This is a genomic window from Rhodococcus sp. NPDC058521 (assembly GCF_042719695.1).
Taxonomy (GTDB): Bacteria; Actinomycetota; Actinomycetes; order Mycobacteriales; family Mycobacteriaceae; genus Rhodococcus_F.
This window is the reverse complement of sequence record NZ_JBHXNL010000008.1, coordinates 56,453-112,189: the sequence shown is the minus strand read 5'-3', so window position 1 is coordinate 112,189 and position 55,737 is coordinate 56,453. Positions and strand designations below refer to the sequence as shown.

The 55,737-nt window shown below is 64.4% G+C and carries 57 protein-coding genes and 2 pseudogenes (2 of these 59 only partly in view); 29 read left to right on the top strand and 30 right to left on the bottom strand.

The genetic code is table 11. The features are described from left to right. Positions 1-786, top strand: the 3' portion of a protein-coding gene (locus ACFWO3_RS14595; protein WP_378578684.1) for a TauD/TfdA dioxygenase family protein. 162 nt of this gene lie to the left of the window's left edge; only the last 786 of its 948 coding nucleotides appear in the window; the start codon falls outside the window, past its left edge; its stop codon occupies positions 784-786. A 57-nt stretch (positions 787-843) separates the two neighbouring features. Then, positions 844-1,608, top strand: a complete 765-nt coding sequence (locus ACFWO3_RS14590) for an SDR family NAD(P)-dependent oxidoreductase (protein ID WP_378578681.1) — start codon at positions 844-846, stop codon at positions 1,606-1,608. Here ACFWO3_RS14590 and ACFWO3_RS14585 read toward each other — a convergent pair. Together ACFWO3_RS14585 and ACFWO3_RS14580 are read right to left on the bottom strand one after the other, a co-directional pair. Then, a complete protein-coding gene (locus tag ACFWO3_RS14585) occupies positions 1,605-2,714 on the bottom strand; it encodes an Ig-like domain-containing protein (RefSeq protein ID WP_378578826.1) in 1,110 nt (369 codons plus the stop codon). The two genes, ACFWO3_RS14590 and ACFWO3_RS14585, sit on opposite strands and share 4 nt — an antisense overlap. Before the next feature lie 82 nt (positions 2,715-2,796). After that, entirely contained in the window at positions 2,797-3,909 is a 1,113-nt protein-coding gene (locus ACFWO3_RS14580) for a UDP-N-acetylmuramate dehydrogenase (protein WP_378578677.1), read from the bottom strand. Between the two features lie 25 nt (positions 3,910-3,934). On the opposite strand from ACFWO3_RS14580, the gene ACFWO3_RS14575 reads away from it, so the two are divergent. From ACFWO3_RS14575 to ACFWO3_RS14565, 3 genes are read left to right on the top strand one after another with little or no spacing between them, the layout of a single operon-like run. Continuing rightward, positions 3,935-4,432, top strand: a complete 498-nt coding sequence (locus ACFWO3_RS14575) for a DUF2505 domain-containing protein (protein WP_378578673.1) — start codon at positions 3,935-3,937, stop codon at positions 4,430-4,432. Between the two features lie 50 nt (positions 4,433-4,482). Further along, entirely contained in the window at positions 4,483-4,986 is a 504-nt protein-coding gene (locus ACFWO3_RS14570; protein ID WP_378578670.1) for a DUF2505 domain-containing protein, read from the top strand. A gap of 19 nt (positions 4,987-5,005) precedes the next feature. Next, entirely contained in the window at positions 5,006-5,794 is a 789-nt protein-coding gene (locus ACFWO3_RS14565; protein ID WP_378578666.1) for a class I SAM-dependent methyltransferase, read from the top strand. 2 nt (positions 5,795-5,796) lie between these two features. Here the strand turns inward: ACFWO3_RS14565 and ACFWO3_RS14560 are convergent, their stop codons facing one another. Further along, positions 5,797-6,411 (bottom strand): type IV toxin-antitoxin system AbiEi family antitoxin, encoded by a 615-nt coding sequence (locus ACFWO3_RS14560; protein WP_378578662.1) that lies wholly within the window; start codon positions 6,409-6,411, stop codon positions 5,797-5,799. Between the two features lie 111 nt (positions 6,412-6,522). Between ACFWO3_RS14560 and ACFWO3_RS14555 the strand changes: the two genes are divergently transcribed. Then, entirely contained in the window at positions 6,523-7,287 is a 765-nt protein-coding gene (locus ACFWO3_RS14555; RefSeq protein ID WP_378578658.1) for a DUF2993 domain-containing protein, read from the top strand. Between the two features lie 105 nt (positions 7,288-7,392). On the opposite strand, the gene ACFWO3_RS14550 is transcribed toward ACFWO3_RS14555, so the two are convergent. After that, positions 7,393-8,298: a helix-turn-helix transcriptional regulator gene (locus ACFWO3_RS14550; RefSeq protein ID WP_378578655.1), complete on the bottom strand. Its 906-nt coding sequence runs from the start codon at positions 8,296-8,298 to the stop codon at positions 7,393-7,395. 102 nt (positions 8,299-8,400) lie between these two features. Here ACFWO3_RS14550 and ACFWO3_RS14545 point away from each other — a divergent pair, with 102 nt between their 5' ends. The 7 genes and pseudogenes from ACFWO3_RS14545 (at position 8,401) to nhaA (ending at position 16,322) form a co-directional block, all read left to right on the top strand. Further along, on the top strand, positions 8,401-9,873 hold the full coding sequence (locus ACFWO3_RS14545) for an MFS transporter (protein WP_378578651.1): 1,473 nt from the start codon (positions 8,401-8,403) through the stop codon (positions 9,871-9,873). 10 nt (positions 9,874-9,883) lie between these two features. After that, on the top strand, positions 9,884-10,789 hold the full coding sequence (locus tag ACFWO3_RS14540; protein ID WP_378578648.1) for an aldo/keto reductase: 906 nt from the start codon (positions 9,884-9,886) through the stop codon (positions 10,787-10,789). A gap of 45 nt (positions 10,790-10,834) precedes the next feature. After that, positions 10,835-11,730, top strand: a pseudogene (locus ACFWO3_RS14535) (zinc-binding dehydrogenase). A 35-nt stretch (positions 11,731-11,765) separates the two neighbouring features. Beyond that, entirely contained in the window at positions 11,766-12,131 is a 366-nt protein-coding gene (locus tag ACFWO3_RS14530; protein WP_378578644.1) for a DUF2255 family protein, read from the top strand. Between the two features lie 63 nt (positions 12,132-12,194). Continuing rightward, entirely contained in the window at positions 12,195-12,608 is a 414-nt protein-coding gene (locus ACFWO3_RS14525; RefSeq protein ID WP_378578641.1) for a cupin domain-containing protein, read from the top strand. A 56-nt stretch (positions 12,609-12,664) separates the two neighbouring features. Further along, entirely contained in the window at positions 12,665-13,663 is a 999-nt protein-coding gene (locus ACFWO3_RS14520) for a zinc-binding alcohol dehydrogenase family protein (RefSeq protein WP_378578639.1), read from the top strand. Between the two features lie 67 nt (positions 13,664-13,730). Continuing rightward, positions 13,731-16,322, top strand: coding sequence for a Na+/H+ antiporter NhaA (gene nhaA, locus ACFWO3_RS14515; RefSeq protein ID WP_378578636.1), 2,592 nt, complete (start codon positions 13,731-13,733; stop codon positions 16,320-16,322). Position 16,323: 1 nt separating this feature from the next. On the opposite strand, the gene ACFWO3_RS14510 is transcribed toward nhaA, so the two are convergent. Together ACFWO3_RS14510 and deoC are read right to left on the bottom strand one after the other, a co-directional pair. Then, the gene (locus ACFWO3_RS14510) at positions 16,324-17,751 is read right to left on the bottom strand and encodes a dicarboxylate/amino acid:cation symporter (protein ID WP_378578631.1); all 1,428 of its coding nucleotides are present in this window, start codon (positions 17,749-17,751) and stop codon (positions 16,324-16,326) included. A gap of 262 nt (positions 17,752-18,013) precedes the next feature. Then, the gene (gene deoC / locus ACFWO3_RS14505; protein ID WP_378578627.1) at positions 18,014-18,679 is read right to left on the bottom strand and encodes a deoxyribose-phosphate aldolase; all 666 of its coding nucleotides are present in this window, start codon (positions 18,677-18,679) and stop codon (positions 18,014-18,016) included. Between the two features lie 48 nt (positions 18,680-18,727). On the opposite strand from deoC, the gene ACFWO3_RS14500 reads away from it, so the two are divergent. Then, on the top strand, positions 18,728-19,558 hold the full coding sequence (locus ACFWO3_RS14500) for a class I SAM-dependent methyltransferase (RefSeq protein WP_378578824.1): 831 nt from the start codon (positions 18,728-18,730) through the stop codon (positions 19,556-19,558). A gap of 12 nt (positions 19,559-19,570) precedes the next feature. Further along, positions 19,571-20,455: a formyltetrahydrofolate deformylase gene (gene purU / locus ACFWO3_RS14495; protein ID WP_378578623.1), complete on the top strand. Its 885-nt coding sequence runs from the start codon at positions 19,571-19,573 to the stop codon at positions 20,453-20,455. A 28-nt stretch (positions 20,456-20,483) separates the two neighbouring features. Here the strand turns inward: purU and ACFWO3_RS14490 are convergent, their stop codons facing one another. From ACFWO3_RS14490 to ACFWO3_RS14460, 7 genes are all read right to left on the bottom strand, one after another. Then, on the bottom strand, positions 20,484-21,515 hold the full coding sequence (locus ACFWO3_RS14490; protein ID WP_378578619.1) for an alpha/beta fold hydrolase: 1,032 nt from the start codon (positions 21,513-21,515) through the stop codon (positions 20,484-20,486). 26 nt (positions 21,516-21,541) lie between these two features. Beyond that, positions 21,542-22,297 carry a MerR family transcriptional regulator gene (locus ACFWO3_RS14485; protein WP_378578614.1) on the bottom strand — a complete coding sequence of 252 codons (756 nt, stop codon included), beginning with the start codon at positions 22,295-22,297 and terminating at the stop codon, positions 21,542-21,544. After that, on the bottom strand, positions 22,297-23,244 hold the full coding sequence (locus tag ACFWO3_RS14480; protein ID WP_378578611.1) for a diiron oxygenase: 948 nt from the start codon (positions 23,242-23,244) through the stop codon (positions 22,297-22,299). Before ACFWO3_RS14480 ends, ACFWO3_RS14485 begins: the two co-directional genes overlap by 1 nt. 151 nt (positions 23,245-23,395) lie before the next feature. Then, a complete protein-coding gene (locus tag ACFWO3_RS14475) occupies positions 23,396-23,689 on the bottom strand; it encodes a DUF2516 family protein (RefSeq protein WP_378578607.1) in 294 nt (97 codons plus the stop codon). Between the two features lie 77 nt (positions 23,690-23,766). Then, a complete protein-coding gene (locus tag ACFWO3_RS14470) occupies positions 23,767-24,582 on the bottom strand; it encodes a heparin-binding hemagglutinin (protein ID WP_378578604.1) in 816 nt (271 codons plus the stop codon). Then, the gene (locus ACFWO3_RS14465) at positions 24,575-25,060 is read right to left on the bottom strand and encodes a helix-turn-helix domain-containing protein (protein WP_378578600.1); all 486 of its coding nucleotides are present in this window, start codon (positions 25,058-25,060) and stop codon (positions 24,575-24,577) included. The genes ACFWO3_RS14470 and ACFWO3_RS14465 overlap by 8 nt, the downstream gene beginning before the upstream one ends. Before the next feature lie 92 nt (positions 25,061-25,152). Continuing rightward, the gene (locus tag ACFWO3_RS14460) at positions 25,153-26,424 is read right to left on the bottom strand and encodes a DUF445 domain-containing protein (RefSeq protein ID WP_378578596.1); all 1,272 of its coding nucleotides are present in this window, start codon (positions 26,422-26,424) and stop codon (positions 25,153-25,155) included. Positions 26,425-26,552: 128 nt separating this feature from the next. On the opposite strand from ACFWO3_RS14460, the gene ACFWO3_RS14455 reads away from it, so the two are divergent. The 3 genes from ACFWO3_RS14455 to ACFWO3_RS14445 are packed head-to-tail and all read left to right on the top strand — an operon-like array spanning position 26,553 to position 28,479. Next, complete coding sequence (locus ACFWO3_RS14455) at positions 26,553-27,269, top strand: TetR/AcrR family transcriptional regulator (protein WP_378578822.1); 717 nt, start codon at positions 26,553-26,555, stop codon at positions 27,267-27,269. A gap of 26 nt (positions 27,270-27,295) precedes the next feature. Further along, positions 27,296-27,589, top strand: coding sequence for a DUF4873 domain-containing protein (locus ACFWO3_RS14450; RefSeq protein ID WP_378578593.1), 294 nt, complete (start codon positions 27,296-27,298; stop codon positions 27,587-27,589). A gap of 29 nt (positions 27,590-27,618) precedes the next feature. Next, a complete protein-coding gene (locus tag ACFWO3_RS14445; protein WP_378578589.1) occupies positions 27,619-28,479 on the top strand; it encodes a polyphosphate kinase 2 family protein in 861 nt (286 codons plus the stop codon). A gap of 30 nt (positions 28,480-28,509) precedes the next feature. On the opposite strand, the gene ACFWO3_RS14440 is transcribed toward ACFWO3_RS14445, so the two are convergent. Further along, complete coding sequence (locus ACFWO3_RS14440; protein WP_378578585.1) at positions 28,510-28,731, bottom strand: hypothetical protein; 222 nt, start codon at positions 28,729-28,731, stop codon at positions 28,510-28,512. A gap of 39 nt (positions 28,732-28,770) precedes the next feature. After that, positions 28,771-29,106, bottom strand: a complete 336-nt coding sequence (locus tag ACFWO3_RS14435; RefSeq protein WP_378578582.1) for a DUF6292 family protein — start codon at positions 29,104-29,106, stop codon at positions 28,771-28,773. Positions 29,107-29,325: 219 nt separating this feature from the next. On the opposite strand from ACFWO3_RS14435, the gene ACFWO3_RS14430 reads away from it, so the two are divergent. Continuing rightward, complete coding sequence (locus tag ACFWO3_RS14430; RefSeq protein ID WP_378578820.1) at positions 29,326-30,531, top strand: glycosyltransferase; 1,206 nt, start codon at positions 29,326-29,328, stop codon at positions 30,529-30,531. A 13-nt stretch (positions 30,532-30,544) separates the two neighbouring features. Here the strand turns inward: ACFWO3_RS14430 and ACFWO3_RS14425 are convergent, their stop codons facing one another. Continuing rightward, positions 30,545-30,940 carry an STAS domain-containing protein gene (locus ACFWO3_RS14425; protein ID WP_378578577.1) on the bottom strand — a complete coding sequence of 132 codons (396 nt, stop codon included), beginning with the start codon at positions 30,938-30,940 and terminating at the stop codon, positions 30,545-30,547. Positions 30,941-31,288: 348 nt separating this feature from the next. On the opposite strand from ACFWO3_RS14425, the gene ACFWO3_RS14420 reads away from it, so the two are divergent. Both ACFWO3_RS14420 and ACFWO3_RS14415 read left to right on the top strand, forming a co-directional pair. Then, a complete protein-coding gene (locus ACFWO3_RS14420; protein ID WP_378578574.1) occupies positions 31,289-31,717 on the top strand; it encodes an ATP-binding protein in 429 nt (142 codons plus the stop codon). Beyond that, entirely contained in the window at positions 31,714-32,505 is a 792-nt protein-coding gene (locus ACFWO3_RS14415) for a SigB/SigF/SigG family RNA polymerase sigma factor (RefSeq protein ID WP_378578570.1), read from the top strand. The genes ACFWO3_RS14420 and ACFWO3_RS14415 overlap by 4 nt, the downstream gene beginning before the upstream one ends. Positions 32,506-32,512: 7 nt before the next feature. Here ACFWO3_RS14415 and ACFWO3_RS14410 read toward each other — a convergent pair whose 3' ends face one another. The 4 genes from ACFWO3_RS14410 to aceA all read right to left on the bottom strand — a co-directional run bounded on the left by ACFWO3_RS14410 (position 32,513) and on the right by aceA (position 38,302). Beyond that, on the bottom strand, positions 32,513-33,553 hold the full coding sequence (locus tag ACFWO3_RS14410) for an NAD(P)-dependent alcohol dehydrogenase (RefSeq protein WP_378578567.1): 1,041 nt from the start codon (positions 33,551-33,553) through the stop codon (positions 32,513-32,515). Positions 33,554-33,594: 41 nt separating this feature from the next. Further along, positions 33,595-35,895 (bottom strand): 5-methyltetrahydropteroyltriglutamate--homocysteine S-methyltransferase, encoded by a 2,301-nt coding sequence (gene metE, locus ACFWO3_RS14405; RefSeq protein WP_378578564.1) that lies wholly within the window; start codon positions 35,893-35,895, stop codon positions 33,595-33,597. Between the two features lie 121 nt (positions 35,896-36,016). Continuing rightward, positions 36,017-36,913 carry a 3-hydroxybutyryl-CoA dehydrogenase gene (locus ACFWO3_RS14400; RefSeq protein ID WP_378578561.1) on the bottom strand — a complete coding sequence of 299 codons (897 nt, stop codon included), beginning with the start codon at positions 36,911-36,913 and terminating at the stop codon, positions 36,017-36,019. 99 nt (positions 36,914-37,012) lie between these two features. After that, positions 37,013-38,302 carry an isocitrate lyase gene (gene aceA / locus ACFWO3_RS14395; protein WP_378578558.1) on the bottom strand — a complete coding sequence of 430 codons (1,290 nt, stop codon included), beginning with the start codon at positions 38,300-38,302 and terminating at the stop codon, positions 37,013-37,015. A gap of 826 nt (positions 38,303-39,128) precedes the next feature. On the opposite strand from aceA, the gene ramB reads away from it, so the two are divergent. The 3 genes from ramB to ACFWO3_RS14380 all read left to right on the top strand — a co-directional run bounded on the left by ramB (position 39,129) and on the right by ACFWO3_RS14380 (position 41,957). Then, positions 39,129-40,541, top strand: a complete 1,413-nt coding sequence (ramB, locus tag ACFWO3_RS14390; RefSeq protein ID WP_378578555.1) for an acetate metabolism transcriptional regulator RamB — start codon at positions 39,129-39,131, stop codon at positions 40,539-40,541. Positions 40,542-40,629: 88 nt separating this feature from the next. Next, positions 40,630-40,950, top strand: a complete 321-nt coding sequence (locus tag ACFWO3_RS14385) for a hypothetical protein (RefSeq protein WP_378578552.1) — start codon at positions 40,630-40,632, stop codon at positions 40,948-40,950. A gap of 176 nt (positions 40,951-41,126) precedes the next feature. Then, positions 41,127-41,957, top strand: coding sequence for a hypothetical protein (locus ACFWO3_RS14380; protein WP_378578550.1), 831 nt, complete (start codon positions 41,127-41,129; stop codon positions 41,955-41,957). Between the two features lie 29 nt (positions 41,958-41,986). Here the strand turns inward: ACFWO3_RS14380 and ACFWO3_RS14375 are convergent, their stop codons facing one another. Continuing rightward, entirely contained in the window at positions 41,987-43,645 is a 1,659-nt protein-coding gene (locus ACFWO3_RS14375) for an FAD-binding dehydrogenase (RefSeq protein WP_378578547.1), read from the bottom strand. Between the two features lie 134 nt (positions 43,646-43,779). On the opposite strand from ACFWO3_RS14375, the gene ACFWO3_RS14370 reads away from it, so the two are divergent. Next, the gene (locus ACFWO3_RS14370; protein WP_378578544.1) at positions 43,780-44,310 is read left to right on the top strand and encodes a carboxymuconolactone decarboxylase family protein; all 531 of its coding nucleotides are present in this window, start codon (positions 43,780-43,782) and stop codon (positions 44,308-44,310) included. A 21-nt stretch (positions 44,311-44,331) separates the two neighbouring features. Here the strand turns inward: ACFWO3_RS14370 and ACFWO3_RS14365 are convergent, their stop codons facing one another. Continuing rightward, positions 44,332-44,940: a TetR/AcrR family transcriptional regulator gene (locus ACFWO3_RS14365; RefSeq protein WP_378578541.1), complete on the bottom strand. Its 609-nt coding sequence runs from the start codon at positions 44,938-44,940 to the stop codon at positions 44,332-44,334. A gap of 68 nt (positions 44,941-45,008) precedes the next feature. Here ACFWO3_RS14365 and ACFWO3_RS14360 point away from each other — a divergent pair, with 68 nt between their 5' ends. Further along, complete coding sequence (locus tag ACFWO3_RS14360; protein ID WP_378578537.1) at positions 45,009-46,457, top strand: aldehyde dehydrogenase family protein; 1,449 nt, start codon at positions 45,009-45,011, stop codon at positions 46,455-46,457. A gap of 88 nt (positions 46,458-46,545) precedes the next feature. Here the strand turns inward: ACFWO3_RS14360 and ACFWO3_RS14355 are convergent. After that, positions 46,546-47,215: pseudogene (locus ACFWO3_RS14355) on the bottom strand (KR domain-containing protein). Positions 47,216-47,247: 32 nt separating this feature from the next. Then, positions 47,248-48,651: a dihydrolipoyl dehydrogenase gene (gene lpdA, locus ACFWO3_RS14350; RefSeq protein ID WP_378578534.1), complete on the bottom strand. Its 1,404-nt coding sequence runs from the start codon at positions 48,649-48,651 to the stop codon at positions 47,248-47,250. Between the two features lie 116 nt (positions 48,652-48,767). Here lpdA and ACFWO3_RS14345 point away from each other — a divergent pair, with 116 nt between their 5' ends. Both ACFWO3_RS14345 and ACFWO3_RS14340 read left to right on the top strand, forming a co-directional pair. Then, positions 48,768-49,040 (top strand): PLD nuclease N-terminal domain-containing protein, encoded by a 273-nt coding sequence (locus ACFWO3_RS14345; RefSeq protein WP_378578531.1) that lies wholly within the window; start codon positions 48,768-48,770, stop codon positions 49,038-49,040. Beyond that, positions 49,037-51,058 (top strand): prolyl oligopeptidase family protein, encoded by a 2,022-nt coding sequence (locus ACFWO3_RS14340; protein ID WP_378578527.1) that lies wholly within the window; start codon positions 49,037-49,039, stop codon positions 51,056-51,058. The genes ACFWO3_RS14345 and ACFWO3_RS14340 overlap by 4 nt, the downstream gene beginning before the upstream one ends. Here ACFWO3_RS14340 and ACFWO3_RS14335 read toward each other — a convergent pair. The 3 genes from ACFWO3_RS14335 to ppk2 all read right to left on the bottom strand — a co-directional run bounded on the left by ACFWO3_RS14335 (position 51,055) and on the right by ppk2 (position 54,323). Beyond that, positions 51,055-51,885, bottom strand: a complete 831-nt coding sequence (locus tag ACFWO3_RS14335) for an alpha/beta fold hydrolase (protein ID WP_378578524.1) — start codon at positions 51,883-51,885, stop codon at positions 51,055-51,057. The two genes, ACFWO3_RS14340 and ACFWO3_RS14335, sit on opposite strands and share 4 nt — an antisense overlap. A 32-nt stretch (positions 51,886-51,917) precedes the next feature. Continuing rightward, positions 51,918-52,943 (bottom strand): alpha/beta hydrolase, encoded by a 1,026-nt coding sequence (locus tag ACFWO3_RS14330; protein WP_378578521.1) that lies wholly within the window; start codon positions 52,941-52,943, stop codon positions 51,918-51,920. A gap of 450 nt (positions 52,944-53,393) precedes the next feature. Continuing rightward, positions 53,394-54,323 carry a polyphosphate kinase 2 gene (gene ppk2, locus ACFWO3_RS14325; RefSeq protein ID WP_378578519.1) on the bottom strand — a complete coding sequence of 310 codons (930 nt, stop codon included), beginning with the start codon at positions 54,321-54,323 and terminating at the stop codon, positions 53,394-53,396. 138 nt (positions 54,324-54,461) lie between these two features. Between ppk2 and ACFWO3_RS14320 the strand changes: the two genes are divergently transcribed. Next, the gene (locus ACFWO3_RS14320) at positions 54,462-54,662 is read left to right on the top strand and encodes a PspC domain-containing protein (RefSeq protein ID WP_378578516.1); all 201 of its coding nucleotides are present in this window, start codon (positions 54,462-54,464) and stop codon (positions 54,660-54,662) included. Positions 54,663-54,672: 10 nt separating this feature from the next. Here the strand turns inward: ACFWO3_RS14320 and ACFWO3_RS14315 are convergent, their stop codons facing one another. The 3 genes from ACFWO3_RS14315 to groL form a co-directional block, all read right to left on the bottom strand. Further along, a complete protein-coding gene (locus ACFWO3_RS14315; protein ID WP_378578513.1) occupies positions 54,673-54,999 on the bottom strand; it encodes a hypothetical protein in 327 nt (108 codons plus the stop codon). Beyond that, the gene (locus tag ACFWO3_RS14310) at positions 54,908-55,174 is read right to left on the bottom strand and encodes a class I SAM-dependent methyltransferase (RefSeq protein WP_378578510.1); all 267 of its coding nucleotides are present in this window, start codon (positions 55,172-55,174) and stop codon (positions 54,908-54,910) included. Before ACFWO3_RS14310 ends, ACFWO3_RS14315 begins: the two co-directional genes overlap by 92 nt. A gap of 222 nt (positions 55,175-55,396) precedes the next feature. After that, positions 55,397-55,737 carry the 3' end of a chaperonin GroEL gene (gene groL / locus ACFWO3_RS14305; RefSeq protein WP_378578506.1) on the bottom strand. Its footprint extends 1,285 nt past the window's final position, so 341 of the gene's 1,626 nt are visible here — the last part of the coding sequence; the start codon falls outside the window, past its right edge — the gene reads right to left on this strand; the stop codon is at positions 55,397-55,399.

Genomic DNA, 55,737 nt, shown 5'->3' with positions numbered 1-55,737 from the left:
GTCTTCTTCCGTGGCCAGGAGCACCTCACCGACGATTCGCAGTACGAGTTCGCTCAGCTCCTCGGGTCGCCGACGACCGCCCATCCCACAGTGAAGTCTCACGGCGAGCGGATCCTGCCCATCGATTCCGACCTGGGCAAGGCCAACAGCTGGCACACCGACGTGACGTTCGTCGACCGGATACCGAAGGCGTCCATCCTGCGCGCCATCGAACTCCCTGCCTACGGCGGCAGCACCACCTGGGCATCCGGCGTCGCCGCGTACGCGAAGCTGCCCGAACCGCTGAAGGCGCTGGCTGAGAACTTGTGGGCACTGCACACCAACCAGTACGACTACGCGGCAACCAGTGCGGAACGCCTCTCCAACGAGCAGACGGCCGCCTACCGCGAGGAATTCCGGTCCACCAATTTCGAGACCGAACACCCGGTGGTCCGAGTGCACCCGGAGACCGGCGAGCGAACCCTGCTGCTCGGCCACTTCGTGAAGAGCTTCGTCGGTCTGAGCACGAGCCAGTCGCAGGCACTGTTCAAGGTGTTGCAGGACCACGCCATCTCGCTGGAATTCACGACCAGGTGGAACTGGGAGGAGGGCGACGTCGCGATCTGGGACAACCGTGCCACCCAGCACTACGCGATCGCCGACTACGACGATCAGTACCGACGGCTCAACCGCATCACGTTGGCCGGGGACGTGCCCATCAACATCCATGGTGCGAGGTCTCGTTCGATCGTCGGTGACGCCACCGAATACTCCGTCATCGACGACATCTCCCCCGTGAGTGGTTAACGAGTCTCTGGACTCGCAGACCACTCACGGGCGCGGAGCGCCTCTAGGATCGGAATCATGACCAGCTCACAGGAATCCCGCACTGCGGTTGTCACCGGCGCCAGCTCCGGCATCGGCGAGGCCACCGCTCGCACCCTTGCCGCCCAGGGCTATCACGTGGTCCTGGGCGCACGCAGGATCGATCGTCTGCAGAAGATCGCGGACGAGATCGGCGGCACCGCACTCGAACTCGATGTGACCGACGAGGATTCAGTCGAGGCGTTCGCCTCGGTCCTGCCGCGGGTCGACGTGCTGGTGAACAACGCGGGCGGTGCGAAAGGGTTGGCAACGGTCCTCGATGCCGACCTCGACGACTGGCGCTGGATGTGGGAGACCAACGTGCTCGGCACTCTCCGGGTCACGAAGGCACTTCTCCCCAAGCTGATCGAGTCCGGTGACGGACTGGTCGTGACGATCACCTCGGTGGCTGCATTCTCCGCGTACGACAACGGCTCCGGCTACACGTCCGCCAAGCACGCACAGGCAGTGCTGCACCGCACCCTGCGCGGCGAGCTCCTAGGCAAGCCGGTGCGACTCACCGAGGTTGCGCCGGGCGCGGTCGAGACGGAGTTCTCGCTCGTCCGGTTCGACGGCGACCAGGAACGCGCCGACAAGGTCTACGAGGGCATCACGCCCCTCGTCGCCGAGGACGTCGCCGAGATCATCGGTTTCGTCGCGTCCAGGCCTGCCCACGTGAACCTGGACCAGATCATCGTCAAACCGCGGGATCAGGCCGAGGCCGGCCGCTTCCATCGCACGACGAACCAGGCGAGCACGAACTAGGCGAGCGCAGACATCGACTGCCAGGTGGGCCAGTCGACGGCCCAGTCGTAGATGTCACCGTCTGCTGCCGAGAGGTCGATGGACGTCCCGGTCACCTCGACCGGGTCGCCGTACATGGCGATCCCGAAGTACTGCTGCGCGTCTTCGAGCGACAGGTTGATGCAGCCGTTGGTGACGTTCGAGGCACCCTGCACGCCGAGGGTCTCCGGATTCGCGTGGATGAATTCACCGTTGTTGGAAATTCGGACGGCGAACCGTTCGCGGACGTTCTCGTAGAACGGCGGGTTCGACATGAGGAAGTCCTCGAACTTCTCGGTCACCATGTGGATTCCACTCCGCGTGACGTTGCGGGCCTCGTTGCCTTCGCCGTAGCTCACCGGGATGTCCATGACGGTCTCACCGTCGCGTTCGACCTGCATTCGGTGACTGGGCGCGTTCGCCTTCACGATCTGGCTACGTCCGATGTTGAAATTCAGCGTCAGGTCTTCCCCGCCGTACACGCCTCCACCGAGGTCGAGACCGTACAGCTTCGCGTCGAGGTTCACGTTGGTTCCGGGCGCCCAGTAGTTCTCGGGGCGCCAGTGGGCGCGCGATCCGTTGTCGTCTGGCAGCCAGGCCCACGAGCCGGGGGTCGGCGGATTCGTCGTGACGACCATGGCTTTCTCGGCGGCCGCCTTGTCCTCGACCGTCCCGTCGAACTGGACGATGATGGGGGCCGCGATGCCCACTTCCTGACCGTCACCGATGTTGAGGTTCGCGGACCGGGTTTCCTCCGGCGCGAGGGTGGTGAAGTCGCCCTCCACGGCGACCGGTTTGCCGTCGGTGCCGGTGGCGGTGCCGTGCCAGGTGTAGGTGACGCCGTAGCCGAGTGGCTCGCCGACCGTGAAGGTCGTGCGGTCCGGCGACAGTTCACCCTTGACCGGGGTGCCGGCACCGTTCACCAGCGAGATGTCCGTGAAGGTGCCTTGGGACGCGGTGGCGGTGATCGGGGCGATCGGGCTCACGTCCTGCGCGCCGGATTCCGGGTCGGTCGTCACCGAAACCACGGGTTCGTCCGGTGCCGACGAGGACAAGCCCGATTCACCCGAACATCCGACGATCATCATGACGACCGCGATCAAGGCAGTGACCAGCACGATCACCCGCGATCGACGATTCCGTTCAGCCAGCGCATACACAGCCAACACGTTACCTGTGCTGACGATCGCCTCGAATCGAACAGTTGACCGTTACCGGTTCCGGTTCGAGTCGAACACCGAACGTGGATTCGACACCGTCGCGCACGGTACGTGCCAGTGTCAGCAACTCCTCAGTTGTCGCGGCGCCGCGGTTGGTGAGCGCGAGGGTGTGCTTGGTGGACAGCCGGGCCGATGCCATCTCGTCCGGGTACCCCTTCGCAAATCCGGCGCGCTCGATGAGCCAGCCGGCGGACAGTTTACTGCCGCCCTCCGCCGGATAACGTGGCACGCTCACGTCACCGAGTTTCGACTCGATCGCCGCGAACACAGCGGGTAGCGCCTCGTCGGAGACGACGGGATTCGTGAAGAAGGAGCCGGCACTCCAGGTGTCGTGGTCGTCGGGGTCGAGCACCATTCCTTTTCCGCGCCGCAGCTCCAACACGGCCTTTCGGACCTGGGCGGACGGGACGCGTTCACCTTCCTCGGCCCCGACCGCCGCGGCCAGTTCCTTGTAGCGAAGCGGTGCGCTGAGACCGTCGGCGGACACTGCGAGTTCCGCAGCGAGGACCAAGGCGTCCGAAGAGTGCTTCAGCACGCTCGTGCGGTAGCCGAGACCCAGTTCCGTCGGCTCCACCCAGCGCACCTCACCGGTGCGCCGATCGAGGAGTTGCACACGCTTGATCATGGTGCCGACTTCGACCCCGTACGCCCCCACGTTCTGCACCGGGGTCGCCCCCGCCGAACCGGGAATACCGGACAGGCATTCGAGCCCGCCGAGTTGCGCGGCGACCGTTTCGGCCACCACCTCGTCCCACACGGTTCCCGCGTCGACTCGCACGACTTCGGACTCCAAGCTCACAGTGGTGTTGGCCACCCGCACCACGACACCGTCGAATCCGGCGTCTCCGACGATCAGGTTCGAGCCGCCGGCCAGCACGAGCGTGGGAACACGGGCCGAGTCCAGACGACGCACGACGTCGATCAGGACCTGGGTGTTCGGGCATTCGGCGACGAGCGTGGCCGGCCCACCGAGGCGCAGGGTCGTGAAACCCGCCAGAGGGAGGTTCTCGGACACGAAAGCGCCCGAATCGACGAGTTGACGGCTGATGCTCACATCCCACACAAACGCAAACGGTAACGTGCCGACCGTGAGCCGACGCATCGACCATTCTTCGACCTACCCGTTCCCCGCCGACAAGGTGCACTCCGCACTGACCTCGGAGCAGTATTGGCGTGACCGTGTCGCCGAGGTGGGCGGCGACGGTGCCACCATCGACGAGATCACTGTCGGAGACGGAACCATCGCGGTACGGATGAGGCAGGCCATCGCCGCCGAGCACCTGCCCAGCATCGTCACGAAGGTGCGGCCGGGCGATCTCGTCATCAAGCGGTCCGAGACCTGGGCCGGCCTCAACGACGACACCGCCACGGGAACCTTCTCGGCGTCCGTCGACGGAGCACCCGCCAAGATCAGCGGGACGAAGCGGCTGACGGGCGCCGGTGCGGATTCGGTGGTGGAGTTCGAGGGCGAGACCACCGTGAAGATTCCGATCGTGGGTGGCAAGATCGAATCCGCGATCGCCGACCAGATTCTGCACCTGATCGACAAGGAACGCGAGTTCACGCAGAGCTGGTTGGGCCGCTGACGACCTGCGTCTCTTCGTGGTGAGGCCCCGAACCGGTAACCTTGCCGGTCATGGCCCGCCGCATCGACTACTCAGCCCGCTACAAGTACACCGCCGAACAGGTGTACAGCGCGTTCACCAACCGTGATTACTGGGATGCGCGGATCGAAGAGATGCGCAAGTATTCCGAGAACCACATCGAATCATTCGACGTCTCCGACTCTGGTATCGAGATCGTGCTGCATCACATTCTTCCGCGCTCCGAGCTGCCCGAGATCGCGCAGACGGTGATGAAGAAGGACATGGTCATCACCCGCAAGGAGAGCTTCTCGGAGTTCGGTGAGCCGACCACCGCCAAGTACGAGGCCTCGATCCCGGCCGGCCCCGGCAGCCTGACCGGCACCATGCAGTTGTTCTCGACCGACACCGGCTGCACGTTCCGGACGTCTTCCGAGGCCAAGGTGTATCTGCCGTTCATCGGCGGCAAGCTCGAGCAACTCATGCTCGTGAACCTCATCGACCTGTTCCGCGCCGAGGCCGAGATCACCGAGAAGTGGCTCGCCGAGCAGCATTGAGCGCGCCGGACCCGATCCGATGATCGGGAAGTCGGCGAAACCTGTCGGCGTGATCACCCGTGGCACCACCGGCATCAACCGGCTTCGCAGGTGCGATCGGTGGATGGTGCACGAACCGCTGATCCAGCGCGTCTTGCAACGGGCCGCTGACCCCCTCGTCGTGGACCTCGGTTACGGCGCCAGGCCGAACACCACCTTCGAGATGGCCGATCGTCTGCGCGCGGTTCGCTCCGACCGTCGGGTAATCGGTCTCGAGATCGATCCCGGCCGGGTCGTCGAGGGCAGGGACGGGGTCGGTTTCGCTCGCGGCGGGTTCGAGATGGCAGGTTTGCGGCCCGTGCTGGTTCGCGCATTCAACGTACTGCGGCAGTACCCCGAGGAGGCGGTCGGCCCGGCGTGGGAGCGGCTGCAGTCCGCGCTCGCTCCCGGCGGCCTCGTGGTGGAGGGAACCTGCGACGAGTTGGGTCGACGGTGCACGTGGGTACTGCTGAACGCCGATCGCCCACTGTCCCTGACGTTCGCGTGGGATCCGTTCGCCTCCGAGCGGCCGTCCGACCTGGCCGAACGTTTGCCCAAGGCCTTGATTCACCGAAACGTGCCGGGTGAACGGATCCACGAGTTCCTGAACGCAGTGGATCGGGCGTGGGCAACGGCTGCGCCCCACGGCTCCTTCGGCCCCAGGGTGCGGTGGCGCGCCACACTGGAGATGCTCTGGTCGCAGGGACTTCCGGTACGGGTCCAGCGCAGGCCGCTTCGTGACTGCCTGCTGACGGTGCCGTGGGAAGTGGTGGCGCCGAACCCGACGTGACGTCAGGTGCAGGTCGCCAGCGCATGCTCGATGCGCTCGGTCACGGGCGCGGGCCGTCTGGCACATGCCTCGTGAAGTTCGTGAGCGTCGACTCTGCCGATGGCGACGCCGTCCGCGACCACCTCGTCGAGCAGCTCCTGCGAGATTCCTCCGGCCGCGAGATCGAGGGCCGTGCACTGCGGTGTCGTGATGCGGATCGGTCCGATCTGCTCGCAATCCTGGGCCCGGACGGATCGCCGGTGCAGCGCCAACTCCCGAGTCGGTGTGGGTGGGGCCATCACGGTCGAGAAGTGGATGAATCGCGGGTACAGGTGCCCGAGACCGTGCAGTTCGGCTGCGCTCTGATGCGAGACAGCGGCAGCCGTTCCGAACCAGGTGCACCACTTCGCGAACGCCTCGAGATCGGTGTGGGGAGCGCAGGCGTCCCGGAAGAGATCGCGTTCCACCCGCAACCACAAGCCACGGACGATCTGCGTTCCGAGCATCTCGGCGGTGTACCCGACCTGAATGGCCTGAGCGGCGGTGAAGTATCCGTCCTGCGATGCAGCGAGTTCCTGCAACGACTTCTCGGCACCCGAATCGCCGCGTTCGGTGTGCGGATCCGACCAACCCGTCATGACCCCAGATTACGGCGTGCATGTGTTATTCATCACATTTTCGGTGGGCGGGCGCCCGGCCGATCCGGCATTCACAGAATTTGTTCATAGTTGTCGGGGAGAATCCGAGGAATGTCAGCCCGAACGAACTCCTCATCCGGACGCAATCGCGTACTCCTGATCGTGATGCTCGTCGTAGCCGCCCTCGTCCTCGCACTGATCGCAGGCGAACTGTTCGTGCGCCATCAGGTGAAGTCGTGCATGGCGAACCAGTTCGAAAGCCAGCTCGGTTCGCAGGTCGACGTCGGGTTGAGCTGGAAGCCCGTACTGCTGCAATCGATCGACAAGGAGGTTCCGTACGTCACCATCGACAGCGACGATTCGGCATTCGGCCCGGCTCAGCAGATGGAAGTTCACGCCCGCGTCAACGACATTCGCATCGAGGAGACCCCTGAGAGCAACGGCACGATCGGCAGCTCCGAGGCCGACATCCACTGGACGACGCAGGGCATCCTCGCCACCTTGCAGGAGCAGACGTTCGGCAGCCTGATCAGCGACGTCAAGGCCGATTCCGGAGCCGGAACCCTCACGTTCGCGGTCGGCCCGGCGGGCCTCGCGGACATGACCGTGAAGCCGACCGTCGAGAACGGAACGGTGAAGGTCGAAACGGTGGGCGCGGCGATCCTCGGATTCGGGTTACCCACCGACCTCGTGGACGGGATCGTCCAGACACTGACCGACAGCCTGCAGAACTACCCCCTCGGAATGGTCCCCGAGTCGCTGACCGTCTCCGACGATGCGATCGACATCGCTCTTCGCGGTGGCGCATACACGATGCCTGCGGCCGACCCGAACCAGCCGCAGCCGCAGGAGAGCGGTTGCGGCGTGCTCGTCTGACGGAGACCGCGACTGCTCGGCGTGTCGATCCGACTCTTCTCTTCCAGCACTGCAGATTGCGTTCGGAGGCGAGTCGCATGATGTTCGCCGTCACGGGGATGTAGATCACCGACGACGCGGTTCGGTGGCGGCCTCGTGTTCTCGGGTTGCCGCCCAGGAAGCGAGGAGCTGGAGTCCGTCATGGGACGGTGAACCGGGCACAGCGGTGTAGACGTTGAGCTGCAGCCCGGGGTCGGCCGGCAGCAGGAGCGCCTCGTAGTCGAGCTCGAGGGCGCCGACGACCGGGTGGTGAAAGATCTTGGTGCCTGTCCGGTGGTAGCGCACATCGTGGGAAGCCCAGAGGCGACGAAAGTCCTCGCTGCGCGTGGACAGCTCTCCGACCAGGGCGGTGAGGTCTTTGTCATAGGGGTTCTTTCCTGCTTCCGCCCGCAGGATCGCGACCGCGTCGTGCGACATCCGGGCCGCTTTGTCGCCCCAGAACTCTTGTGCTGCAGAGGGGTCGAGAAATTGGAATCGTGCGGTATTGACGGGTTTGTTCGCGACGCGTTCGAGTGAGTCGAACATCGGTGCGTACAGCGCGCGTCCCAATTGGTTCGCAGCGAGCACGTCGAGTCGGCCGTTACGGACGAACGCGGGGGCGCCCTCGAGGCCGTCCAGTATGCGTTGCACTGCGGGCCGGAGTGTGGGCGCCGGGGTGCGCCGGGCGCGTGAGCGTGCTGCCCCCGACGCGTTGGCTGCTCGGGCGAGGTCGAACAGGTGGCCGTGTTCGGCTTCGTCGAGTTGCAAGGCTTCCGCGAGTGCCTCGAGTACTTCTTCGGAGACACCGGCGAGATTCCCCCGTTCGAGGCGGGTGTAGTAGTCGACGCTGACACCGGCGAGCATCGCCACCTCCTCGCGCCGCAGACCGGGCACTCGCCGGTTGCCGCCGTACGCGGGCAACCCGGCTTTGTCCGGGGTGATCCGCGCCCGGCGGGTGGCGAGGAATTCGCGTGTCTCTGCCTTCAAGTCCATGATTTCGACCGTACGACGGCATACCTGCCAACGGGAGGTACTGGTAATACCCGGTACATCAGGGACTCCTGCGTCCGGTGGTCACGGAGTGTGCTGGAGTTCATGACCAGGACATCCATCGTCGCGCCGCCGGTTTCCGTGCCAGTACGCCAGAGCACCGCACGGGAAAGTACTCGGAGGACTCGCCCAACTGCGATCCTCTCTATCATCCTGGCCGGCTACTTCATGGTGATTCTCGACAACTCGATCGTCATCACCGGCCTGCCACACATCGAGGACGAACTCGGTCTCTCGGCGGACTCGGTCACATGGGTGCAGAATGCCTATCTGCTCACGTTCGGCGGTTTGCTGCTCCTCGGGGCGCGCGCCGGTGACATCCTCGGCCGACGGCGCACCTTCGTTCTCGGCCTGGTTCTCTTCACCCTCGCGTCGGTGGTGGTGGGTGCCGCGCCGACGGGCGGCTGGCTCATTGCTGCCCGAGCCGTGCAGGGCGCCGGAGCAGCGGTGCTGGCGCCGTCGACCCTTGCACTGCTCACGGCAACGTTCAGCGAGGGCCCGTCGCGCGTCCGCGCCACCTCCGCCTACGGCGCGGTCGCGGGGGTCGGGGCGAGCGTCGGCCTCGTGGCCGGAGGACTGCTTGCCGACCTTGTCTCGTGGCGGGCCGGGTTCATGATCAACTTGCCGATCGGCGTTGTCATGCTCGTCGCCGGATTGAGGCTGCTCCCCGAGACCAACCGAACCCCCGGCCGATTCGACATTCCCGGCGCGCTGCTGGCGACGCTGGGACCCGCACTGCTCGTCTACGGCTTCGTCACCGCCGGAGAATCCGGATGGGCGTCGCCGGAAACCCTGGGAACGCTGAGCCTCGGCGTCGTGGCGCTCGGTGCACTGGTAGCCGTCGAGCGCTCGGCCATCGAACCAGTGCTGCCGCTGAGCCTGTTCGCCGACCGGGAACGAGTGGGCGCCTACCTGTCCCGAGGACTGTTCATCGGTGCGATGATGTGCTTCTTCCTCTTCACCAGCCAATATCTACAGGATGCCCGCGGCTTCTCCGCCTTGGCGGCCGGATGCGCTTTCTTCCCGATGACGGTGGTCAACTTCGCGGTCGCCCTGGCCGTGCCCCGATTCCAACGCAAGTTCAGCGGTCCGGCACTGCTGGTGGCAGGCCTCATGCTCGCCGCGGCGGGCTTGGCCTGGCTGGGTCTGGTCCACGACACCACCGCGTATGCCACCGGGATCGCCGCACCGATGGTCCTGATCGGGGCAGGGCAGGGCCTGGCGTTCGGGCCGATGACCTCTTCGGGCATCGTGCGAGTGGCACCCGCCCAGGCCGGTGCCGCGTCGGGAACCGTCAACTCAGTGCATCAACTCGGCGGCGCGCTGGGCATGAGCCTGGTACTGGCCGTGTCCTCGACTTACCCTGCCGCAATGACCGCAGGCGCGGTCCTGCTGACCGCAGCTCTGATCTCCGCCGCAGGGCTGGTGCTACCGGCGAGCCGCCGGCCGATCAGCACTGGCCGGGTCTCGGCAGCGGGGTACCAACAGTGCCTGCCTCATCCGGCCGATCGTTCGTAGCGTGAAAGCCATGACGACGAACACCGATCCCACCGCAATCCCCACCGTCACCCTCAACAACGGCGTCGAGATGCCCGCACTGGGCTACGGCGTCTTCCAAACCCCTCCCGAGAAGACCATCGACGCCGCCGCCGAGGCCCTTCGCGTCGGCTACCGTCACATCGACACCGCCGCCGCCTACGGCAACGAACGCGAGGTCGGTGAGGCCCTTCGCCGGTCCGGTCTCGACCGTGCGGACGTGTTCCTCGAGACCAAGATCTGGATCAACGACTACGGATACGAGGCCACCCGGCACGCGTTCGACAAGAGCGCCGGCAAGCTCGGCGTCGACACCATCGACCTGCTGATCCTGCACCAGGCACTGCCGAGCCGGTTCGACCTCACAGTCGACGCCTACCGCGCACTCGAGACACTCCTGGCCGACGGCAAGGTCCGCGCAATCGGTGTCAGCAACTTCATGCCCGAACATCTCGAGCAACTGTCGCAGGCCACGTCCATCGTGCCGGCGGTCAACCAGGTCGAGGTGCACCCCTTCTTCCGGCAACCTGCCGTCCTCGCCGCCGACAGCGACCGCGGCATCATCACCCAGGCGTGGTCGCCGATCGGCGGCATCACCTTCTACCGGGACTCCGAGCACACCAGCACACTCGACGACCCCACGATCGGCGCCATCGCCCGAGCCCACGACAAAACACCGGCACAGATCATGCTGCGCTGGCACCTGCAGCAGGGCCGCTCGGCGATCCCCAAATCCGTGACACCGCACCGCATCGCCGAGAACTTCCGTGTGACGGACTTCGAACTCACCACCGACGAACTCACCGCGATCGACGGCCTCGATACCGGCCTCCGCGGCGGCCCCGAGCCGGCCGACATCACCCTGGACAACTTCGGACTCGACATTCCCGAAGCCTGACTCTTCGAACCCGATCTTCGAACCCCTTGAAAGGCAACCCCTTCCATGAAAGCAACATTCATGTACGGCGCGGGCGACGTTCGCGTCGAAAGCGCACCTGATCCCGACATTCGGCAACCCACCGATGCAATCGTGCGCACCGTCCTCGCCTGCGTCTGCGGATCCGACCTGCACCCGTATCACTCCATGACAGCCGGGGCGGCCAACCCCATTGGCCACGAACTCATCGGCATCGTCGAGGAAACCGGAAGCGCTGTCACCAAGGTGGGCAAGGGCGACTTCGTCATCGCTCCATTCGTGTATGCCGACAACACCTGCGTGTTCTGCCGCGAAGGATTCCACACTTCCTGCATCCACGGCGGCTTCTACGGCTCCCCCGAAACCGGGGGATTGCAGGCCGAACTTGCCCGCATCCCGCAAGCCGACGGCAGCCTCGTCGTGGTGCCCGGCGTCGACCCGGCCACCGCCAGATGGGCGCCGAACGCATCATCCTCATGGGACGACACAAGCAGCGCACCGACCTCGGGCGCGACTTCGGCGCCACCGACGTCGTCGCCGAGCGGGGCGCCGACGGTATCTCCCAGGTCATGGAACTCACCGGGGGCGAGGGCTCGCACGTCGTCCTCGAAGCGGTAGGCCACATGCCTGCCTACGAGCAGGCCTACGGCATCGTCCGACCCGGCGGCGTCATATCCCGCGTCGGTGTCCCGCAGTACGAGGACGCGCCGATCGGATTCGGCTCGCTGTTCGGTAAGAACGTCACCTTGACGGGTGGGCCCGCCCCCGTCCGCGCCTATCTCGAGGACGCGATTCCGCAGGTACTCGACGGGCAGATCGACCCCGGCAAGGTGTTCGACGTCCAATTGCCGCTGGCCGAAACAGCCGAGGCCTATCGGCTGATGGATTCCCGCGACGCCCTCAAGGTTGCCCTGCGGCCATGACCCGGGCAATTACTACCAGCACAGAGGAGAGAGCGATGATCGATTGGACCGAGACGGACCTGGCCGCAATCGACCGCGACGGCGAACTACATGTCGCGGCCCACCGGCCCGACGGAACCGTGCGCACCTCGAAAATCGTGTGGCACGTCGTGGTCGACGACACGCTGTACATCCGGTCGGTGCGCGGCACCGACGGCGCTTGGTACCGGGGAGTGCAACGCACCGGCACCGGCGTCATCGACGCCGGCGGCGTCCACGCCGACGTGCTATTCGCTCACGACGACACCCGTGACGACGCAATCGACACCGCCTATCACGACAAATACGGCGACGGGTCCGCCGTCGAGGCAATCACCAGTACGCAGGCACGAGCCACCACGCTTCGCGTCGACCCTCGCTGACCGAGTTCGAGTATTCCAGGAGTTCGGGTTCGCCCTGGTCATCACCGAGGAAGGAGCAAGGACATGGAGTTCATCGATCCCGTCCCCACCGGCAAGGGACCGGACACCCAGTTCACCGGCGACGTCTGGTACGACGTCATCTACGCAGGCGAGGAGCCTTCGCGGGCGCGCACGAACATGGTGCGCTTTTCTCCCGGGGCGCGCACGTTCTGGCATCGCCATGTGCTGGGTCAGACCCTGCACATCGTGACCGGTATCGCGCTGGTCGGCACCCGCGATGGTGTCGTGTTCGAAGCCCATCCAGGAGAGTCGGTGACCTGCCCTGCAGGTGAGGAGCATTGGCACGGTGCTACCGAGGACCGGTTCATGGAACACGTCGCCATCTGGGAGGGCGACGGCACGACCACCTCGGAGACCACGTGGCTCGAAGAAGTCACCGATCAGCAGTACGCCGCACCCCGCACCCGCCGGAACTGACCGCCGGCCGAGACGGAGCCTGCGGGTTCCGCCTCGCGCCACGGCTCCTGGAACGAATGGAGAAGATCGTTGTGACCGACATGATGCGCGCGTTGATATCCGGACGCGGACCGGAATGGGTACTCACCGAGGTGCCTGTCCCGCAGCCGGGACCGGGCCAGGTCCTGATTCGTAACCGGGCGGCGGCGACCAACAATGCCGACCTGCCCATGCTCGCCGAGGCCGACCCCACCCGCGGTGGGCACGGCAAGGAATTCATCGCCGGCTTCGAGTACGCCGGTGAGATCATCGCTCTCGGCGCCGGCGTGGAGACCTGGAAGATCGGTGACTCGGTGATGGGCTCGATCCCATCCTCCTTCGCCGAGTACGTGGTCGCCGATCACCGGTTCGTGTTGCCGCGCCCGACCGGACTCGCCCCCGAGACAGCATGTGCGCTTCCGACCGGGCTGCTGACCGAGCACGGCGCTCTCAGCACCGCCGGATTCGTCTCCGGTCAGAGCGTCCTGATCACGGGTGCATCGAGCGCGATCGGACTGATCGGCGCCCAGATCGCCAAGTCTCTCGGCGCGTCCCAGATCATCGGCACCACCCGCACGGCAGGCAAACGTGATCTGCTCACCGAGGCGGGCGTCGACACCGTCATCGTGACCGACGAGCAGGATCTGACCGAGGCGACGTTGGCCGCGACCGGCGGCAAGGGTGTGGACGTGGTGCTCGATCACGTCGCCGGGCAGACCTTCGCGCAGTGCCTGTCGGCCACTGCGGTGGATGGGCATGTGGTCAACATAGGTCGGCTCGCCGGCCCGGTCTCCACGATCGACATCGACGCGTTGTCCTACCGGCACCTCACGGTCCACGGCGTCTCCTTCGGATTCACCCGCGACGTGGAGATGGCCGGCATCATCGCGGGCCTTCTGCCCGAGGTGATCCCCGCTGTCGCCCACGATCGGATCCGGCCGGTGATCGACCGGACCGTGAACATCACCGACTTCGCGCAGGCTGCCGGCCGGCTCCGCTCCGGGGAAGCGGTCGGCAAGATCGTGATCCGCCCGTGACTGCACGTGGGCCTGCCGCATTGCCAACGGAACGAGACAGTGCCACACCGACGGAAAGCATGGCCCGATGACCAACGAGGCACACGCGCAAAGTAGTTTCCGGACGCGTCTCACGGCGCTGCGCGTGCGGATGGGCGACGACGTCGGCGCGGCTGCCCTGTTGTTGGGGGCGACGGTCCTGGCGCTGGTGTGGGTGAACTCGCCGTTCGGCGACACCTACGACACCTTCTGGGATACCGAGTTGAGTGTCGGATTCGGAAGCAGCGAGCTGACGTTGACCCTGCAGCACTGGGTCAACGACGCACTGATGGCGTTCTTCTTCTTCATGGTGGGGTTGGAAGTCAAACACGAGATGGTGCTCGGTGAACTCGCCGACCGACGTCGGGCTGCGGTTCCCGCGCTTGCCGCCTTGGCCGGACTTGCCGTTCCGGCCCTGGTGTTCGTCGCTTTCAACCTCTCCGACGGAGAGGCCGGCGCGTGGGGTGTGGTGATCTCCACCGACACCGCGTTCCTGGTCGGGATGCTGGCGCTGCTCGGCAAAGCAGTACCGCAACAGCTGCGAGTCTTCCTCCTGGCACTTGCGATCGGCGACGACGTGGGCGCCCTGCTCGTGATCGCCGTCGTCTACACCGACAACCTCAATCTCGGCGCCCTCGCGGTCGCAGTGCTCGGAGTGCTGGTGATGGTGGGTATGAAACGGTTGAATGTGTGGCGCGGCCCGGCCTATCTCGTCATCGCGGCTGTTTCCTGGGTGGCGCTGTATCTCTCCGGTGTCCATCCCACCCTGCTGGGCGTCGCGATCGCGCTGGTCACCCCGGCGTATCTGCCCCGACGCGGGGAAGTGGAGAACGCCACGCGAAGAACCCGCTTGTACGAGCAGTCTCCGAACGCGCAGTCTGCTCGCGCGGCCCGTCTGTCCATCGAGCAGTCGGTGCCGCCGGGACAACGGCAACGGGAGCTGTGGCAGCCCTGGGTCAACTTCGTGTTCGTGCCGTTGTTCGCGCTGGCCAATGCGGGCGTTCCCCTCGACCCCGACACGCTGGGCGCGTCGCTGACCTCACCGATCACACTGGGCGTCGTCGCCGGACTCGTGCTGGGCAAACTGGTCGGGATCTCCCTCGGGACCGGGCTCGCGGTGAGGTTGCGGTTGGGTATCCTCGCGCCGGGCATCACCCAACTGCACGTGATCGGCGGCGCGGCCATGTCGGGCATCGGGTTCACCATCTCCCTGTTCATCGTGGACCTGGCCTTCACCGACGACGAACTCGCGAACCGGGCCCGAGTCGGTGTGCTGGCCGCGTCGATCATCGCGGGAACTCTCGGCACTGTGCTGCTACGGATCGAGGCGCGCCGCCGACCGTCGGACACCCGGCCCCATCTGCTGGACTCTCCCGTCGACGAGCAGCGCGACCACATCCGCGGCCCGGTCGATGCTCCACTCACCTTGGTCGGTTTCGGCGACTTCCAGGCGCCCTATCGGGGCTGGGGGGCGATAGATGAGCTCCACGAACGGTTCGGCGACCGCTTCCGCTTCGTCTTCCGCCATGCCCCGCAGGACGACATTCACCCTCAGGCGCAGTTGGCGGCGGAGGCCGCGGAAGCGGCCTCTGCACAGGGCCGATTCTGGGAGATGCACGATCGTCTGTATGCCCGTCGAGGGCACCTGAACCCGGCAGAGCTGGTTGCTCATGCCGAGGCGATCGGCCTCGACGTGCAGCGCTTCACGCGGGACCTCGGATCCGGGCGCTTCGCCCGGCACGTCCGCCACGACTCGGAATCCGCGCAGACCAGTGGTGTGACGGAGACGCCGGCGTTCTTCATCGACGGCGCCATGCACACCGGTCCGCACGACGCGGACACCCTCGCCACCGCACTGCTGAACGCGGCCGGCGCCGAGGGCGGCGGACGCCCGGCACCCGCAGCAGCTCTTCCGGCCCACCCTGATCCGCAGGACTCTCCGGAGCTGGATCCGGCCGACCTGCTGGACGACTTGCCGGCCGATCACCCGGAGACGGCCGACTCGGGCGGTGACCAGCCACGACTCACCGACGACCAGCTTCATCACCTGCAGCGTTTCGGCGCCCGGCGCGGTATCGCCCGGGGCGATATCCTCTACCGCCCCGGCGACTCCGGCTACGACTTCCACGTCGTATTGTCGGGCACCGTTGCCGTCGCAGCGCGTCCACCGGGAGCGGACCCGATCGTGCGGGTGCACGGGCCTCGGCGTTTCCTGGGGGCATTCGACCTGTTCGACCAGACTGCCGTCCAGCGAACGGCCATCGTCCTCGACGACGGCGAAGTCCTGCGCCTGACCGTGCAGCAACTGCACGAGGCGCTCGATGCCGACCACGACCTGCGCGAACTTGTGCAACGGGCGTTTCTCGTCCGTCACGCGATCGGGGTCGAACAGTTTGCCGATATGCGCATCGTGGGACGTTCGAGCAGTTCCCGCACGCACCGGCTCAGGGACTGGGCCGACGAGCACGGCCAGTCCTCGGTACTCATCGACATCGACAGCGACGACACCGCCGACACGTACCTGGGAAGGCTCGGCCTGAGCGAGGATGACCTACCCGTGGCCGTGCTCCGCGGCAAGCAGGCTGTACTGCGTGACCCCGACGATGCCGAGTTGCGTGACGCGCTACAGATCCCGGACTGAGCTAGCCCGCCGTCACAGCAGCCTCCGGTCGACCCTGTGCCGAATCTGTCGGTGCAGGGTCGACTGCGTCTTCGTCCGAGAAGGGGTCACCCGTGCGCGGTGCGTCGTACAGCGTCCGGTCGAGGATGCCCTCACGCTTGGCGACGATGGTGGGTACGAGCGCCTGACCGGTCACGTTGACTGCAGTGCGCCCCATGTCGACAATCGGTTCCACGGCGAGCAGAAGACCCACACCTGCCAATGGCAGGCCCAGCGTCGACAGGGTCAGGGTCAGCATCACGGTGGCGCCTGTAGTGCCTGCGGTCGCCGCCGATCCGATCACCGAGACCACCACGATGAGAACGTAGTCGGTGACCGACAGGTCGAGACCGTAGAACTGCGAAACGAAGATCGCGGCGATCGCCGGGTAGATCGCAGCGCAACCGTCCATCTTCGTCGTTGCGCCGAGCGGAACTGCGAACGCCGAGTACTCACGCGGAACACCGAGGTTGCGTTCGGTGACACGCTGGGTGAGCGGCAGGGTGCCGATCGACGACCGGGAGACGAAGCCGAGCTGTGTCGCCGGCCAGACTCCGGAGTAGAAGCTCCGGACGGACAGTCCGTGCACCCGAACGAGAATCGGATAGACGACGAGAAATACGAGTGCCAGTCCTAGGTAGATCGCTGCGGTGAACCAGCCGAGCGACCCGATCGCATCCCAGCCGTAGGTGGCGACCGCGTTACCGATCAGCGCGGCGGTTCCGACGGGTGCGAGGCGAATGATCCACCACAGCACCTTCTGCACGATCGCGAGCAGTGAGGCGTTGAGGTTCAGGAACGGCTCCGCCTTCTCCCCGACCTTCAAGGCCGCGATGCCGATCGCGGCGGCGATCACGAGCAACTGCAGGATGTTGAAGCTGAGCGAGGTGGTGGCAGCGCCATCCTCGACGACGGTCTTCGCACCGAGTCCGAGGAAGTTGTTGGGCACCAGACCGGTGATGAACGCCCACCACGATCCGCTGCTCGACGGGGCCTCCTCCGCCGCGGAGGTGACACCGGTGTGATTGCCGGGTTGGACGACCAGTCCGATGACGATGCCGATCACCACCGCGATGAATGCAGTGATCGCGAACCACAGCAGCGTCTGCACTGCGAGCCGGGCCGCATTGGCGACCTGTCGCAGATTGGCGATCGAACTGACGATCGCCGTGAACACCAGAGGCACGACAGCGACGGTCAGAAGCTTGACGTAGCTCGAGCCGATGGTGTCGAGAGTCCCCGTCAGCCAGTTCTCGTTGCCATCCGCCGCGGGGGCCATGGCGCGGGCGACGAGTCCGAGCAGAACACCGACGATCAGGCCGGTGACGATTTGTGGGCCGAACGCGGTCGCCCACTTGGGAAAACGGCGATCGGTGGTCGAGGCCGAGGTGGCCACGGTCGAGCCGGGCATGGATGTGCCTTTCGGGCGAAGGCGCGCGACGATCGGCCACGCGCGAAAATGGGGGGTCGAGACGTGGAGCGGTCAGCGCACGCCGACCTGGAGAAGTGGGTGCTGTTCGCTCACACGGAGCGCATACAGATGGCGCTCGCCTGGAGGCGGAGGTCGACGAAACGTCGACTGGTCAGAATCAGCACGGTCACGACTATACGCCCGTCCGGTTCCGGCCGATCGGGCCACTCGCCGGCGTCCGAGGCAGTGGAACAGCTATCTCTTACTCCGGCACACCCTCGAGCACGGCCCGGCTTGCGGAGAGCCCCAGCCGGGTCGCGCCCGCGGCGATCATGCCCAGCGCGGCCTCGGTGGTCCGTATCCCACCACTCGCCTTGACTCCGATACGTCCGTCGACGGTGCGCGCGAGCAATTGCACGGCCTCCACCGTTGCACCGCCTGCCGGATGGAAACCGGTCGATGTCTTGACGAAATCGGCGCCGCCACGTTCCGCAGCGCGGCACGCTCCCACGATCGAGTCTTCGGACAGTGCGGCGGTCTCGAGAATCACCTTGAGTACCGCGCCGGACCCGATCGCCTCGCGCACGGTGATCACGTCCGCGAGCACCGCGTTGAAATCGCCTTCCACCGCGGCACCGACGTCGATGACCATGTCGATTTCCTCTGCACCCTGCTGAACGGCGAGGCGGGCCTCGCTGCCCTTCACCAGTGAGTGATGCTTGCCCGACGGAAATCCGACGACCGCAGCCTTCACCAGACCGTCCGCTTTCAGGGGCAGCATCGAGGGCGATACACACACCGCGAGAACCCCGAGGTCTCGGGCCTCCGCCACGAGGGCGGCCACGTCGTCAGGGGTGGCCTCGGGCTTGAGCAGAGTGTGATCGATCATCGCAGCAACCTGGGCGCGACGGAGCGTCGTGTCGGACATGTTCACAGCTTCGCACAACCATGCCGGGTCCTTTCGGACTAGCCTCGGATCATGAACATCGGTGACGTGTTCGACGAGGCCGGAACGGAGTTCGCCCGACTCACTCCGACCGTGTGGGGTCCCGCCGGGCAAGCCTTGACGTTCCAGCTCGCCGCCGCACCCGGCGAGTCCGTTCTGGACGTGTGCTGTGGCGGCGGCGCGTCGGCACTGCCGGCGGCAGCCGCGGTGGGCCCGGACGGCCGGGTCCATGCGATCGACCTGTCGGACGAGCTGCTCGAACACGGTCGCGTACTGGCTTCCGAACGCGGCTTACAGAACATCGATTTCGTGCAGGCGGACGCCACGCAGTGGGAGGCTCCTTCGGATCTGCACACCTCCGGATACGACGTCCTCTCGTGTTCGTACGGAGTCTTCTTTCTGCCGCACATGGATTCGGATTTCGCGCGGTTGGTCTCGCTGGTTCGTCCGGGCGGGCGAGTCGGGGTCACGGTGTGGCGCCGGGGAGCACTGATCGAATTCATGGATGCGTTCCTGGCGGCAGTCGGCGAGTTCCGTCCCGAGTACGCGGTACCGGAGGATCGGCCGAACATTCTTGCTCCCCTCGACACCCCCGAGGGTCTTCGCTCCTGGCTCGAGGCGGCGGGCACGATCTCGCCCGAGGTACGCGAACTGTCCAACTTGATTCCAGCGACTCCGGAGTTCGCCTGGGACTTCGCGTGTGGCGGCAGGTTGCGCTCGGCACTTCTCGGCGTCGGCCCCGACGTCGTGGAGTCGATACGCCTACGGTTCCTCGACCTCCTCGTCGAACGCGAGGTACACACCATCGATGCGGGAACCCTGATCGGGACGGCAGTCGCCGTGGGCCCGAACCCCACCTGAGAGACTGTCAGTATGACCGCTCCAGCCAGCGACGACCACCGGTTCGTACTCTCCCTCGGATGCCGCGACCAGACGGGCATCGTCGCCCGCATCTCCGCATTCCTGACGGATGTGGGTGGGTGGATCGTCGAAGCCGCCTACCACGCGGACGCGGACAGTGGATGGTTCTTCACCCGGCAGGCGATACGCGCTTCGTCAGTGACCCTGTCCGCCGACGAACTGCGCGAACGATTCCAGGCGGTTGCCGCCGAACTGGGCCCGGACACCGAATGGTCCCTGCACGACACCAGAGCGCCGAAACGCGTCGTCCTGTTGGTGAGCAAGGAAGGGCACTGCCTGCACGATCTGCTGGGTCGGGCGGCAGGCGGCGAGCTACCCGCCGAAATCAGCGCCGTCATCGGCAACCACCCCGATCTGGGTGAGGTGACCCGTCGGCACGGAATCGATTTTCACCACGTCCCGTTCTCGAAAGACCCGGCCGAGCGTGGACCGTCGTTCGACCGCGTACGCGAGCTGGTCGACGCACACCAGCCGGATGCCGTGGTTCTCGCCCGCTTCATGCAGGTGCTTCCGTCAGAACTCTGCGAGCACTGGGCGGGCCGGGCGATCAACATCCACCACAGCTTCCTGCCGTCGTTCGTCGGTGCACGCCCGTACCACCAGGCGTTCGCGCGCGGCGTGAAGTTGATCGGCGCCACCTGCCACTACGTGACCCCGGAACTCGATGCCGGTCCGATCATCGAGCAAGACGTCATCCGTGTCGACCATGCCGACGAAGTGACCGACATGGTCCGACAGGGACGCGACATCGAGAAGCTGGTGCTTTCCCGAGGGCTGCGATGGCACCTCGAAGACCGGGTCCTCGTACACGGGCGTAAAACCGTGGTCTTCAGCTGAACGACACTTCGGTCGAAACGGATCTCCGTCACAGCGAGGCGAGTCGCGCGACCTCGAGGTTGACCGAATCCGGATCCTCGATGTTGCTCATGTGTCCCATTCCGGGGAGCACGGTCAGTCGCTCGAGGTTGCCGGCGTTGTCCAACACCCCTGCGAGCCTGTGGGAGTGAGCCTGCGGGGTGAGCCTGTCCCTGGAACCGACGATCACACTGGTGGGCACGTTCAGGTTCTCGAGGCCGCCTTTCACATCCAGCTCACTGAGCACCTGCCCCCACCCACCACGTGCACGCGGGTTGCAGTCGCGGACGATCTTCGCGCAGAACGCCAGTTCCTCGGCACCGATGTTCGACGAGAAGTTGAGGTACTTGATCACGCTCGTCGTGATGGGGGTGTCCACGAAGGGAACAGGGGCACCGATCATCGCGCGCCCGACCGGAACAGGAACCCGTGGGAAGCGGCTGGGCAGAGGAATGGCGGTGGTCTCGGCGATCAGTCGGTCACTGGCGGTGCTGAGCAGCACTGTCGCCTTCGCGTACTGCCGAACGTGATCGGGACATACGTTGGCCCAGGACATGACGCTGATGCCGCCGAGACTGTGCCCCATCACGACGGCCTTCTCACCGCCGCGCAGCGTGGCCTGCAGGACGGCGTCGAGGTCCGTGCCCAGAAGATCTGCGTGCAGTCGCGCGGTCCCGATCGTGCTCTTGCCGTGTCCGCGAAGGTCGTACGCGATCACGCGATAGTTGTCCGCCAACGCGTTGATCTGCGGGTACCAGTACTCGATCGAGCATGTCCAGCCGTGAACGAGAACGATCGGATCGCCGTCCTCGGGGCCGTAGGTGTGCACTCGAAGTGTCGCCCCGTCGTCGGTGGTGACCCAGGACTCGACCATCGGAGCCGTGGGCTCGCACAGCAACGCGTTCGGCGCAACGTCGGTGTTGAGCTTCACGGAGCGAGCACGCCGCCGCTTCACGGCGAGCCCGGCCGCCCCGGCGAGAACACCTGCACCGAGCGCAGCCGCGAATACCCGGCCACGGGTGGAACGGATGCTGTCGAACATCGAAACCTCTTGTTTCACTACAGCTCTCAGCTTGCCTGAGAGTCTTCGGAAGGGGTGGCGCCGAGTTGAGCGGCTGCCTTGTGCAAAGCCTTTGCGATCTCGGATTCCATCGCCTCGGCGAACAAGATGCTGACGGTGTCGTGAGCGAGCGGCTTGATCCGATTGACGAGGTTCACCACCTCGGTCACGGTTTCTTCGTCGAGTTCGAGCTCCTCGCCGTCCTTCGCGAGGTAACGATCGGCGACGACGGACACAAACCGCGCGGCCACGTCTGCCAGATCTCGCCGGACGGCTGCGTTCTGTTCGAGGATGTCGGCCAACGACATTCCGGATCCGTGAAGTACCTCGGCCGTCTTCAGGAACTTGGGATTGGTGACGGTGAAGTCCTCGCCCAGCGGGGCGATCACGTCGAGTTCGACGCCGCGGGCGATGTTTGCCTCGGTCGCTTCGTCACCGAACTTCTCCCGCAGATCGTCCATCGACAGCCGCGCTCCCGGCCAGTCCGGGTTTCGCAGTACACCCGGATCGTCGTTCTCGAGAACGTCTTTCACCTCGAGTCCGTACCGGGCGGCGGTGAGCAGTTCGCTGATGGTCACGAACGTGTATCCGCGATCGAGCATCCGGCCGATCAGCTCGAGGCGGGCGAGATGGTCGTCGTTGTACCAACCGGTGCGCCCGACTTTGCGGGGCGGAGGTAGCAGTCCGCGGTCCTGGTAGACGCGTACGTTGCGGACACTGACGCCGGAAGCGCGTGCGAGGTCGTCGATTCGGTATTCGTTCATCAGAGGATGTGTGCCCGCCTCAGCAGCAGCGCCGACGGTCCGCCCACCAGCCCGACCTCGTCGAGAAATGCCATGGTCCGAGCGCTGCCTTCGCGAACTTTGTCGTGGTAGTGCGTGTTGGATTTCGCGGCCTTCACGGCCTCGTTCACGTCGAGCCCTGCCGCCTCGTAGACCTTCTTGTTCACGAGACTCGTGACGACGAAGTAGGCGGTGACACCCAACGCCAGACGGACACGCGCTCTGGTGAACCACGAGGCGTTGCGTAGCCGCCGCACGGTCTCCTCGCGCGCGAACCTGATGTGCCGTGCCTCTTCGGTCACGTGAATCTTGCTGACGGTGCGTGTGATCGGCTGCACGCGATCGTCACGCATGAAGTCTCGTTGCATCATGTCGAGAATCTCTTCGGCGAACAGGGTGCCGCCGTACGCGAGCGCCCCCGTGGCCGTCGCCTTGAAGAATCGCGCACTCTGCCGGATCCATCGCTTCGGTTGGTAGGACGGAATCCCGAACCGCTGGGCAGAGCGCGCGAACATCGTGGAATGCCGGCATTCGTCGGCGATCTCGGTGAGTGCGAACTGAAAGTGCGGGGTGGACGGATCGTGCGAGTAGATGTCACGCAGCAGCATCTGCATCAGGATCATCTCGAACCAGATGCCCGTACCCGCGACGCTCGCGGCTTCGTGCTTGGTGAGGGTCACCCGCTGCTCGTGCGTCATGTCCTCCCACAGCTGTGTGCCGTAGAGGCTGCACCATTCGGGAGTCATGCCGTACAGATCCTCGGGGACGGGCGCCTCCCAGTCGATCTCCACACGCGGGTCGTAAGACTTACGGGCTGCCGAATCGAGCAGCCTGGTCGCGGTCTCCTGACGGTCCCCGGCCTTGGCGAGACGCGACGACGAGCGGGCACCGCTGCGAACATCACGCTCGTAGTCGTGAGCTGTGGACATGTCGACCTTCTTTCGTGGTGACTGCGGTTACCACACTAGCATTGTCACAATGGCTATTGTCATCTTTTTGGATGGCAATGCACCAGCGACGAACACCGAAAGAAAGCTGCCGGTCAGGGCAGGAATCCGGAGACCACTCCGATCACCGGAACTACCAGCGAGGGCCCCGCTGAATATCGTCGACTCGGGGACGAACGTCCACGAGGTAGACGCACACCGCCACGATCGCGACGATGCCGAGCAACTGAACACCGGTGAACACCAGCAACACGACGAAGGCAACCGCGAGGATCGTCAACCAGATCGGTTTGCTCAGCTTGTCGACGGCCGTGAAAGCATCTTTGCGCTGGCGAGCGGCATGAAAGAGCGCGTACGCGGCAGCACCCAGGGCAACAACCTGGATCACGAGCAGAATTGTTCTGACGATCCCGTCGACTTGAATCACGCAACCATCCTACGAGAAAACGGCGGCGGCCCCACACTTCGAGTGTGTGGGACCGCCGCCGTGGTTCCGAGCGAAGATCAAGCCTTCTTGGCCGGAGCCTTCTTCGCAGGGGCCTTCTTGGCCGGCTTGGCCGGAGCCTTCTTGGCCGCAGCCTTGGCCGGTGCGGCCTTCTTGGCGGGAGCCTTGATCGGCGCCTTCTTGGCGGCGGCCGTGGTGCGGCCCTTCGCCTCGGTTACGCGAGCAGCGGCGTCCTTGGATGCGGAATCGGCCTGGTCACCGAACTCGACAACCCGCTGTGCGGCGTCGTCGCCGGCCTCGGAGATGGACTCGCCGACCTCACCCGCGGTGTCCGAGATGCGACCCGCGGCGCGACCGGCGAACTTCGCAGCCTGCTCGCCGACGGAGCGGGTCTGACGTGCGACGGTGCCGAGTGCATCCTCGGTGAGCTCGACGGCGTCACCGAAGGCGGACTCCGCACGACCGATGCCCTCCTCGACGGCCGGCTGCTTGCGGATGCGCTCGACGGTGTCCTCGCCGCGCTCGGCGAGCGAGGTGTAGAGGTCTGAAGCAACCTTCAGGTATGCCTCCGCGACCTTGCGCAGTTCCTCCGGGGTGAACTTCTCGCGCAGATCGGCAAGCTCCTCGGGCAGCTCCGAAGGCAGGCCGGCGAGACGCTCACGCAGGCCCTCCACGCCCTCGAAGACGTCGCCCTGCAGGTCCACGAAACGCTCGCGCGCTTCCTCGACTCGGCCGTTCACGTCGCCCTGGGTGGACTCGGCACGCTCGCGGACCTGCGCAACGACGTCGGCAACAGCCTGGACGACGACATCGCCCGCGCCCACTGCGGCGTAGATCGAGGTGCGTACGTTGTCGATTGCCTTCTGGTCAGTCATCGGTGTTCTCCTGTTCGAAGTATGAAATGTCGGGGTGCTGGACGTCGACCTCGCGGGATTCCACGGCCGACGGGTTCGATTCGTCAGGTCGGGTCGGATCGTTCTCACGACAGAACGATTCGTAGATCTCGAGCAACACCTGCTTCTGCCGCTCGGTGATTGCAGTGTCCGCGAGCAGCGCGTCGCGGACGGGTCCGTGTGGGCGCTCCTCGAGATAACCCGCTTGGACGTACAGGACCTCCGACGACACCCGGAGACCCTTTGCGATCTGCGCGAGCACTTCCGCAGAAGGCTTGCGCAACCCACGCTCGATCTGGCTGAGATACGGATTGCTGACACCCGCGAGTTGCGCAAGTTGCCTCATCGAAACCTGCGCTGCTTCACGTTGCGAGCGAATGAATCCACCGATGTCGTGTGCCGCAGAGCCGACGACGCGCGCAGCGATGTCACCGGCGCCGTTTCGGTCTTCGGTCGACATCGGTCCTCCTCCGTGGGGTGCTTACAAAGGTAAATGAGGGTGCTAACAATTGCAAGCACCTCAGTTAGCACCCCGCGAACAACACCCGAACGTCAGCCGAACAGCAGGGTCGATACCGTGTAGATCGCCAGACCGGCAACCGACCCGACCACCGTGCCGTTGATACGAATGAACTGCAGATCGCGGCCGACCTGAAGTTCGATCTTGCGGCTCGCCTCCTCGGCGTCCCAACGCTCGACCGTGTCGGTGATGAGACCGGTGACCTCGTCCGCATAGTTCACGACGACGTATTCGGTGCCCGCAAGAACCCAGCCGTCCACCTTGGTACGCAGCTCGTCGTCGTCACGCAGACGCTCACCGAAGCTGACGACGTTCTCCGTCACCTTGGTGCGCAGCGTGCTGTTGGGATCGTCCACGGATTCGAGGATCAACCGTTTCGCGACCTGCCAGGTCGCTGCGGCGAGGCCCGTCACCTCTTCGCGACCCATGATCTCGGCCTTGATCTTCTCGGCCTTCTCCATCGTCGAAGGGTCGTTCTGCAGATCCTCGGCGAACTCGACCAGGAATCGGTTGGCTGCCTGCCGGACCTCGTGCTCCTTGTTGGAGCGCACCTTCCAGGTGAACTCGACGAGCTCACGATGAATCTTCTCGCCCAGCATCGCGTCGACGAACTTGGGCGACCACGTGGGTGAGTCTCGACTGACGACCCGATCGATCGTCTCCTGGCTACCGAGCGCCCACTGGTGAGCGCGTTCGGCGAGAAGGTCGAGAATCGGCAATTGTCGGTTCTCACGCAGAAGTTCGGCCAGCACCCGCCCGATCGGAGGCCCCCACTGCGGCTCCGCCAGTCTGCGCACGATGGTGCTGTCGATGATTTGCTGAACATCCTCGTCGCGGAGCACCTCGACGAGTCCACGCAAGATCGTGGACGTCTCGGCGGCGACCCGAGCCGCGTGGTCCGGCTGCGCCATCCAGGTGCCCACGCGAAGTGAAATCTGTGCGCCGCGCACCTTTTCCGACACCACGTCCGGGGCGAGGAAGTTGTCCCCCACGAAACTGCCGAGACTGGCCCCCAGCTGATCCTTCTTGCGGCGAATGATCGCCGTGTGCGGAATGGGCAGGCCGAGCGGGTGCCGGAACAGTGCCGTGACCGCGAACCAGTCGGCCAGCGCGCCGACCATTCCGGCTTCGGACGCGGCACGCACGTATCCGACCCAGTCGCCCGCACCACGTGATTCCTGCCAGCGGCACAGCAGGTAGACGGCAGTGGCGAACAGCAGAAAGCCCGTGGCGACCGTCTTCATTCTGCGAAGATCACGTCGCTTGGCATCGTCGTCGAGGGCAGACAGGGTCAATTGAGACACGCCGACCATTCTGCCGAACGCAGCCACGACTCGGCCGCAACCTGTGACCGAGCACCTGTCGTTCCGTACGCACACTAAGGTGAAACTCGACCGACCACATTAAGGATCGTGAACAGGTGACCGAGTCGATGACCAAGGCCGAGAACGCGGACAAGCAGGAAAAGCCCGACGGCCGCAAACGCCGCTGGCGCGAACACAAGATCGCCCGTCGCGCCGAGTTGGTCGACGGCACCATCGCCGCCATCCGTCTCCGCGGTCGCGACGTCGGCATGGACGAGATCGCGTCCGAGATCGGGGTGTCCAAGACGGTTCTGTACCGCTACTTCGCGGACAAGAGCGACCTCACCAACGCGACGATGGTCCGTTACGTGGAGACGATTCTCGCCCCCCGAATCTATGCAGCTATCGGCGGCCACCTCGACGAGTTCGAGCTCACCGAGGCCACCATCAGCGCCTATGTCGAGACTGTCGCGGCCGACCCGGAGCTGTATCTGTACGTCATGGCCAACAGTTCCGGCGCGGGCCAGGACGTGGTGGCCGATTCGGAACGGATGATCGCCGAACTGCTCTCGACGGTGCTCGGTGAACGCCTTCGGAACATGGACATGGATTCGGGCGGTTCCGTGCCGTGGTCGTACGGGATCGTCGGCAGCGTGCAACTCGCGACCCACTGGTGGATCTCCAACCGTTCGATGTCGTCCGAGGATCTGATCAGCTACCTCACGATGATGATCTGGGGCGGCATCGCGGGCATCGCGTCCGTCAAGGCTTCTCCGGCCCGGTTCCGCTCGGCTCCGCACCCGCTGATCACCGACGAGGAGCCCCCCACCGAGCCTGGCGTGTAACTGTCGGTAACAGGTATCTTCGGGTTGTGAGCGAACCCGAGTTCGACGGATATACAGGGCCGGCGCAGGTGACCGTCGGCGAGCGCACCGTCACTACGGCCGTACAGCTGACGGGCAATTTCGAACCCATCAGCGGTCGATACCTCTGGCGCGGTCGGGTCCGCGGATTGACCGAGATCCTGGGCACCGAGGTACCCGATAAGACGACACTCACCATCACGACCCCGGACCGCAGCGGGGACGCACGGGTCACCGGACTCGACCTGTGGGGAAGTCACCTCGTCGAGGGGACGACACAACCTCCCTTCGAGCACACCTGAGCCGCGCTGCCGTGTGGCAGAGTTCGATCATGGGAAAGACACCGAAGAACCTCTGGACGGCGCCACCGACGAAGGTTCTGCGCGCCGATCCCGATTCGTCGATCGCCGATCTCGACACTCGCAGCACTCCCGGATTCACGGGCAAGAAGGCCGAAGGCAAGGAGCAACTCGAGACCCGAGGTCAGGTGCTCTCCGATCTGCAGGAACTCCTGTACGCCAACGGCCGCTCGGGCGACCCCCGGTCGGTCCTGCTGGTGCTCCAGGGAATGGACACCTCAGGCAAGGGCGGGATGGTCCGGCACGTCATCGGTCATGTCGACCCGCAGGGCGTCGATCACGCAGCGTTCGGCGTTCCCACCCCGAACGAGAAGCGCCACCACTTCCTGTGGCGCATCAACAAGGCACTGCCGCGAGGCGGACAGCTCGGCGTGTTCGATCGTTCCCACTACGAGGACGTACTCGTCGCACGGGTCCACGAACTCGTCCCCAAGAAAGTCTGGAAAGGCCGCTACAAAGAAATCAACCAGTTCGAGAAGGAATTGGTCGACAGCGGCACCACCATCGTCAAGGTGGCCATGTTCGTGTCGCTCGACGAGCAGAAGGAACGCCTTCAGGAGCGGCTCGATCGGCCGGACAAATACTGGAAGTACAACCCTTCCGACGTCAGCGAGCGCGCCCTCTGGCCCGAGTACCAGAAGGCGTATCAGGCAATCCTCGACCGCACCGACACCGATCACGCGCCGTGGTACGTCATCCCCGCAGACCGAAAGTGGTACAGCCGTATCGCAGTCACAGAGCTTCTGATCGATGCCCTCGAAAGACTCGAACTGGATTGGCCGAGCGCAGATTTCGACATCGACGAGGAGAAGAGACGACTCGCGGAGTCGTGACCCCTACCCCTTCAGGGCTGCTGCGCCTGTTCAGAACAGGTGCGGCGTCTCCTGATGCGTCTTGTGATCGTGACGTACCGTGCCACCGATAGTCGCCATCGCGAGGGCAACCGCGACAACGCCGACGGAACCGGCGATGATCGCCCACCCACCGTGACCCGAACCCGCTGCCACGAGGAACGAGCCGAGGGAAACCACGGCAATCAGAATCATGCCGAACCCGAACCAAGCGGCGAAGAGATTGAGTTTCATCACCACTCACCTCACCTTCGATGAAAGCTTGCCACGACGTTACGCCCGCCTCGGCAGCTCGACAAGGTTCGCGAACGCCCGCACCACCGAGGGGGCCGGCATCGGTTCACCGCCGAGCTCCCGAACGATGATCATGTCTTCTCCGGAACGGGTCTCGACGGCGAGCGCCCAACCGAGCTTCTCGCCCCACACGAGCGCAACATCGCGGCCCGGATGTCCCGGCAGCATTCCCTCGATCTGCACGATCGCCTCCATTGGCGGATCGGTACTGCAGCACCAGTTTTCGATCGGCACGCCGAGCTCCCGTACCACGGTGCGAATGTATCCGTCGAAGCCCTGAACTCCTCCGGGGCCCTCGGTCAAGGTCTGCGTCATCTCGTCTACTCCCTCACGCCAACCACCTTCGATCATGCCCGAATTCCCTTCTGCGAAACACCCGTCGACTCCGTCTACGGTCTCGATCGGTTTACAAACCGATTGCGGGGGAATCCACGAGGCATGACCACGCCGAGACGCAAGCCCCGATCGAGCACATGCGGAGGCGACGCGTCTCGGGCCACGTCACAGACCAATGTCAAACCTCTGACGATCTCGATGGTGTCGGAGCACGCGAACCCGCTGGCAGAGGAGGGTGACGCCGGATTCGACGGTCAGTGCAGCCACGTCGCCGATTTGTCCGCAGCCCTGGTTCGCGCAGGTCACGACGTCACCGTGTACACGCGACGGGATCGTAACGACGCTGCGGACCGGGTCGAGACGGACGCCGGCTACACCGTCGTCCACGTACCGGTCGGCCCGCCGTCGTATGTTCCCAAGCACGAAATTCTGCCGCTGATGGGAGCATTCGGAAGCTTCCTGGAAACGCAATGGGAGCGAGAACGTCCCGACATCGTGCACGCCCACTTCTGGATGTCGGGCATCGCAACACAGTTGGCGGCTCGAATGCTGGCGGTCCCCACCGTCCAGACCTTCCACGCACTCGGCGTGATGGAGAATCGCTTCAAAGTCGACACCACACCGAGTCCACCGAGTCGAATCCGGCTCGAACAGTTGATCGCACGTGGTGCGACGCGCGTGGTGGCCACCAGCACCGAGGAGGTCTTCGAGCTGGGGCATCAAGGTCTCCCTCGTTCTCGGACGTCGGTCGTGCCGTGCGGTGTGGACGTGACCGCATTCACTCCACACGGCCCGTCTGCGAAGCGAGCGATGCCGCACCGCCTTGTGATGGTCGGAACGCTCACTCCCAACGAAGGATTCGAGACGGCGATCGACTCTCTGGTACATCTGCCCCACACCGAACTGGTGATCGGTGGCGGCCCTCCCCCGGGGAAGCTGGCTCACGACCCGGAGGCACGGCGACTGTATGCGCGGGCGGAGGCCCTCGGCGTTCGGGATCGGGTTCACATCATCGGATACGTGCAGGCCAAGGATCTGCCGACACTGCTGCGATCGGCGGACGCCGTCGTCAGCCTGCCCTGGTACGAACCGATCGGTCTGATCGTTCTCGAGGCAATGGCTTGCGGCACACCGGTTGTCGCCGCTGCAACGGGCGGCATGCGCGACACGGTCGTGGACGGCATCACCGGGCGTCTCGTGTCCTCCCGCAACCCAGCCCGGCTGGCCGACACCATTCGCCAACTGTTCGACGACGAAGTGCGCCGCGCCGGCTTCGGGGTGGCAGGAGCCGACCGTGCGCGTGCCAGGTATTCGTGGGACCGAATCGGCGCGGACACCCTGCGTGCGTACGGATGGTGTGTAGCCGCTCCCCCACGCACCGCACGGACCGCTTCGCACCCGTGACGGCGGTGGCTCTTCAGGCGATACGGATCTTCCAGGACCCGAGCGCACCCTCCACGGAGGAGTAACACGGGAACGCGGAATCCAAGCCTGCGGCGTGTAGTAGTCGCTGCACCGGACGGCCGCAGATCATTGCCCAACTACGTCCGGCATTCGCACGCTCGTCGTTCACCGCCCGAAGAACGTCCAGTCCGGCGGTCCCGAAGAACTCGACCCTGGTCATGTCGATGATCAAACGGCCCACGTCGCCTGCTGTTCGCCTGACGCAGTTCCCGAACTCGGGCGCACTGAACAGATCGATCTCCCCGCTCACGTTCACCAGAATCACGTGTGACGTGATCTGCTGCGCACCGAATGTCGCATTGCTGTAAGCGGCCCTCGGGCACTTGGGAATCCCCGGAACAACAGTCATAGTCCAACCCACCTCGAGACGTTTCCCAACGACTGCAGTGGATGCGTTTCCGTCCGCCCGACCGTTTTCAGCATTCACCGCTGGTCGCCGCACAATTTCCCGACCGGTTTGTATGATCAACCCGCCGTCGACCCTACGCCTTTGTGACATGTGCCACAAGATCGATTGTGGTACCCCTCGCAGGTCGGGTACTTCCCGCACCGCTGGACACCGGCCGTCAGGTTTGACCACACCCCGAATGCGGTAACCGGATTCCAGGGTTGTCATTTCGCCCCTCACAGGTGCGCCGGATGGCTACCCTTGCTTCCGGTACCCGCCTGCAGCAGGAACGACCGAGCCGGAGATCTCATGGCCAACGTCAAGACAATAGAGCCCGACCAGGACTACGCACACCCGGTCGTCGAACTGCGGATACGTGCGACCCCGGACCAGCTGTCGGTGCTTCGCGCGCTCGCGGCGGCCATCGCCATTCACGAAGACTTCGACCTCGACTCCATCGCCGATATCAAGCTCGCAATGGACGAGGCCTGCACCTACCTGATCGTCCGGGCCACTCCCGAAGCCGTTCTCGTGTGCCGACTTCAGTACCTGAACAACGCTCTGCACGTTGAGGTCTCGACTACCACAGCGCCATCGGACGACACACGTGACAATTCGTTCGGCTGGCACGTACTGAACGCACTGACCGACTCCATCGACATGACTCGGGAACCGGGCGTGAATCGGGAGTCGATCACGACGATCGAATTCGTGAGATCGAAGGGCAAACATTCGTGACACCCGCAGGGGGAGATGGAATTCGGACGAAGTGGCCGGACGAGTACAGAGACGTCAAGGCCATGTTCGAGGAGTTGAGTTCCTTCGCCCCCGACGATCCGGCTCGACGCAAACGCCGTGACGCCCTCGTGACCCGATGCCTTCCCCTCGCAGAACACATCGCCCGTCGTTTCGACGGGCGAGGGGAAGCGCACGACGATCTCGTCCAAGTTGCCCGACTCGGCCTCGTCAATGCAGTGGACCGATTCGACGTCACCCGCGGATCGGACTTCGTTTCCTTCGCGGTCCCCACCATCATGGGCGAGGTACGCCGACATTTCCGCGACACCGGGTGGGCAGTACGGGTGCCGCGACGAATGAAGGAGATACACCTCGCACTCGGACATGCCACGAGCGAATTGTCGCAGCGGCTCGGACACGCCCCCACGGTGAGCGAGCTGGCATCGGAACTCGGCATCTCACCGGAGGACGTAGCGCAGGGACTACTGGCCGGAAACGCCTATCAGACCGTGTCGGTCGACAACACGTCGACCGACCGGCCCGGCGAGGTCTCGATGCTCGAGACACTCGGCGACTACGACTCCGCCATCGAGGACGTCGACAATCACGAGACCCTCAAACCACTTCTCGATTCGCTCCCCGAACGTGAGCGAACGGTTCTTCTGCTCCGCTTCTTCGGCAATATGACTCAGACGCAGATCGCGCAGCAGGTCGGCATCTCGCAAATGCACGTATCACGGCTACTCACGAAGACGCTGACACGGCTGCGCGCTCATCTCGACAGTTGAAGCCGAATCAGATGGTCGCCGTGTCGATCACGAACCGGTAGCGCACGTCGCTCGCGATGACGCGCTCGTAGGCGGAATCGATATCGTCCGCACCGATGACCTCGATCTCGGCGCCGATGCCGTGTTCGGCGCAGAAGTTCAGCATCTCCTGGGTCTGGGCGATGCCACCGACCATCGACCCCGCGAGGCTCCTACGGTTCGCTGCCAGGGAGAACGCCCGGACCTCGATCGGCTTCTCCGGCAGGCCCAGTTCGACCAGGGTGCCGTTGATCGCCAGCAACGACACGTAGGCATCGACGTCGAGGTTCACCGACACCGTGTTCAGGATGAGGTCGAACTTGCCCTTCAAGTCCTGAAAGGTGGCCGGATCGCTGGTTGCGTAGTAGCCGTCCGCGCCGAACCGGCGACCGTCGTCCTGCTTGCTCAGCGACTGACTCAGCACGGTCACCTCGGCTCCCATCGCATGTGCGATCTTCACGCCGACGTGGCCGAGTCCACCCATGCCGATGATCGCCACCTTCTTACCGGGGCCCGCACCCCAGTGCGCGAGCGGCGAGTAGAGGGTGATGCCGGCACACAACAGCGGCGCAGCGACGTCGAGTTCGAGACCGTCCGGGATGGACACCACGAAGCGCTCGGTGACCACGACGTGCGTCGAGTAGCCGCCCTGAGTCCGCTCCCCGTCACGGCCACGCGAGTTGTACGTCGCCGTCACACCTGCGAAGCAGTACTGCTCCTCGTCCGCCCTGCACGCGTCGCACTCACCACACGAATCGACGAAACAGCCGACACCGACCCGATCCCCCACCTTGTGCTTCGTGACGTCCGACCCGACTGCCGCGACGATTCCCGCGATCTCGTGTCCGGGCACGACCGGGTAACGGGTGCCGCCCCATTCGTTGCGGGCCGTGTGGATGTCCGAGTGACAGATGCCCGCGAACTCGATGTCGATCAGAATGTCGAGTGGACCGAGATCGCGACGTTCGATGGTGGTCTTCTCGAAGGCGGAGCCGGCGGACGTAACAGCATATGCAGCGGCAGTAACCATGCATACATGCTTACTCTTTTCCGTCCGCCGACGCAGCCTCGCTACTGTTCCTGCAGCTCCGCCTGCTTGGCCGCCCGCCGGCGCAGACGTCGTGCCGCTGCCACCAGATTCCGCAACGACGGCTCGAGCTGCCAGTAGTGCCGGGTCTTGAGCCCACCATCCGGGTTTGCCCAAAGCCTTTCCAGCGGAACCGATTCGGCTGCCTCGGTCAGCAACTCGTCGAGCTCGTCGATGTCCGGGATCCGCGCCGAACGGCTCTCGTACACACCGGGACCCACACCATGCGTGAGCGCCCTCTCCTTGATCGCATCGAGAACCCAGGTGATGGACCGGGTGGCGACGATGGCCGTGACGTCCGCATCCAGACGCTCGATCGCGTCGACCACCGAGGACCGACCCGAATAGGTCAGGTGGGTGTGAATCTGCGTCTCCGGCTTCGCCCCGCCGGTGGCCAGACGGAACGCATCGACCGCCCACTCGAGATAAGCCTCCCGACCGTCCTCACGCAGCGGCAGCAGCTCGCGGATGGCCGGCTCGTCGACCTGAATGATCGCGATACCCGCCGCCTCCAGATCCGCGATCTCGTCGCGAACCACGAGGGCCAACTGGTCGGCCGTCTCGTAGAGCGGCTGATCCTGACGCACGAAGGAACGGGCGATCATCGTGACGGGACCTGTCAGCATCGCCTTCACCGGCCTGTCGGTCAACGACTGCGCGTACGCGATCCACTCGACCGTCATCGGCTTCGGACGCACCACGTCCCCGTAGAGAATCGGCGGCCGGGTGCACCGTGAACCGTAGGCCTGTACCCACCCGTTGTGAGTGAACGCGTACCCCTCCAGCAACTCCGCGAAGTACTGAATCATGTCGTTGCGCTCGTGCTCTCCGTGCACGAACACGTCGAGGCCGATGTCTTCCTGCAGCCGAATCGTCGACTCGATCTCGGCCTGGATGCGCTTGTAGTAGTCGTCCCACTCCATGCGCCCCTGGCCCAGTTCGTACCGAGCGCGACGGATCTCGTCGGTCTGCGGGAACGAGCCCAGCGTCGTCGCCGGCACCGGAGGAAGGTTCAACCGCTCCTGCTGCGCCACGCGCCGCTCTTCGTAGGGCGCACGAACACGATCGGTCGGCTTCACCGCGTTGACCCGCGCACGAACCGCATGCTTGAGCTTGAAGTGCACGGAAGTGGGCCGCTTGCGCCACTTCTCCGACGGACCCTCCGTGAGTGCCTTGGCGAGCGAGACGACCTCGCCGACCTTCTGCTTGGCGAAAGCGAGACGGTCCGCGACGTCCCCGGGGATGTCGTACTCGGAGAGCACGTCGTACGGCACGTGCAGCAACGAGGTCGACGTCGAGACCACCAGATCCGGAACCACGTCCTTGAGCGCGTTCAGGTACGTCAACGTCACATAGCGATCCACTCGCCACACGTTGCGCCCATTGACGACACCGGCATAGATGCGCTTGCGCTTGATGCCCGGGATCTTCGCCAGATCGTCCGGGGTGACCTTGCCGCTGACCAGGTCGAGACCGAGCGCTTCGACCTTCGTCGCAGCCAGGATGGGCAGCGCGTCGCCGAGCCAACCGTAAGGGCCGGTCACCAGCAGACGCGGGCGCATCGGCGCATGCGACAACGTCTCGTATGCGCGCTCGAGTGCCTCGAGTTCTTCCGGCGTGCGGTCCTCGGTGAAGGACGGCTCGTCGAGCTGCACACACGTCGCACCGGCCTGCGCGAGCTGTTCGAACAGACGCTCGTACTCGGGGAGGATGCGATCCAACAGGTCGAGAGTCCGGAACCCGTCCTTCTCGGAAGTGGGGCCGATCTTCGAGAGTAGCAGCAACGACACCGGACCGAGCACGACGGGGCGAAGCTCGATCCCCCGCGCCTTGGCCCGCTCGAACTCGTCGAGAAGCGACTCGGACCTCAACGAGAAGGTCGTGTTCTCGTCCAGTTCCGGCTGACGGTAGTGGTAGTTGGTGCCGAAGAATCGCACCAGTTCCAGCGGCGGGAAGTCGGGGCGACCGCGAGCCATGGTGAAGTAGAAGTCCAGCTCGTCGAGTTCGTTCTCGAGCGGCTTGAAGCGTTCCGGGACGGCACCGAACAACAAGGCGTTGTCGAGTACATGGTCGTAGAACGAGAAGGTGTTACCGGGCACCTGAGTGAGACCAGTGGCGGCGAGTTCGCTCCACGTCTCTTCCTGGAGATCCTTCGCAACCGCCTGGAGGGACTCCTTGTCGGAGGTCCCGTGCCAGTAGGACTCGAGCGCACGCTTTAGTTCACGGTGGGGTCCGATTCGCGGATATCCCAGGACGCTGGAGCCGTATGCTGCCGTGCTGGACATGCGGTCTACCTTTCTGCGCTCACACTTCATTACCCAGAACCACCCGTGCGCCTCCCGCCGACACCGGCAGGAACGAAACTACCGGGACCGCGAAAGGCGCACAGGGGCGACGTCCGAAAACCTAGCTGGCCTTCTTGTTCGCGCGGCCGTTCTCGCCGTACTCGTAGAAGCCTGCGCCCGACTTCTTGCCGGTCAGTCCCGCTTCGACCATGCGAAGCAGCAGCGGCGGGGCCGAGTACAGGGGCTCCTTGAACTCTTCGTACATCGAGTCCGCGATCGACTTGACGGTGTCGAGACCGACGAGGTCCGTCAGAGCCAACGGGCCCATCGGATGTGCGAGGCCGAGGACGGTCGCCTTGTCGATGTCTTCCTTCGTCGCGAACCCGGACTCCACCATGCGAATCGCCGAGAGCAGGTACGGAACGAGGAGCGCATTGACGACGAAGCCGGAACGGTCCGCCGAACGAACGACCTGCTTGCCGAGCACGTCACTCGCGAACGCTTCCGCACGCTCGTTGACGGTGGCGCTGGTCTTGAGGGTGGTGACGAGTTCCACCAGAGGCAGAACCGGCACCGGGTTGAAGAAGTGCATACCGATGACGCGCTCGGGACGCTGCGTGGCGATGCCGAGCTTCATGATCGGGATCGACGAGGTGTTGGAAGCCAACACCGCATCGGGATCGGTGACGATCTGATCGAGCTCGGTGAAGATCTCACTCTTGATCTTCTCGTCTTCGACGACCGCCTCCACAACGAACTGCCGGTCGGCGAAATCACCGAGATCGGAAGTGAAGCGCAGGCGCCAAGCGGCCTGCTCACGCTCACGCTCGGTGATCTTGCCGCTGCTCACACCACGATCGAGAGAACGGAGGATGCGGGAGCGTCCGGCTGCGGCGAGCTCACGGGTCTGCTCGAACACCAGGACGTCGACATGCGCGCGGGCGCACACTTCGGCGATTCCGGCACCCATGATCCCGGCGCCGATCACGCCGACGCGCTGAATCTTTTCGCTGCTCACGTCAGCTGCCTTTCGTTGAGTGGGGGGAGGTCGTTCACCTGCGGGAGTGGTCCGAGAGGGACCACTCCCGCAGGGGTAGAACATTCGAAGCAGGGGTTCCTAGTGGAACTGGCCCTCTTCGGTGGAGCCCTTCAGAGCAGCCGTCGAGGTGTTGGGGTCGACGGTGGTGGCGATGCTGTCGAAGTAGCCGGCGCCAACCTCACGCTGGTGCTTGATGGCGGTGAAGCCACGCTCTTCGGCGGCCTTGAACTCACGCTGCTGCAGGTCGACGAACGCGGTCATGCCGTCGCGTGCGTAGCCGTGAGCCAGGTCGAACATTCCGTAGTTGAGCGAGTGGAAGCCGGCCAGAGTGATGAACTGGAACTTGAAGCCCATTGCGCCGAGCTCCTTCTGGAACTTCGCGATGGTGGCGTCGTCCAGGTGTGCCTTCCAGTTGAAGGACGGCGAGCAGTTGTAGGCCAGCAGCTGGTCGGGGAACTCGCTGCGAACCGACTCGGCGAACTTCTTGGCGACCTCGAGGTCCGGCACGCCGGTCTCCATCCAGATGAGGTCGGAGTAGGGAGCGTAGGCCTTGGCACGCGCGATGCAGGGCTCGATGCCGTTCTTGACTCCGTAGAAGCCCTCGGCCGTGCGGGTTCCGTCGAGGAATTCCTTGTCACGGTCGTCGACGTCGGAGGTGATGAGGGTCGCGGCCTCGGCATCGGTACGAGCGATGACGACAGTCGGGACGTCCGCGACGTCGGCTGCGAGGCGAGCCGAGGTCAGGGTGCGGATGTGCTGCTGCGTGGGGATGAGGACCTTGCCACCGAGGTGGCCGCACTTCTTCTCCGAAGCGAGCTGGTCCTCCCAGTGCGAACCGGCGACACCGGCAGCGATCATGGCCTTCTGCAGTTCGTAGACGTTGAGGGCGCCACCGAAGCCGGCCTCACCGTCGGCGACAATCGGAGCGAGCCAGTTCTCGACCGAGGTGTCACCCTCGACCTTGGCAACCTCGTCGGCGCGGAGCAGTGCGTTGTTGATGCGGCGAACGACCTGCGGCACCGAGTTGGCCGGGTAGAGGCTCTGGTCCGGGTAGGTGTGACCGGAGAGGTTCGCGTCACCGGCGACCTGCCAACCGGAGAGGTAGATGGCCTTGAGGCCGGCGCGAACCTGCTGCACGGCCTGGTTACCGGTGAGGGCGCCCAGCGAGTTGATGTAGTCCTCGTTGTTGACGAGATCCCACAGGATCTCGGAGCCACGGCGAGCGAGGGTCGCCTCTTCGACGACGCTGCCCTGGAGCTTCACGACCTGCTCGGCCGTGTAGTTACGGGTGATCCCCTTCCAGCGCGGGTTGGTGTCCCAATCCTGCTGGATTTCAGCTGCGGTCTTCGGGGTGCCGGTGGTCGACATCAAGACTCCACTCTCTAGATTGCTGGCTCCGGTACGGATGTACTGCTTCACATCCTTGCCAGGCCTTTCGGATGTACTTCCCGAGAATGGCACAACCAAAAAGTGCCGTCTACCTGTTGCTAATGCCAATCTTGGCTAGCTTTTCACGACACTTTGCTAATTTTGCGAATGATTCACGGAACCAAGCAGGTGCTTGGGAGAGGGTTTCCTCCGCCTTCATTACCCGCAAGTAGGTATCTACCTCGGGTTAACGAGCAGCAGCCCTGGAAGCCATGACTGCAGTTCGACTCACCTCGATTTCGGTCGGCGCCCACGAGCTCACACCACGACCGCCGGTAGTTGTGAGGACAATCACTTGCGTTCTACGAGGGCGATCAGGCTCGAACGGGCGTAACTGCACACAAATCTCCCAAGGCGACGGAATCCCGCCTGCCAAGTCGATTTGTGTGCACTCAGGCTCGTGCGACTATCCCTCCGCACCCTGCCGGCTCAGGAGCTTGCTGGAACCCAGCGGCGGCCCGTCTGGCGATTTGTCGGCCAGGTCGATGCCGACCCCTTGCGCTCGTTCGGGTCGGATATCGATCGAATCCACGAGAGGTGAGGGAGGCATGGCAGTCGCACATATCGGTCAGTCGCCGAACCCTAAGGCCGCCGCGCCGCACCCTCATGCGGATCAGGCTCGAACGGGCGTAACTGCACACAAATCTCCCAAGGCGACGGAATCCCGCCTGCCGAATCGATTTGTGTGCACTCAGGCTGGTTGACACGAAGCTAAGCCTGCGAATCGTACGTTGCGAACGTGGTGAACCGCTCGTAACCTGGAGAAATGTCGAAGACCTTCGTGGGCGCCCGGCTCCGTCAGCTGCGGACCGAACGGGCGATGAGCCAGGCCGCGCTCGCGAAGACGCTGGAGATCTCCGCCAGCTACCTCAACCAGATCGAACACGACGTACGGCCGTTGACGGTCCCCGTCCTCCTCAGGATCAGCGAGGTGTTCGGTGTCGACACCACCTTCTTCTCCTCGCAGGACGACACCCGCCTGATCGCCGAGATGCGGGAGGTCGCACTCGACCAGGAGATGGGGATCGACGCCGATGCGCAGGAGATCGCCGAGATGGTGTCGACCCACCCCGGCCTGGCGAAGGCCATGGTCAACATGCACCGCCGGTTCCGTAACACCACCGCCCAGCTCGCGGCTGCGACGGAAGACCGTTTCAGCGACGGAAGCGGCAGCGGCGCCATCACCATGCCCCACGAGGAAGTGCGCGACTACTTCTATCAACGGCAGAACTATCTGCACGAGCTGGACACCGCCGCCGAGGAACTGACCGCGCGGATGCGCTTCCACCGTGGTGACGTCGCAGGCGAGGTCGCACGCCGACTGCAGTCCGTGCACGACGTGCAGATCCAGAAGCGCATCGACCTCGGCGAAGGCGTCCTGCACCGATACGACCCCGAGACCAGAATCCTCGAGATTTCACCACACCTGTCGGGCGGTCAGCAGGTCTTCAAGTTCGCAACCGAACTGGCGTATCTCGAGCATGGAGATCTGATCGACAAGCTCGTCACCGAAGGCAACTTCACGAGCGAAGCCTCGCTGACCCTCGCCCGTCTCGGCCTGGCCAACTACTTCGCCGCAGCAACCGTGCTCCCCTATGTTCAGTTCCACGAGGTCGCCGAAGACTTCCGATACGACATCGAACGCCTGTCGGCCTTCTACTCGGTGAGCTACGAGACCGTCTGCCACCGCCTCTCCACGTTGCAGCGCCCCAAACTGCGTGGGGTTCCGTTCATGTTCGTTCGAGTCGACCGCGCGGGAAACATGTCGAAGCGCCAGTCCGCCACAGGTTTTCACTTCTCCACGAGCGGCGGCACCTGCCCGTTGTGGAACGTGTACGAGACGTTCTCGTATCCCGGAAAGATCATGAACCAGATCTCGCAGATGCCCGACGGTCGCCGCTACCTGTGGATCGCACGCACTGTCGAACGTCGCGCCGCACGCTACGGACAGCCCGGCAAGACGTTCGCGATCGGTCTCGGGTGCGAGATCAGGCATGCCCACCGACTCGTCTACAGCGACGGACTGGATCTCGACGAGTCCAACCCCGGCACCCCGATCGGGGCCGGGTGCCGCGTCTGCGAGCGCCTCAACTGCCCGCAGCGCGCATTCCCTCCCCTGGGCAAGGAGTTGGACATCAGCGAGCATCGCAGTTCCGTGTCGCCGTACGTGGTCAATTGACCGCGAGTCTGCTTGTGCTAACGCATCATCGGTGCCACTCGATGTAGCGGAGGTCAGGCCGACAAGCACGGAACATCGAACGAGAGGAATGGCGGGGACGGCGAACGCCGAACCCACCGCACTGTGCAGCATCGAGATCCCGGTCACGAGCACCACCCAGGTCGATTCCGCCGACGGCGTAGTCGATTTCCAGCTCCACACGGATGCGAAGTCCGACATCGGATACGACCAAACCTTCCGAGTCACCTGGGCCAATCTGGATACCGGGCGGTCGGGCAGCGAAACCGTCACGCGCGTTCAAGAGCCGGACAACACCCTGACCATCCCCGACGTCGCGACTTCGCCAGGACCGCTCGCGCTCGTCCTCGGGATCGCCGATCACGGGACCGACCAGAACTACGAACGGTGACTGCGTCACCGAATACACCGCGCGCTGACTGGGGCCCAGCAGGTCGCGATGCCGAATCGTCGTGGCCTGCACGGCGCCTTCGGTCGGGTAGAACGAAGCGCGATCGACAAGTCGGCTATGGTTGCGCAGCCGCAACGGACAACGGTCCGTTCGATTACACGGGGGGTTATTCAGTCATGCAGCCGATTCAAGATCAGGCACCGCAGCAGGTCGACACGCCGAACGATGCCGCGCAACCAGTTCAGCCGGCACCCGCGCCGAAGAGCAAGCGTGGCCTCTACGCACTCGGAGGTGTTGCGGTCCTCGCCGCAGCCGCGATCGCCGTCGGATTCGTCGCCTTCGGTGGGAACGACACAGCCGATTCGCCCGCCGAACGCCTCTCTTCGGCCGTCGACCAGACCTTCCAAGGTCCGATGCGTGTGACATCGGTGAAGGACGGCGCGGAAACCACCGCGCAGATCGACCATTCGGAGAAGACCGTCTACACCGATTCACCGGCCAGCGGCCCGGCCGGGGCACCCATGACGACCTTCCTGCGCGACGACGACTTCTTCATCCGCTTCGGCCAGGAGTCGCCGGGTGTGGAGGCCGGAAAGTGGTATCGGATGCCGATGGAAGGCCAGGGTATGGGCTCGATGCTGACCAAGGCGTTCGACGCCGAATTCATTGCATTGCTGCTCGACTCGGCACAGAACGTGGAAGAGGCCGGCCCCGACACGGTCGAGGGAATCGACACCACCCGCTACGTGGTGACGATGGACAAGGACGCCGTCGTCGACATGACCCTCGATGTCATGAAGGGTGACGGCGACGGCGAGTTGCCGGAAGAGATGCGGACAGGAATGGCTGCGATGCTCCCCGACACGACCCAGTACTGGGTCGACGAATCCGGCAAGCTCATCCAGGAGGACGACGGAGAACAGGTCAAGCGGTACCACGATTTCGGTGTGCCGCTCGACCTTCCGGAGATCGACGAATCCGCCGTGGAACCGATGCCGTTCGGTTGATCCGCCGACCTACACTCTGGGGCGTTTCCTTACGAGGAGCGCCCCAGAGCTCGTCCGGCCGCTCGACCGGAGAATATGCATCCGCCGAGGAAAGTGCCCTCGAGCGCGTTGTACCCGTGCACACCGCCGCCGCCGAACCCGGCAACCTCACCCGCGGCATACAGGCCTTCGAAAGGCGTGCCGTCCGGCCGCATCACTTGTGAATCCAGGTTCGTCTCCAACCCACCGAGCGTTTTTCGCGTCAGCAGGTTGAGTCGCACGGCGATCATGGGGCCGGCCTTGGGATCTTGCAGTTTGTGCAGCTTCGCCACCCGTGTGACCTTGTCCGGCAGGAAGTTCCGCGCATTCCTGATCGACATGATCTGCATGTCCTTGGTGTATGCGTTGTCGAGTTCACGGTCGCGGGCAACTACTTCGCGCTCCACCTGCTCGTAGTCGAGTTGCGGGCCGGGCGCGATGGCGTTCATACCGTCCACCAGATCGCGCAGGTTGTTTCGAACGACGAAGTCCTCTCCGTGCTCCTTGAACGCCTCGACGGGCCCGGTCGCCCCCTTCTTGACCCTCTGCAGAAGGAGCTTGAGGTCCTTGCCGGTCATGTCCGGGTTCTGTTCGGAGCCCGAAAGTGCAAACTCCTTCTCGATGATGGCCTGGGTGAGGATGAACCACGTGTAGTCGTGCCCCGAACGAGCGATTTGCTCGAGCGTTCCCAAGGAGTCGAAACCGGGGAACGCCGGGATCGGCATGCGCTTTCCGGTGGCGTCGAGCCACAGCGACGACGGGCCGGGGATGATGCGGATTCCGTGGTTGGGCCAGATCGGATCCCAGTTCTTGATGCCTTCGGTGTAGTGCCACATACGGTCTCGGTTCACGATGTTGCCGCCCGCCGACTCCGTGATTCCGAGCATCCGCCCGTCCACGTGTGCCGGGACTCCACAGATCATGTTCTGCGGCATCGGACCCATGCGGTCCTCGGGCCAGTTCTGCCGCACCAATTCCTGGTTGGCGCCGATTCCGCCCGAGGTGACGATCACCGCACCGGCCCGCAGCTCGAAGTCCCCCACTGGATTCCGCGAGGACTGCACACCGCGTTCCTCGGACGAGGGTTCGAGAACGGTGCCGCGAACACCCACTGCGGCACCGTTCTCGACGATCAATTCGTCCACCTGGTGGCGGTACTCGAAGGTCACCAAGCCGTCCGCAACGCCGCGCAGCACCGGTTCACGAAAAACTCGGACCACCTCGGGACCGGTCCCCCACGCAATGTGGAAACGCGGTACGGAGTTGCCGTGGCCGTTCGCGAGACCGGACCCGCGTTCTGCCCATCCCACGTTGGGCATCACCTTCAGACCCAGCTCGTACAGATACGAACGCTTCTCACCGGCCGCGAAGTCGACGTACGCCTCCGCCCACTGCCGGCCCCAGTGATCCTCGCGCTCACGGTCGAAACCTGCGGAGCCCAACCAGTCCTGCATGGCCAACTCATGGGAATCCTTGATCCCCAGATGGCGCTGCTCGGGCGAATCGACGAGGAACAGCCCGCCCAGCGACCAGAACGCCTGACCCCCGAGGTTCGACTCGTTCTCCTGTTCGACGACCACCACGCGTTTACCGGCCTTCACCAACTCGTGGGTGGCGACCAGACCGGACAGACCGGCTCCGACGACGATGACATCTGCGTTCGTTGACATTTCCCCAACTCCTGGCCTGATCGCGTGTGCGCGGACGTGAAACGCACGTTCCTGGACGAATGTATACGTCGGCGCGGAAAACCGTGATGCACGTTACGTATGCTCGCGAACAAGTACAGAAACAGGGAGGCATCGTGGCACCACGCATCACACCCGGGCGATTCAAGGAACTCGGACCGATCAACTGGGCGATTTGGCGCGTGCTGTCGAAGGCTTCCGGGGCACCGGACGCCCACCTGTTCAGCACACTGGGCCGCACAGGCGGGCTGTTCCGTGGCTGGTTGCACTATTCGGGAAAATTGATGCCAGGCGGGCGGCTGCCCAGATTCGAATCGGAGATGGTCATCATCCGGGTCGCGCACCTGCGCGAATGCGACTACGAGATGGACCATCACAAACGTCTCGGCAAACGCGCAGGGGTCACGCCGGACATCCTCGAACGTATCCTCGGCGGCCCCGAAGCAACCGGGTGGAGCGACAAGCACCGCGCGCTGCTCACCGCAGTGGACGAACTGGTCGCGACGAAACAGCTCGGCGACAGCACGTGGACGACCCTGGCCGCGCACTACGACGACCGTCGACTGATCGAGATCCTTCTCCTGATCACTCAGTACGACGGCTTGGCAACCACCATCGGCACGCTTCGCCTCGAGCGAGACTTCTGAACAACCCGATCCCGCGGACCGCTAAGCGCTCCCGTAGATGGAACGTCGCCAGACCAACGCCAAGGTCTCCGACGTGGCATCCCGCTCGTTCACATCGGTATCTGCCATGTGCAGACCGATCGTGTCGACGACGGTCGTGACGAGCACGTCTGCCATCCGACTCGCATCACCTGGCAAAGCCACGTCCGACTCCTGCTGTTGCCGAATTCGGGTAGCCACCGAGCTGCTCAACCTGGAGGTCATGCGTCGCCACTCCTTACGGACAACAGGGTCGTAGGTAGCCGTTCGGACCACGGCCCGCAGCGTTCCGACATCTGCCACCAAGGGGTCGACGACCGATCGCAGCGCCCGATAGACGTGTTCGGGGCCCGACGGCAACCCGCTCAGTTCTTCGTCGGCACGGATGTACGCCGGCTCGACAACGGTTTCGGCGAGGCGAACGAGCAGAGCGCTCTTGTCCACGAAGTGTCCGTAGAAGGCCGGCCTGGAGATACCCGCCCGCCGAGCGATCTGTTCGACCGTCAGCTCCGCGAATTCGACACCCTCGTCCAGCAATTCACGGGCGGAGTCCAAGACCATCTGTTCCGCGATCGCCCGCCGTTCCCGAGTTCCACGCCGCTTGAAGGTCATGGGCGCAACCATACTTGACGCAAAGTCTGACACGGTGTCAGACTTTGCGTCATGACGAGGACCGAACCATGCTGACCTCCCGGAATCCAGTGGACGGCACCACTGTCGGCACCTTCCACATCGATTCACCGGAGGGTGTCCGCGACTGCGTACGGAGCGCACGCTCGGCTGCCGAGAATTGGCAATCGATCGGCAGCAGGGAACGCCGCAAGCATCTGCTGCGCTGGAAACGAGTCATGTCGGACCGTCGAAACGAGATCTTCGACCTGCTACGACGCGAGAACGGCAAGGTCCACGCAGACGCGCTACTCGAGCTCACCCTCACGATCGACCACCTCGACTGGGCGGCCTGCAACGCGGCTCGGGCACTACGTGACAAGCGAGTCTCGCCCGGCCTGCTCATGTTCAACCAGGCTGCAACCATCCGCTACCGCCCCTACGGCGTGATCGGGGTGATCGGGCCGTGGAACTACCCGATCCATACCCCGATGGGTTCGATCGGTTACGCGCTGGCCGCCGGTAACGCGGTCGTCTTCAAGCCGTCCGAGCACACACCTGCAATCGGGCGCTGGCTGGCGGACACCTTCGCGGAAGCCGTCCCGGAGCATCCGGTGTTCCGAACGGTGTTCGGTGCCGGCGAAACAGGCGCAGCACTGTGCACTTCCGGCGTCGACAAACTTGCCTTCACCGGGTCCGGTCCGACCGGCAGCAAGGTGATGGCGACGTGCTCGGCCACACTCACCCCGGTCCTGATGGAACTCGGCGGCAAGGACGCACTCATCGTCGATTCGGACGCGGACCTCGATTCCGCTGCGGACGGCGCCCTTTGGGGCGCAGTGATGAACGGCGGGCAATCGTGCGCCGGAGTCGAGCGCGTGTACGTTGTCGAGTCGGCATACGACCCGTTCCTGGCAAAAATCGTCGAGAAAGCCAACGCGTTACGGGCCGGAGAGGACTACGGTCCCGTCACCATGCCGGGACAACTCGACATCATCCGCCGACACATCGACGCGGCAATCGCGGACGGTGGACGAGCGATCGTGGGTGGCCCCGATTCGATTCGGCCACCGTTCGTCGACCCCGTGGTTCTGGTAGACGTCCCCGAAGACTCTGCAGCCGTGTGCGAGGAGACCTTCGGGCCAGTCGTCGTGGTCACACGGGTACCGGACGTCGACAAGGCGATCGAACTGACGAACGCCTCCGAGTACGGCTTGGGCGCTGCAGTTTTCGGCAAGAAGCGCGCGAGCGACATCGCCGAACGTCTGCACACGGGCATGGTCAGTATCAACGACGTCATCAGCTACGGCGGAGTCCCCACCCTCCCGTTCGGAGGCGTGCGTTCGTCGGGATTCGGCCGCATCCACGGAACGGAAGGGCTGCGGGAGTTCGTGACACCACAAGCCGTGACCCGGAAACGATTCACCGTGCCCGTTCGAATCGCCACCTTCCGCCGCTCGGCCCGCGACTTGAAGACACTAGGGATCGTCCAACGTTCGATGGCTGCGCTGCACCGTTGACCCCCGAACGAGTCTGAGTGCACACAAATCGCATTCTGCGACGGGATTCCGCCCGAAACGCGAGTTCGTGTGCAGTCAGGCTCGTCGATCAGCTCCCCAGCACGTCTGCGAAAGGCGTGGATTCGTGGCCGATCAGCTTCTTCAGGTCACTCGAGTCGGTGTCCAGTCCACCCACGGCAACGCCGGCGTCCGAGTCCGCGAGCATGTTCGCCACTGCGAAAGGAAGCCCGGTACCTTCGAGAATGGCGGCGTATTCGGGCTGCGGGAGATCGACGTACTCGACTGCCTTACCGGCGTTCTCACCGATGGCGGCGGCAATTTCCGGGTAGGTGAGCGGGGTGTCACCACCCAGCTCGTACACCTTGCCGGCCTCGTCGTCGGACAGGAGCACGGCGGCGGCGGCTTCCGCATAGTCCTTGCGGGTGGCGCCGGCAACGCGCCCGTCGCCCGCACTCCCGAACAGCCTCCCGGTCTCGACGGCAGCCGGAACGCTGCCCTCGTAGTTCTCCCAGTACCAACCGTTCCGGAGCAGGGCGTGGTCCAGGCCGGAATCGGCGAGCTTCTTCTCGGTGGCGACGTGCTCGGTCGCGAGACCCACACACGAGCAGCAACTTGTCGACTCCCGCGAGGGCCGTTTCGAGTGCGCCGCGATCGCCGTAGTCGGCGCGGCGGACGTTCACACCCCGGGCGGACAGATCCTGCGCCTTGGCGGCGACCTGACCGGAGAAGGTGCCGTCACACGATCGAGGCCCGCACATCACGTCGATGTGCGGGCCTCGGTGCGTAAGAATCAGAAGTTGATCATGTGCCCTGCCAGGCCGTGGATGGCCTCCTGCAGTGCTTCGCTGAGCGTCGGGTGCGTGTGCACGTTGCGCGCCAACTCATTGACCGTGAGATCCCACTTCTGTGCCAGCGTGAGCTCCGGAAGCAGCTCGGACACGTCGGGTCCGATGAGATGCCCACCGATCAGCTCGCCGTACTTCTTGTCGGCGATGAGCTTCACGAATCCGGTCGGATCACCGAGGCCGTGTGCCTTGCCGTTCGCCATGAACGGGAAGCTCGCCACCTGCACGTCGTAACCCTCGGCACGCGCCTGCTCCTCGGTGAGACCGAAGGACGCCACCTGCGGCTGACAGAACGTCGCACGCGGCATCATGCGGTAGTCGCCGAGTTCGAGCGTTTCCGCATCGGCGATTGTCTCGGCAGCGACCACAGCCTGAGCCTCGGCAACGTGGGCAAGCTGCAGCTTCGCGGTGACATCACCGATCGCGTAGATGTGCGGAACGCTGGTACGCATCCGCTCGTCGATGTCGATGGCACCACGATCGGTGAGCGCGACACCGGTGCGATCGAGACCGTAGCCCTCGACACGGGGCGCGAAGCCGACCGACTGCAGGACCTTGTCCACCACCACGGTCTCGACGTTGCCGGATTTGTTGTCCTTGATCGACACGGTGACCTTGTCGCCACCGTCCTCGATGGACTGCACGGCGGCACCGGTCTTGATGGTGACACCGAGCTTCTTGTACGCCTTGGTGATCTCCTTGGAGACGTCGGCGTCCTCGTTGGGCAGCGCGCGGTCGAGGAACTCCACGATGGTGACGTCCACGCCGTAATTCTTCAGGACGTAACCGAACTCCATACCGATCGCGCCGGCACCGACGATCAGCATCGAACCCGGGAGATCGCGAGTCATGATCTGTTCTTCGTAGGTGACCACGTTGTCGCTCAGCGCGGTACCGGGGAGCAGCTTGGTCTCACTGCCGGTCGCGATGATCGCGTTGTCGAACGTGATCTCTTCGGTGCCCCCCTTCGACAACTCCACCGAGATTCCGTTCGGGCCGGTGAAGGTGCCGCGGCCGTCGTACTCGGTGATCTTGTTCTTCTTCATCAAGAAGTGAACGCCCTTGACGCGCCCGTCCGCCACCTTGCGGCTGCGATCGAAGGCTGCGCCGAAATCGAAGGACGCCTCTCCCGAGATACCGAAGGTCTTTGCCTCTTTCGTGAAGAGATGCGCAAGCTCGGCATTACGGAGAAGTGCCTTGGAGGGGATGCAGCCGACGTTCAGACACACACCACCCCAGTACTTCTGCTCGATGATGGCGGTGCTCAATCCCAGCTGTGCCGCGCGGATAGCAGCGACGTACCCGCCGGGACCGGCTCCGAGGACAACGACGTCATAGTGTGAGGTCACGATTCCTCAGGGTAGTCCCGTCCCGAATCGTTGTCTCGAGCTGGTCGTATTACTCACGAGTAGCAGTTTCGGCGCCTTCTCCGCGCGCCCGCACGTGCTCGGTACGCTCGGGTTTCATGACGTGGGCGACCCTCGCAGAAGCGGGCCTCAGCGAGTGCGCGAGGAGCGAGACGGACTGTATGCCGGGGTTCGGGGACTTCCTCGCCGTCGCCGCACTCGTGGTGGTCGGAGCTCTCGTCTGGGTGTCACTGACTGCATGCGCAGCACTCTCGATCACCGAATCGGACCAGCCCACGTCCCGGAAGTTGGCGTGGTCGCTCCTTGTCCTGGGCGTCCCGTTCGTCGGCGCAATCGCGTGGTTCGTGCGTCCTGCAAGAATGGCGCCATGACCGACCCCTTCCTCTGGCTCGAAGACGTGACCGCCGATGCATCCCTCGACTGGGTGCGCGAACGCAACGCCCGCACCGTCGGCGAGTACACGGAGAACGCACGATTCTCGGCACTCGAGGAGCGCATCCTCGGGGTGCTCGACACGGATGCACGCATCCCCTACGCCGGGATCCGCGGTGAGTACCTCTACAACTTCTGGCGCGATTCCGACCACGTGCGGGGCATCTGGCGCCGCACCACTCGCGAGCAGTACCGGACCGAGAACCCGGAATGGGACATCCTGCTCGACGTCGATGCCCTCGCCGCGAACGAGGACGAGAACTGGGTGTGGGCAGGGGCCACCGTGCTGCGACCCTCACAGACACGAGCGCTGCTCGAGCTCTCACGCGGCGGCGCGGATGCCACGGTGGTCCGTGAGTTCGACCTCGAGACCCGCACTTTCGTCACCGGACCGGACGCATTCGAACTTCCCGAAGCGAAGAGCGGGATCAGCTGGATCGACGAGAACAACGTCTACGTCGGGACCGACTTCGGTGCGGGTTCGATGACCGAGTCCGGCTATCCGCGCATCGCCAAGCGGTGGACGCGCGGCACCACACTCGCCGAAGCCGTCACCGTGTACGAGGGCGAAGCGACCGACGTGTCGGCAGGCGCTTCCTACTCGGATGTACCCGGCTACGAACGACATTTCGTCAGTCGGTCCACCGACTTCTACAACAGCGAACGCTACGAACTGAACCCCGTCGACGGTTCGCTGACGAAGGTCGAGGTCCCCGACGACGCGGGCATGTCCGTCCACCACGACTGGCTGACCGTCCGCCCCCGCTCCGACTGGGAGGTCGACGGCACGGTGCACCCGGCCGGGTCGCTCCTCGTCACGGACTTCCGCGACTTCATGGCGGGCAAACGCGACCTGACCGCGCTCTTCACTCCCGACGCCCACACTTCTCTGGAGCAAGCGACGTGGACCCGGAACCACCTGCTTCTCGTGACACTGCGTGACGTTCGGACGGATCTGCACGTCCTGACTCCGGGCGACGACGGATGGACCACCTCGCCGGTACCCGGTCTTCCGCCCCTCACCAGTAGCGGAATCATCTCCACCGACTCCCGCAATTCGGACGAGTTCTTCGTAAACTCCAGCGGATTCACGACCCCCGCGACCCTGCTGTACGGCGAAGTGGGCGGCGAACCGACCCCGGTGAAGCAGGCCCCGTCGTTCTTCGACGCGGAGGGAATCTCCACCACTCAGTACTTCGCGACCTCCGACGACGGCACGAAGATCCCCTACTTCGTCGTCAAACGTGACGACGTCGAGGGACCGTGCCCCACTTTGCAATACGGGTACGGCGGGTTCGAGAACTCGATGGTCCCGGCATACAGCGGTATCACCGGGCTCGGCTGGCTGGAAGAGGGCGGCGCGTACGTGCTCGCCAATATTCGTGGCGGCGGCGAATACGGCCCCGAATGGCACACTTCGGTCCTGCGCGAGAACCGGCACAAGGTGTACGAGGATTTCGCCGCTGTCGCAAAGGACGTCGTCGCTCGGAAGATCACCACCGCAGAGCAACTCGGCATCCACGGCGGTAGCAATGGCGGACTGCTGATGGGCGTCATGCTCACTCGCTACCCGGAACTGTTCGGGGCGATCGTCTGCGCGGTCCCGCTCCTCGACATGAAGCGTTACCACCTGCTCCTCGCGGGCGCGTCCTGGGTCGCGGAGTACGGGGACCCGGACAACCCCGACGACTGGGAGTTCCTCGGCAAGTACTCGCCCTATCAGACCACGGACCCGAACGCCGACTACCCGCCGATTCTCGTCACCACCTCGACCCGCGACGATCGCGTTCATCCCGGACACGCACGCAAGATGGCCGCGCTCCTCGAAGAGGAGGGTCACGAGATCTGGTACTTCGAGAACATCGAGGGTGGGCACGGCGGTGCCGCAGACAACAAGCAGGCAGCGTTCAAATCCGCACTGACCTACACGTTCCTGAGCCGGAAGCTCGGGCTCTAGCGGTCGTGGATCCACTCCGCAATCCGATCGACCGTCCCGGTCGGATTGCGGATCCACCCGTTGTGCCCCAGCGGTTGCGCCTGATGCCACATCGTGACGTCGGCGTCGGGCATCTTGCGCACCAGATTCTTCGCCGAACCGCGAGGGGCCAACTCGTCACCTTCGATGGAGATGGACAGCACCGGTAATTTCAGACGGCCGATCCGCTCCTCGTAGTCGATGTCGGCTCCGGCCGGATCGATCTTTCCGGAGCGCGCGAACCTCGACCAGTCCGAGATCAGGACCTTCGACTGCCGGCCGAAACCACCGATGTCGAGTTTGTCGCCCGGCCAGAATCCGGCGATGTTGGCGGTGACGGACATCGCAGCACTGCCGAGCAGCAGCCCGGGCGACCCCATCCCCGAGAATCCCCGGTAGTACGGAGACCCGGAAGCCACCAGGACGACACCACCGAGTCGTCCTCGGACCCGTGCCGCGTACATGACGCCGAGCTGTCCACCCATGCTGTGCCCGAGCAGATAGGGAGTGGACGAGGGAAAGGTCTCACGGACCACCTCGAATATCGCGGGAAAATCGACCGAGACCAGTTCGTGATAGCCGTATGTACTCGACGAACTCGGCCGGGGGCGACTGTCGCCCTGTCCACGAAGTTCACCGATTGCCACATTGAAACCGTGCGAACACAAGTTCTGCGCAAACAATTCGTAGTATCCCGCGGGAATACCGAGCCCGGGGAATATGACGACGACAGGAGCCTCGTCGGAGCCGGCGAACAGGCGGACGGGCGTGGTCGTCCCGTCGGGCATCTGAATGGGTACGGTGTCCACCCTGTCAGCCTAAGCCCGACGGGACGCCTGGATCAGATGCCCAGCGAGCCGGCCAGCATCGGCCACGACTTGTGCAGGTCGTCCTCCCAGTACGGCCAGGCGTGAGTGCCCTGCGGACGGAAGTCGAAGGTCGCCGGGATGCCCAACTCGTTCAGCTTTCCGGCCAGCGCGTGCGTGCACTGGTTGGTCGCCGCCTCGATCACGGTGCCGAGAATCATCTGGTTGGCGTAGATCTCGAGGTCGCCCTCGATTCCGGGGCCATCGAGCCTGTCGTGCGGCCCGGGCAGGCCGGAGCCGCTACTGACGTAGATCTGCTTGCCGCGCAGCTTGTCCGCGTTGAGGGTCGGATCGTTGGCGGCCCAGGCCGGGTTGTCGTCCTCGCCCCACATGTTGACGGTATCCGCGCCACCGCGTGATTCGACGACCACCTTCACATACGTGCGACCCGGATCGGTGCTGGTCTGCGCGCAACCGCTGTAGGACGCCACACCCTGGTAGAGCTCTGGTGCCGACTCCGCGAGCGACAACACGGAGCCTCCCGCCATCGAGATACCTGCGATGGAATTGACACCGTTGGTGCCGAGAGCCTCGTCCACGATCGACGGGGCTTCCTTCGTCAGGAAGGTGGTCCACTTGTTGCGACCGAGCTCCGGATCGTCCTGCAACCAGTCGGTGTAGTAACTGAAAGCTCCGAGCATCGGCGTGACGACATTGACGTTCTTGTCGGCGAAGAAGTTGACGATGTCCGTCTTGCGCTGCCAGGTGGCGGAATCCTCGCCGCCACCTGCGCCGTTGAGGAGGTAGAGCGTGGGCCGCGGAGCACTGTCGTCTGCGGGAGTGATGACCCGCAGCGGAATGTTCTTGTCCATCGACGCCGAGTAGACCTGCAGCGTCAACTGGCGATCGTCGATCCGTTCGGTCCGAACGAGGTGCGAACCCGTGGGTTCGCCGGCCGGTGCGGGATCCGCACCGGCAACCGCTGCCGTGCCGATGCCACTGACCATGAGTAGAACGGCGAAGACCGCGGCGAAACGCCCGGTAGCCAATCGGTTGACCATCGTGCTCCTTAGTGGAATATCCCGACATACCGGTCGATCCGGGGACCGGCAGCCACATTCTGTCATGCGGCCCCCGATCCCCGGATCGAAAGGGTGGGGAAGTTCGTTCCCCGAACTCACTTCCTAGCCGGCGGAGCCGCTGAGGAGAGGGAGGATGGTGTTGAGGAGCTCGAGAACGGTGATGAGGTCGGACGACATGGTTTCTCCTTCGGATATGTGTCGGCATTTTCGTGACAACCAAGTGGTCGAACACGAGTTCGTGGTGCGGATCGAGTGCCCTGTGCACCGGCCACGACGACCGCACGTGAAGAGCGTAAACGGCCAACGCGACTTTGTGTGATCCTCCGTTCGGAGGACGCCGTGAAAGCCCGCAATATGCTCTCTACTTTTTGTACCGTAATCAGTTCGCGATTCAATGAAGTTCGCAAAAACGACGTGCAAACATTCCGTTCATTCGGCAATCACTTCGGTTCCCCGGCCGACGATGAGCGGATCGGGAGCCCCGACCACGTCGTCGTCCTTGTTCTCGTAGTCGAACTGCGAGAGGACATAACGCATTGCATTGATCCGCGCCCGCTTCTTGTCGTTGCTCTTGACCACGATCCACGGCGCCACGTCGGTATCCGTGTACCGGAACATCTCCTCCTTGGCCGCGGTGTAGGAATCCCACTTGTCCAGCGAGGCGAGGTCCATCGGCGACAACTTCCACTGCCGAACCGGATCGACCTGACGAATCGCGAACCTCGTCCGCCGTTCGAGCGGTGACACAGAGAACCAGAACTTGATCAGGTCGATGCCGTCGTCGACGAGCATCTTCTCGAACAACGGAGCCTGGTGGAGGAACGTGTCGTACTGCTTGTCCGAGCAGAAGCCCATCACTCGCTCCACGCCCGCCCGGTTGTACCAGGAACGGTCGAACATCACGATCTCGCCGGCAGCAGGCAGATGATCGACGTACCGCTGGAAGTACCACTGAGTCGATTCCCGCACGGAAGGCTTCTCCAGCGCGACAACCTGCGCCCCGCGCGGATTCAAGTGTTCCGTGAACCTCTTGATCGTCCCGCCCTTTCCGGCCGCGTCGCGCCCTTCGAAGACGACGACCTGCCGACGACCGGTGTTCTTGACCCAGTTCTGCAGCTTCAGCAGTTCGATCTGAAGCAATCGCTTCTCGAGTTCGTACTGCTCACGCGCCATCCGCTCGTCGTACGGGTACCCCTCGCGCCACGTGTCCACCACGAGGCCACCAGGTTCGGTCAGGAGGACGGGATCGTCGTCGTCCTCGTCGTCGACCACGAACGCCGAGGCGTCCCTCAGATCCACGGCCGTCGACAGATCGGCGACGGCACCGAGACACGCCGGGCGTTCTTCGATATCGGTCATCTGCGAAAACGTAGCGGCGGCGTGTATCACCGTAGTGAAGCCGCAGTGAACGGGAAGGAACGCGGCAATCGAATCTTCAGGGGCGGAATCGGGGGTTCCCCCGATGCGAACGCTGCTCGTCTCTTCGAAACTGTGTGCATGACTTCCGAAGAGAAGACCCCACGTCAGTTCACCCGTTCACGCGAGCAGAAGATACTCTCCGGAGTATGCGGCGGCATCGCGGAATACTTCGAGATCGACGCCAACCTGGTCCGCCTCGGCATGATAATCGCAGCCTTCGCCAGTGCCGGTACAGCGGTACTCGTCTACCTTGCGGCCTGGATGATCATGCCGGAGTGATGCGGCGAAGTCAGGCCCGGCGGCTCGCTCTCAACACGGTGTCGTGCGTGTGATGAGTGCCCTCGGGCGGAGCGTTGGTCCGCCGCCGCGTCTCGTCGACGTGCACGGTCCAGTCGTCTCCGAGCAACTCGGCGAAGTCGTGAGGCTGACAGAAGTCGGCCGGGTCGAAGTGGTCCCACTTCTCTCCCGTCAGGGCGTGGCCGACAACGAGGATGGTCCCGCCGGGGGCGACGGCATCGATCAGTTCACGCGCGCCCTGCTGGTCCGCGGTGCGGAGAACCGGAAAGTACTGCAGCGAGACCAGGTCGAACGTTCCCGGCTCGAAGGGCTCGGCCACGACGTCCGCGTGCCTCCACTCGATACGGGTCGGTCGCCGAGTGTCGCCGCACGCCCGGCGCGACTGCCGAGATGTCGGTGGCCATCACCTTCCAGCCTCGGTCCGCGAGCCAACGAGCGTCGGCGCCCTCTCCGCATCCGACATCCAGCGCGCGCCCGGAGTTCGCATCGGCCACTTCGAGGGTCAGTATCGGGTTGGGCAGGTTGCTCCAGACCAGCTCGCCGTCCGGTACTTGCGGTCCCAGAATTCTTCGTCCATACCTCGATCATGCGCAGCAGAGGGTGAAGCAGCAACGCCTGTTGCCGGAACAGCAAACCAAGCGACGTCGACAACATGAAGAAGCCCGGAACACCTGTCGGTGTTCCGGGCCACTCCGCTTCGTGCAGCGAGGGATGGACTAGAAGTCCATGCCACCCATGCCGCCGGTCGGGTCGCCCATGGGCGCTCCGGCCTTCTCCGGCTTGTCGGCGACGACGGCCTCGGTGGTGAGGAACAGAGCCGCGATCGAAGCTGCGTTCTGCAGCGCCGAGCGGGTGACCTTGACCGGGTCGTTGATGCCGGCTTCGAGGAGATCGCCGTATTCGTTGGTCGAGGCGTTCAGGCCGTGACCTGCAGGCAGGTTGCGAACCTTCTCGGCAACGACGCCGGGCTCGAGGCCGGCGTTGAATGCGATCTGCTTGAGCGGTGCCTCGAGTGCGAAGCGAACGATGGCTGCACCGGTCGCCTCGTCACCCTCGA

Excerpts from the sequence above, each read along its gene's own strand:
- ACFWO3_RS14340 (WP_378578527.1), top strand. The coding sequence starts at position 49,037 with ATGACCGACCCCTTCCTCTGGCTCGAAGACGTGACCGCCGATGCATCC.
- ACFWO3_RS14430 (WP_378578820.1), top strand. The coding sequence starts at position 29,326 with ATGGTGTCGGAGCACGCGAACCCGCTGGCAGAGGAGGGTGACGCCGGA.
- ACFWO3_RS14320 (WP_378578516.1), top strand. The coding sequence starts at position 54,462 with ATGACTTCCGAAGAGAAGACCCCACGTCAGTTCACCCGTTCACGCGAG.
- ACFWO3_RS14585 (WP_378578826.1), bottom strand. The coding sequence starts at position 2,714 with ATGATGATCGTCGGATGTTCGGGTGAATCGGGCTTGTCCTCGTCGGCA.
- ACFWO3_RS14445 (WP_378578589.1), top strand. The coding sequence starts at position 27,619 with ATGGGAAAGACACCGAAGAACCTCTGGACGGCGCCACCGACGAAGGTT.
- ACFWO3_RS14525 (WP_378578641.1), top strand. The coding sequence starts at position 12,195 with ATGGAGTTCATCGATCCCGTCCCCACCGGCAAGGGACCGGACACCCAG.
- ACFWO3_RS14510 (WP_378578631.1), bottom strand. The coding sequence starts at position 17,751 with ATGCCCGGCTCGACCGTGGCCACCTCGGCCTCGACCACCGATCGCCGT.
- ACFWO3_RS14590 (WP_378578681.1), top strand. The coding sequence starts at position 844 with ATGACCAGCTCACAGGAATCCCGCACTGCGGTTGTCACCGGCGCCAGC.
- ACFWO3_RS14435 (WP_378578582.1), bottom strand. The coding sequence starts at position 29,106 with ATGACGCAGACCTTGACCGAGGGCCCCGGAGGAGTTCAGGGCTTCGAC.
- ACFWO3_RS14465 (WP_378578600.1), bottom strand. The coding sequence starts at position 25,060 with ATGTCGACCGAAGACCGAAACGGCGCCGGTGACATCGCTGCGCGCGTC.
- ACFWO3_RS14545 (WP_378578651.1), top strand. The coding sequence starts at position 8,401 with ATGACCAGGACATCCATCGTCGCGCCGCCGGTTTCCGTGCCAGTACGC.
- ACFWO3_RS14345 (WP_378578531.1), top strand. The coding sequence starts at position 48,768 with ATGACGTGGGCGACCCTCGCAGAAGCGGGCCTCAGCGAGTGCGCGAGG.
- deoC (WP_378578627.1), bottom strand. The coding sequence starts at position 18,679 with ATGTCCGACACGACGCTCCGTCGCGCCCAGGTTGCTGCGATGATCGAT.
- ACFWO3_RS14485 (WP_378578614.1), bottom strand. The coding sequence starts at position 22,297 with ATGAACGAATACCGAATCGACGACCTCGCACGCGCTTCCGGCGTCAGT.
- ppk2 (WP_378578519.1), bottom strand. The coding sequence starts at position 54,323 with ATGACCGATATCGAAGAACGCCCGGCGTGTCTCGGTGCCGTCGCCGAT.
- ACFWO3_RS14360 (WP_378578537.1), top strand. The coding sequence starts at position 45,009 with ATGCTGACCTCCCGGAATCCAGTGGACGGCACCACTGTCGGCACCTTC.
- ACFWO3_RS14565 (WP_378578666.1), top strand. The coding sequence starts at position 5,006 with ATGATCGGGAAGTCGGCGAAACCTGTCGGCGTGATCACCCGTGGCACC.
- ACFWO3_RS14440 (WP_378578585.1), bottom strand. The coding sequence starts at position 28,731 with ATGAAACTCAATCTCTTCGCCGCTTGGTTCGGGTTCGGCATGATTCTG.
- aceA (WP_378578558.1), bottom strand. The coding sequence starts at position 38,302 with ATGTCGACCACCGGCACCCCGAAGACCGCAGCTGAAATCCAGCAGGAT.
- purU (WP_378578623.1), top strand. The coding sequence starts at position 19,571 with ATGACCGCTCCAGCCAGCGACGACCACCGGTTCGTACTCTCCCTCGGA.
- ACFWO3_RS14420 (WP_378578574.1), top strand. The coding sequence starts at position 31,289 with ATGGCCAACGTCAAGACAATAGAGCCCGACCAGGACTACGCACACCCG.
- ACFWO3_RS14455 (WP_378578822.1), top strand. The coding sequence starts at position 26,553 with ATGACCAAGGCCGAGAACGCGGACAAGCAGGAAAAGCCCGACGGCCGC.
- ACFWO3_RS14560 (WP_378578662.1), bottom strand. The coding sequence starts at position 6,411 with ATGACGGGTTGGTCGGATCCGCACACCGAACGCGGCGATTCGGGTGCC.
- ACFWO3_RS14570 (WP_378578670.1), top strand. The coding sequence starts at position 4,483 with ATGGCCCGCCGCATCGACTACTCAGCCCGCTACAAGTACACCGCCGAA.
- ACFWO3_RS14365 (WP_378578541.1), bottom strand. The coding sequence starts at position 44,940 with ATGACCTTCAAGCGGCGTGGAACTCGGGAACGGCGGGCGATCGCGGAA.
- ACFWO3_RS14375 (WP_378578547.1), bottom strand. The coding sequence starts at position 43,645 with ATGTCAACGAACGCAGATGTCATCGTCGTCGGAGCCGGTCTGTCCGGT.
- ACFWO3_RS14490 (WP_378578619.1), bottom strand. The coding sequence starts at position 21,515 with ATGTTCGACAGCATCCGTTCCACCCGTGGCCGGGTATTCGCGGCTGCG.
- ACFWO3_RS14470 (WP_378578604.1), bottom strand. The coding sequence starts at position 24,582 with ATGACTGACCAGAAGGCAATCGACAACGTACGCACCTCGATCTACGCC.
- ACFWO3_RS14520 (WP_378578639.1), top strand. The coding sequence starts at position 12,665 with ATGGAGAAGATCGTTGTGACCGACATGATGCGCGCGTTGATATCCGGA.
- metE (WP_378578564.1), bottom strand. The coding sequence starts at position 35,895 with ATGTCCAGCACGGCAGCATACGGCTCCAGCGTCCTGGGATATCCGCGA.
- ACFWO3_RS14425 (WP_378578577.1), bottom strand. The coding sequence starts at position 30,940 with ATGACTGTTGTTCCGGGGATTCCCAAGTGCCCGAGGGCCGCTTACAGC.
- ACFWO3_RS14380 (WP_378578550.1), top strand. The coding sequence starts at position 41,127 with ATGCAGCCGATTCAAGATCAGGCACCGCAGCAGGTCGACACGCCGAAC.
- ramB (WP_378578555.1), top strand. The coding sequence starts at position 39,129 with ATGTCGAAGACCTTCGTGGGCGCCCGGCTCCGTCAGCTGCGGACCGAA.
- ACFWO3_RS14530 (WP_378578644.1), top strand. The coding sequence starts at position 11,766 with ATGATCGATTGGACCGAGACGGACCTGGCCGCAATCGACCGCGACGGC.
- ACFWO3_RS14555 (WP_378578658.1), top strand. The coding sequence starts at position 6,523 with ATGTCAGCCCGAACGAACTCCTCATCCGGACGCAATCGCGTACTCCTG.
- ACFWO3_RS14385 (WP_378578552.1), top strand. The coding sequence starts at position 40,630 with ATGGCGGGGACGGCGAACGCCGAACCCACCGCACTGTGCAGCATCGAG.
- ACFWO3_RS14550 (WP_378578655.1), bottom strand. The coding sequence starts at position 8,298 with ATGGACTTGAAGGCAGAGACACGCGAATTCCTCGCCACCCGCCGGGCG.
- ACFWO3_RS14480 (WP_378578611.1), bottom strand. The coding sequence starts at position 23,244 with ATGTCCACAGCTCACGACTACGAGCGTGATGTTCGCAGCGGTGCCCGC.
- ACFWO3_RS14330 (WP_378578521.1), bottom strand. The coding sequence starts at position 52,943 with ATGGTCAACCGATTGGCTACCGGGCGTTTCGCCGCGGTCTTCGCCGTT.
- ACFWO3_RS14410 (WP_378578567.1), bottom strand. The coding sequence starts at position 33,553 with ATGGTTACTGCCGCTGCATATGCTGTTACGTCCGCCGGCTCCGCCTTC.
- ACFWO3_RS14540 (WP_378578648.1), top strand. The coding sequence starts at position 9,884 with ATGACGACGAACACCGATCCCACCGCAATCCCCACCGTCACCCTCAAC.
- nhaA (WP_378578636.1), top strand. The coding sequence starts at position 13,731 with ATGACCAACGAGGCACACGCGCAAAGTAGTTTCCGGACGCGTCTCACG.